Origin of the sequence: Microtetraspora sp. AC03309 (assembly GCF_020826795.1) — a bacterium.
GTDB lineage: Bacteria > Actinomycetota > Actinomycetes > Streptosporangiales > Streptosporangiaceae > Microtetraspora > Microtetraspora glauca.
In genome coordinates this window covers 1-52,799 of record NZ_JADDIL010000059.1, presented here as the reverse complement: position 1 = coordinate 52,799, position 52,799 = coordinate 1, and the positions used below count along the sequence as shown (strand labels likewise).

Annotated in this window: 59 protein-coding genes, 1 tRNA gene and 2 pseudogenes (1 of these 62 running past the window's edge); 23 read left to right on the top strand and 39 right to left on the bottom strand. The window is 70.8% G+C overall.

Going from position 1 to position 52,799, the window contains the following annotated elements:
- The 3 genes from IMZ11_RS29675 to IMZ11_RS29665 all read right to left on the bottom strand — a co-directional run.
- A protein-coding gene (locus IMZ11_RS29675) for a zf-HC2 domain-containing protein (RefSeq protein ID WP_228645733.1) crosses the window boundary here: on the bottom strand, positions 1-361 show its 5' end (the start). 554 nt of this gene lie to the left of the window's left edge; 361 of the gene's 915 nt are visible here — the first part of the coding sequence; the start codon lies at positions 359-361; its stop codon lies beyond the left edge, outside the window.
- The gene (locus IMZ11_RS29670) at positions 358-912 is read right to left on the bottom strand and encodes an RNA polymerase sigma factor (RefSeq protein ID WP_228645732.1); all 555 of its coding nucleotides are present in this window, start codon (positions 910-912) and stop codon (positions 358-360) included. The genes IMZ11_RS29675 and IMZ11_RS29670 overlap by 4 nt, the downstream gene beginning before the upstream one ends.
- An 89-nt stretch (positions 913-1,001) precedes the next feature.
- Complete coding sequence (locus tag IMZ11_RS29665) at positions 1,002-1,625, bottom strand: alpha-ketoglutarate-dependent dioxygenase AlkB (RefSeq protein WP_228645731.1); 624 nt, start codon at positions 1,623-1,625, stop codon at positions 1,002-1,004.
- A gap of 83 nt (positions 1,626-1,708) precedes the next feature.
- Here IMZ11_RS29665 and IMZ11_RS29660 point away from each other — a divergent pair.
- The 3 genes and pseudogenes from IMZ11_RS29660 (at position 1,709) to IMZ11_RS29650 (ending at position 3,576) form a co-directional block, all read left to right on the top strand.
- Positions 1,709-1,784 (top strand): annotated as a pseudogene (locus tag IMZ11_RS29660).
- Positions 1,785-1,798: 14 nt separating this feature from the next.
- The gene (locus tag IMZ11_RS29655) at positions 1,799-3,100 is read left to right on the top strand and encodes an SDR family oxidoreductase (RefSeq protein ID WP_228645730.1); all 1,302 of its coding nucleotides are present in this window, start codon (positions 1,799-1,801) and stop codon (positions 3,098-3,100) included.
- The gene (locus tag IMZ11_RS29650) at positions 3,094-3,576 is read left to right on the top strand and encodes an NUDIX domain-containing protein (protein ID WP_228645729.1); all 483 of its coding nucleotides are present in this window, start codon (positions 3,094-3,096) and stop codon (positions 3,574-3,576) included. Before IMZ11_RS29655 ends, IMZ11_RS29650 begins: the two co-directional genes overlap by 7 nt.
- On the opposite strand, the gene IMZ11_RS29645 is transcribed toward IMZ11_RS29650, so the two are convergent.
- Positions 3,569-4,969: an SWIM zinc finger family protein gene (locus tag IMZ11_RS29645; protein ID WP_228645728.1), complete on the bottom strand. Its 1,401-nt coding sequence runs from the start codon at positions 4,967-4,969 to the stop codon at positions 3,569-3,571. The two genes, IMZ11_RS29650 and IMZ11_RS29645, sit on opposite strands and share 8 nt — an antisense overlap.
- A gap of 137 nt (positions 4,970-5,106) precedes the next feature.
- Between IMZ11_RS29645 and IMZ11_RS29640 the strand changes: the two genes are divergently transcribed.
- Genes IMZ11_RS29640 through IMZ11_RS29625 form a run of 4 tightly spaced genes read left to right on the top strand, consistent with a single transcriptional unit; the run spans position 5,107 to position 8,928 of the window.
- The gene (locus IMZ11_RS29640; RefSeq protein WP_228645727.1) at positions 5,107-6,237 is read left to right on the top strand and encodes an ABC transporter permease; all 1,131 of its coding nucleotides are present in this window, start codon (positions 5,107-5,109) and stop codon (positions 6,235-6,237) included.
- Entirely contained in the window at positions 6,234-6,977 is a 744-nt protein-coding gene (locus tag IMZ11_RS29635) for an ABC transporter ATP-binding protein (RefSeq protein WP_228645726.1), read from the top strand. The genes IMZ11_RS29640 and IMZ11_RS29635 overlap by 4 nt, the downstream gene beginning before the upstream one ends.
- 37 nt (positions 6,978-7,014) lie before the next feature.
- On the top strand, positions 7,015-7,614 hold the full coding sequence (locus tag IMZ11_RS29630; protein WP_228645725.1) for a TetR/AcrR family transcriptional regulator: 600 nt from the start codon (positions 7,015-7,017) through the stop codon (positions 7,612-7,614).
- A gap of 36 nt (positions 7,615-7,650) precedes the next feature.
- On the top strand, positions 7,651-8,928 hold the full coding sequence (locus IMZ11_RS29625) for a phosphoribosyltransferase family protein (protein WP_228645724.1): 1,278 nt from the start codon (positions 7,651-7,653) through the stop codon (positions 8,926-8,928).
- A 43-nt stretch (positions 8,929-8,971) separates the two neighbouring features.
- On the opposite strand, the gene IMZ11_RS29620 is transcribed toward IMZ11_RS29625, so the two are convergent.
- From IMZ11_RS29620 to IMZ11_RS29600, 5 genes are read right to left on the bottom strand one after another with little or no spacing between them, the layout of a single operon-like run.
- Positions 8,972-10,162 carry an NAD(P)/FAD-dependent oxidoreductase gene (locus tag IMZ11_RS29620; protein ID WP_228645723.1) on the bottom strand — a complete coding sequence of 397 codons (1,191 nt, stop codon included), beginning with the start codon at positions 10,160-10,162 and terminating at the stop codon, positions 8,972-8,974.
- A 5-nt stretch (positions 10,163-10,167) separates the two neighbouring features.
- A complete protein-coding gene (locus tag IMZ11_RS29615) occupies positions 10,168-10,356 on the bottom strand; it encodes a ferredoxin (RefSeq protein ID WP_061258765.1) in 189 nt (62 codons plus the stop codon).
- 29 nt (positions 10,357-10,385) lie between these two features.
- A complete protein-coding gene (locus IMZ11_RS29610; protein ID WP_228645722.1) occupies positions 10,386-11,231 on the bottom strand; it encodes a fumarylacetoacetate hydrolase family protein in 846 nt (281 codons plus the stop codon).
- Positions 11,231-12,172, bottom strand: coding sequence for a catechol 1,2-dioxygenase (locus IMZ11_RS29605; protein WP_228645721.1), 942 nt, complete (start codon positions 12,170-12,172; stop codon positions 11,231-11,233). Before IMZ11_RS29605 ends, IMZ11_RS29610 begins: the two co-directional genes overlap by 1 nt.
- Entirely contained in the window at positions 12,165-13,619 is a 1,455-nt protein-coding gene (locus tag IMZ11_RS29600; RefSeq protein ID WP_228645720.1) for an aldehyde dehydrogenase, read from the bottom strand. The genes IMZ11_RS29605 and IMZ11_RS29600 overlap by 8 nt, the downstream gene beginning before the upstream one ends.
- Before the next feature lie 104 nt (positions 13,620-13,723).
- On the opposite strand from IMZ11_RS29600, the gene IMZ11_RS29595 reads away from it, so the two are divergent.
- Positions 13,724-14,422 carry a gamma-glutamyl-gamma-aminobutyrate hydrolase family protein gene (locus IMZ11_RS29595; protein WP_228645719.1) on the top strand — a complete coding sequence of 233 codons (699 nt, stop codon included), beginning with the start codon at positions 13,724-13,726 and terminating at the stop codon, positions 14,420-14,422.
- A 21-nt stretch (positions 14,423-14,443) separates the two neighbouring features.
- On the opposite strand, the gene IMZ11_RS29590 is transcribed toward IMZ11_RS29595, so the two are convergent.
- On the bottom strand, positions 14,444-15,016 hold the full coding sequence (locus IMZ11_RS29590) for a MarR family winged helix-turn-helix transcriptional regulator (RefSeq protein ID WP_228645718.1): 573 nt from the start codon (positions 15,014-15,016) through the stop codon (positions 14,444-14,446).
- Between the two features lie 126 nt (positions 15,017-15,142).
- Here IMZ11_RS29590 and IMZ11_RS29585 point away from each other — a divergent pair, with 126 nt between their 5' ends.
- Positions 15,143-16,618 (top strand): APC family permease, encoded by a 1,476-nt coding sequence (locus IMZ11_RS29585; RefSeq protein ID WP_228645717.1) that lies wholly within the window; start codon positions 15,143-15,145, stop codon positions 16,616-16,618.
- A gap of 80 nt (positions 16,619-16,698) precedes the next feature.
- Here IMZ11_RS29585 and IMZ11_RS29580 read toward each other — a convergent pair whose 3' ends face one another.
- A complete protein-coding gene (locus IMZ11_RS29580; protein ID WP_228645716.1) occupies positions 16,699-17,508 on the bottom strand; it encodes an acetoacetate decarboxylase family protein in 810 nt (269 codons plus the stop codon).
- 180 nt (positions 17,509-17,688) lie between these two features.
- Between IMZ11_RS29580 and IMZ11_RS29575 the strand changes: the two genes are divergently transcribed.
- Complete coding sequence (locus tag IMZ11_RS29575; protein ID WP_228645715.1) at positions 17,689-19,026, top strand: glutamine synthetase family protein; 1,338 nt, start codon at positions 17,689-17,691, stop codon at positions 19,024-19,026.
- Positions 19,027-19,065: 39 nt separating this feature from the next.
- Entirely contained in the window at positions 19,066-20,313 is a 1,248-nt protein-coding gene (locus IMZ11_RS29570) for a cytochrome P450 (protein WP_228645714.1), read from the top strand.
- 7 nt (positions 20,314-20,320) lie between these two features.
- On the opposite strand, the gene IMZ11_RS29565 is transcribed toward IMZ11_RS29570, so the two are convergent.
- Genes IMZ11_RS29565 through IMZ11_RS29540 form a run of 6 tightly spaced genes read right to left on the bottom strand, consistent with a single transcriptional unit; the run spans position 20,321 to position 22,907 of the window.
- A complete protein-coding gene (locus IMZ11_RS29565; RefSeq protein ID WP_228645713.1) occupies positions 20,321-20,914 on the bottom strand; it encodes an alkaline shock response membrane anchor protein AmaP in 594 nt (197 codons plus the stop codon).
- A gap of 10 nt (positions 20,915-20,924) precedes the next feature.
- Entirely contained in the window at positions 20,925-21,527 is a 603-nt protein-coding gene (locus IMZ11_RS29560) for a DUF6286 domain-containing protein (RefSeq protein WP_228645712.1), read from the bottom strand.
- Positions 21,505-21,840 (bottom strand): Asp23/Gls24 family envelope stress response protein, encoded by a 336-nt coding sequence (locus IMZ11_RS29555; protein WP_228645711.1) that lies wholly within the window; start codon positions 21,838-21,840, stop codon positions 21,505-21,507. Before IMZ11_RS29555 ends, IMZ11_RS29560 begins: the two co-directional genes overlap by 23 nt.
- Positions 21,837-22,022 carry a hypothetical protein gene (locus IMZ11_RS29550; RefSeq protein WP_228645710.1) on the bottom strand — a complete coding sequence of 62 codons (186 nt, stop codon included), beginning with the start codon at positions 22,020-22,022 and terminating at the stop codon, positions 21,837-21,839. The genes IMZ11_RS29555 and IMZ11_RS29550 overlap by 4 nt, the downstream gene beginning before the upstream one ends.
- A gap of 7 nt (positions 22,023-22,029) precedes the next feature.
- Positions 22,030-22,425, bottom strand: a complete 396-nt coding sequence (locus tag IMZ11_RS29545; protein ID WP_308066868.1) for a hypothetical protein — start codon at positions 22,423-22,425, stop codon at positions 22,030-22,032.
- On the bottom strand, positions 22,422-22,907 hold the full coding sequence (locus IMZ11_RS29540) for an Asp23/Gls24 family envelope stress response protein (RefSeq protein ID WP_374462949.1): 486 nt from the start codon (positions 22,905-22,907) through the stop codon (positions 22,422-22,424). Before IMZ11_RS29540 ends, IMZ11_RS29545 begins: the two co-directional genes overlap by 4 nt.
- A 402-nt stretch (positions 22,908-23,309) precedes the next feature.
- On the opposite strand from IMZ11_RS29540, the gene IMZ11_RS29535 reads away from it, so the two are divergent.
- Genes IMZ11_RS29535 through gvpJ form a run of 3 tightly spaced genes read left to right on the top strand, consistent with a single transcriptional unit; the run spans position 23,310 to position 24,625 of the window.
- The gene (locus IMZ11_RS29535; protein ID WP_228645709.1) at positions 23,310-23,582 is read left to right on the top strand and encodes a hypothetical protein; all 273 of its coding nucleotides are present in this window, start codon (positions 23,310-23,312) and stop codon (positions 23,580-23,582) included.
- Complete coding sequence (locus IMZ11_RS29530) at positions 23,575-24,288, top strand: GvpL/GvpF family gas vesicle protein (protein WP_228645708.1); 714 nt, start codon at positions 23,575-23,577, stop codon at positions 24,286-24,288. The genes IMZ11_RS29535 and IMZ11_RS29530 overlap by 8 nt, the downstream gene beginning before the upstream one ends.
- The gene (gene gvpJ / locus IMZ11_RS29525; protein ID WP_228645707.1) at positions 24,275-24,625 is read left to right on the top strand and encodes a gas vesicle protein GvpJ; all 351 of its coding nucleotides are present in this window, start codon (positions 24,275-24,277) and stop codon (positions 24,623-24,625) included. The genes IMZ11_RS29530 and gvpJ overlap by 14 nt, the downstream gene beginning before the upstream one ends.
- 10 nt (positions 24,626-24,635) lie before the next feature.
- Here the strand turns inward: gvpJ and IMZ11_RS29520 are convergent, their stop codons facing one another.
- The 6 genes from IMZ11_RS29520 to IMZ11_RS29495 form a co-directional block, all read right to left on the bottom strand.
- On the bottom strand, positions 24,636-25,055 hold the full coding sequence (locus IMZ11_RS29520; protein ID WP_228645706.1) for a MarR family winged helix-turn-helix transcriptional regulator: 420 nt from the start codon (positions 25,053-25,055) through the stop codon (positions 24,636-24,638).
- Positions 25,052-26,470, bottom strand: coding sequence for an MFS transporter (locus tag IMZ11_RS29515; RefSeq protein ID WP_228645745.1), 1,419 nt, complete (start codon positions 26,468-26,470; stop codon positions 25,052-25,054). The genes IMZ11_RS29520 and IMZ11_RS29515 overlap by 4 nt, the downstream gene beginning before the upstream one ends.
- Positions 26,471-26,538: 68 nt before the next feature.
- Positions 26,539-26,910, bottom strand: a complete 372-nt coding sequence (locus tag IMZ11_RS29510; RefSeq protein WP_061258740.1) for a hypothetical protein — start codon at positions 26,908-26,910, stop codon at positions 26,539-26,541.
- A gap of 11 nt (positions 26,911-26,921) precedes the next feature.
- Complete coding sequence (locus tag IMZ11_RS29505) at positions 26,922-27,290, bottom strand: roadblock/LC7 domain-containing protein (RefSeq protein WP_061258833.1); 369 nt, start codon at positions 27,288-27,290, stop codon at positions 26,922-26,924.
- A gap of 35 nt (positions 27,291-27,325) precedes the next feature.
- A complete protein-coding gene (locus IMZ11_RS29500; protein ID WP_228645705.1) occupies positions 27,326-28,204 on the bottom strand; it encodes a hypothetical protein in 879 nt (292 codons plus the stop codon).
- A gap of 3 nt (positions 28,205-28,207) precedes the next feature.
- Positions 28,208-28,579, bottom strand: coding sequence for a hypothetical protein (locus IMZ11_RS29495; RefSeq protein ID WP_061258738.1), 372 nt, complete (start codon positions 28,577-28,579; stop codon positions 28,208-28,210).
- Positions 28,580-28,794: 215 nt separating this feature from the next.
- Between IMZ11_RS29495 and IMZ11_RS29490 the strand changes: the two genes are divergently transcribed.
- On the top strand, positions 28,795-29,283 hold the full coding sequence (locus IMZ11_RS29490) for a DUF523 domain-containing protein (RefSeq protein WP_061258737.1): 489 nt from the start codon (positions 28,795-28,797) through the stop codon (positions 29,281-29,283).
- Here the strand turns inward: IMZ11_RS29490 and IMZ11_RS29485 are convergent, their stop codons facing one another.
- Positions 29,284-30,510 carry a DUF4032 domain-containing protein gene (locus IMZ11_RS29485; RefSeq protein WP_228645704.1) on the bottom strand — a complete coding sequence of 409 codons (1,227 nt, stop codon included), beginning with the start codon at positions 30,508-30,510 and terminating at the stop codon, positions 29,284-29,286.
- A gap of 59 nt (positions 30,511-30,569) precedes the next feature.
- On the opposite strand from IMZ11_RS29485, the gene IMZ11_RS29480 reads away from it, so the two are divergent.
- Positions 30,570-32,162 (top strand): DUF885 domain-containing protein, encoded by a 1,593-nt coding sequence (locus IMZ11_RS29480; RefSeq protein ID WP_228645703.1) that lies wholly within the window; start codon positions 30,570-30,572, stop codon positions 32,160-32,162.
- Here the strand turns inward: IMZ11_RS29480 and IMZ11_RS29475 are convergent.
- The gene (locus IMZ11_RS29475; protein WP_228645702.1) at positions 32,146-32,769 is read right to left on the bottom strand and encodes a class II aldolase/adducin family protein; all 624 of its coding nucleotides are present in this window, start codon (positions 32,767-32,769) and stop codon (positions 32,146-32,148) included. The genes IMZ11_RS29480 and IMZ11_RS29475 overlap by 17 nt on opposite strands.
- Before the next feature lie 253 nt (positions 32,770-33,022).
- Between IMZ11_RS29475 and ngcE the strand changes: the two genes are divergently transcribed.
- The 4 genes from ngcE to IMZ11_RS29455 are packed head-to-tail and all read left to right on the top strand — an operon-like array spanning position 33,023 to position 36,598.
- A complete protein-coding gene (gene ngcE, locus IMZ11_RS29470) occupies positions 33,023-34,471 on the top strand; it encodes an N-acetylglucosamine/diacetylchitobiose ABC transporter substrate-binding protein (protein WP_228645701.1) in 1,449 nt (482 codons plus the stop codon).
- 4 nt (positions 34,472-34,475) lie between these two features.
- On the top strand, positions 34,476-35,423 hold the full coding sequence (locus IMZ11_RS29465) for a carbohydrate ABC transporter permease (RefSeq protein WP_228645700.1): 948 nt from the start codon (positions 34,476-34,478) through the stop codon (positions 35,421-35,423).
- Positions 35,424-35,425: 2 nt separating this feature from the next.
- Positions 35,426-36,289 carry a carbohydrate ABC transporter permease gene (locus IMZ11_RS29460; protein ID WP_228645699.1) on the top strand — a complete coding sequence of 288 codons (864 nt, stop codon included), beginning with the start codon at positions 35,426-35,428 and terminating at the stop codon, positions 36,287-36,289.
- Positions 36,290-36,322: 33 nt separating this feature from the next.
- Positions 36,323-36,598, top strand: coding sequence for a 4a-hydroxytetrahydrobiopterin dehydratase (locus IMZ11_RS29455; RefSeq protein ID WP_228645698.1), 276 nt, complete (start codon positions 36,323-36,325; stop codon positions 36,596-36,598).
- A 14-nt stretch (positions 36,599-36,612) separates the two neighbouring features.
- Here IMZ11_RS29455 and IMZ11_RS29450 read toward each other — a convergent pair whose 3' ends face one another.
- Positions 36,613-37,446: a spermidine synthase gene (locus tag IMZ11_RS29450; protein WP_228645697.1), complete on the bottom strand. Its 834-nt coding sequence runs from the start codon at positions 37,444-37,446 to the stop codon at positions 36,613-36,615.
- 60 nt (positions 37,447-37,506) lie between these two features.
- Here IMZ11_RS29450 and IMZ11_RS29445 point away from each other — a divergent pair, with 60 nt between their 5' ends.
- Positions 37,507-39,150, top strand: coding sequence for a penicillin-binding transpeptidase domain-containing protein (locus IMZ11_RS29445; protein WP_228645696.1), 1,644 nt, complete (start codon positions 37,507-37,509; stop codon positions 39,148-39,150).
- Positions 39,151-39,258: 108 nt separating this feature from the next.
- On the top strand, positions 39,259-40,539 hold the full coding sequence (gene lat, locus IMZ11_RS29440) for an L-lysine 6-transaminase (protein ID WP_228645695.1): 1,281 nt from the start codon (positions 39,259-39,261) through the stop codon (positions 40,537-40,539).
- 34 nt (positions 40,540-40,573) lie between these two features.
- Here the strand turns inward: lat and IMZ11_RS29435 are convergent, their stop codons facing one another.
- From IMZ11_RS29435 to IMZ11_RS29405, 7 genes are all read right to left on the bottom strand, one after another.
- On the bottom strand, positions 40,574-40,789 hold the full coding sequence (locus tag IMZ11_RS29435; protein WP_228645694.1) for a helix-turn-helix transcriptional regulator: 216 nt from the start codon (positions 40,787-40,789) through the stop codon (positions 40,574-40,576).
- A 139-nt stretch (positions 40,790-40,928) separates the two neighbouring features.
- A tRNA-His gene (locus IMZ11_RS29430) sits at positions 40,929-41,001 on the bottom strand.
- A gap of 94 nt (positions 41,002-41,095) precedes the next feature.
- The gene (gene orn, locus IMZ11_RS29425) at positions 41,096-41,692 is read right to left on the bottom strand and encodes an oligoribonuclease (RefSeq protein ID WP_228645693.1); all 597 of its coding nucleotides are present in this window, start codon (positions 41,690-41,692) and stop codon (positions 41,096-41,098) included.
- 22 nt (positions 41,693-41,714) lie between these two features.
- Positions 41,715-42,701 (bottom strand): DUF2510 domain-containing protein, encoded by a 987-nt coding sequence (locus IMZ11_RS29420; protein WP_228645692.1) that lies wholly within the window; start codon positions 42,699-42,701, stop codon positions 41,715-41,717.
- A 114-nt stretch (positions 42,702-42,815) separates the two neighbouring features.
- On the bottom strand, positions 42,816-44,216 hold the full coding sequence (locus IMZ11_RS29415) for a hypothetical protein (protein WP_228645691.1): 1,401 nt from the start codon (positions 44,214-44,216) through the stop codon (positions 42,816-42,818).
- Positions 44,217-45,818, bottom strand: coding sequence for a serine/threonine-protein kinase (locus IMZ11_RS29410; RefSeq protein ID WP_228645690.1), 1,602 nt, complete (start codon positions 45,816-45,818; stop codon positions 44,217-44,219).
- A 75-nt stretch (positions 45,819-45,893) separates the two neighbouring features.
- Positions 45,894-46,547 (bottom strand): pyridoxamine 5'-phosphate oxidase family protein, encoded by a 654-nt coding sequence (locus IMZ11_RS29405; protein WP_228645689.1) that lies wholly within the window; start codon positions 46,545-46,547, stop codon positions 45,894-45,896.
- A 35-nt stretch (positions 46,548-46,582) separates the two neighbouring features.
- On the opposite strand from IMZ11_RS29405, the gene IMZ11_RS29400 reads away from it, so the two are divergent.
- Complete coding sequence (locus tag IMZ11_RS29400; protein WP_228645688.1) at positions 46,583-48,010, top strand: PLP-dependent aminotransferase family protein; 1,428 nt, start codon at positions 46,583-46,585, stop codon at positions 48,008-48,010.
- 22 nt (positions 48,011-48,032) lie between these two features.
- Here the strand turns inward: IMZ11_RS29400 and IMZ11_RS29395 are convergent, their stop codons facing one another.
- The 6 genes and pseudogenes from IMZ11_RS29395 to IMZ11_RS29370 all read right to left on the bottom strand — a co-directional run.
- Positions 48,033-48,575 carry a hypothetical protein gene (locus tag IMZ11_RS29395; protein WP_228645687.1) on the bottom strand — a complete coding sequence of 181 codons (543 nt, stop codon included), beginning with the start codon at positions 48,573-48,575 and terminating at the stop codon, positions 48,033-48,035.
- Between the two features lie 135 nt (positions 48,576-48,710).
- Positions 48,711-49,511 (bottom strand): polysaccharide deacetylase family protein, encoded by an 801-nt coding sequence (locus IMZ11_RS29390; RefSeq protein ID WP_228645686.1) that lies wholly within the window; start codon positions 49,509-49,511, stop codon positions 48,711-48,713.
- The gene (locus IMZ11_RS29385) at positions 49,508-50,464 is read right to left on the bottom strand and encodes a glycosyltransferase family 2 protein (protein ID WP_228645685.1); all 957 of its coding nucleotides are present in this window, start codon (positions 50,462-50,464) and stop codon (positions 49,508-49,510) included. Before IMZ11_RS29385 ends, IMZ11_RS29390 begins: the two co-directional genes overlap by 4 nt.
- A complete protein-coding gene (locus IMZ11_RS29380; RefSeq protein WP_228645684.1) occupies positions 50,461-51,282 on the bottom strand; it encodes a glycosyltransferase family 2 protein in 822 nt (273 codons plus the stop codon). The genes IMZ11_RS29385 and IMZ11_RS29380 overlap by 4 nt, the downstream gene beginning before the upstream one ends.
- A gap of 229 nt (positions 51,283-51,511) precedes the next feature.
- A complete protein-coding gene (locus tag IMZ11_RS29375) occupies positions 51,512-51,877 on the bottom strand; it encodes a hypothetical protein (protein WP_228645683.1) in 366 nt (121 codons plus the stop codon).
- Positions 51,878-52,052: 175 nt separating this feature from the next.
- Positions 52,053-52,799 (bottom strand): annotated as a pseudogene (locus tag IMZ11_RS29370) (hypothetical protein); the annotation flags it as partial.

Here is a 52,799-nt window from a genome sequence, read left to right as displayed (position 1 = left end):
GGACGGATGCGGACAGCGCCCACACGGGCCAGCCGATCAGGGCGCGCTGGCGGGCGAGCACGCCGAGGGCGCGACGGAGCGGCCGCCCGCCGATCTCGGCGGTGAAGCGAGGCACGGCCACCCGCGTGTCCTCGCGTGCGGCGGGGTGGCCCAGGCGGCCGAGGATCGCGGCGAAGAGGGCGGGTGCGGGCGCGGGCACCTCGGCGGCGCGTTCCCGTACGGCGGAGCCGACCCGCCGCCATGACGCGACCTCGGCGGCGCATGCCGGGCACGCCTTCAGATGGGCGGACACCGACACGCTCTCTGCGCCGGGAAGCACCCCGGCGGCGTAACCGGCCAGCAGGTCTGTGGGATGGCTCATCGCCCGGCCTCCTCGACCACGACGGGCAGCGCCCTGGCCAGGACGGCCCGGGCGTTGAACAACCGGCTCTTCACGGTGCCGACAGGGACGTCGAGCACCTCCGCGATCTCCGCGTGTGACAGTTCGGCGGCGAAGGCGAGGTCCAGTACCTCGCGGTGGAGCGGGGACAGCGTGTCCAGCGCCGCCCCGACCGCCGCCGTGTCGGCCCTGGCCAGCGCCACGACCTGCGGATCAGGATCCGAGGCGGGGACGTCCATCGCGTCGTGGAGCGGCAGGGCCGCCGGACGACCGGCTACGCGCTTGAGCGCCTGGCGGCGGCAGATACCGAACAACCAGGTGCGTACCAGCGAGCGTCCCTCGAAGGAGCCCGCGCCGCGCCACACGGCCACGAACGTCTCCTGGAGCGCCTCCTCGGCCGGTCCGCGCTCGCCCCCGAGGAGCCCCTGGGCGTAGGCGAGCAGCGCGGGGGCGTGCCGCCTGTAGAGGTGTTCGAAGGCCCGCTCGTCGCCCGCGGCGACGCCTCGCAGCAGCTCCGGGTCGGTGTCGTCCATCCTTCTGGGTACTGTTCCGGACCTGCGGGTTCACCACAAACCGGGAAAATCTGAGTGGGACGGGTCACAGCGCGAACGGCCGTGCGGAGTCAGCGAACCCCGCGCGGGCGGAACTGGACGCTGATCCGGGCCCCGACCACCCGCGCGGTCTTCGGGATGGCGTGCTCCCAGGTGCGCTGGCAGCTCCCGCCCATCACGATGAGGTCGCCGTGGCCGAGGTCGTGGCGCAGCGTCGGGCCGCCGCCGCGCGGGCGCAGCAGCAGGGCGCGCGGTGTCCCGATCGAGATGATCGCGACCATCGTGTCCTCGGTGGAGCCCCGCCCGACGGTGTCGCCGTGCCAGGCCACGCTGTCCCTGCCGTCGCGGTACAGGCACAGCCCGGCGGTGCGGAACGGCTCGCCGAGTTCGTCGGCGTAGTGCGCGTCCAGCGCCTTCCTGGCCTCGTCGAGCGCGGGATCGGGAAGGGGACGGCCCTCGCCGTAGAAGCAGAGCAACCGGGGCACGTCGACGACCCGGTCGTACATCTGCCGCTTCTCGGCATGCCACGGCACGACGTGGACCAGCCGGTCGAACAGCGTGTCGGCGCCGGAGATCCAGCCCGGCCGGACGTCGATCCACGCCCCATGGGCCAGGACCGTGCGCTTCACCGACGCTCCCAGGGGGCCGGGCCCGATCTCGTCGCCGCAGTCCAGCAGCGAGCTCTGGAATATCACCCCACCAGTTTAGTCAAACGCATGTTCGATCATAGGTGGCGATGAAATGATCTATCGGCTAGGTTGTCGATCAACATCACCTGGGGCCCGTAGCGCAGCGGTTGTCGCGCCTCCTTCGACGGGGGAGAGAGGACGCCGGTTCGAATCCGGCCGGGCCCACGCGAGGAGGCGAAATGGGCGGGGATGGGGACGGCGTCGCCGCCTTGCTGCGGCTGATCGACGAGGTGCGTGACCGTCCGCTGGACGATCCCGATCGCGTGCGGGTCGAGCGCGCCGCCCTCGCCCTGGTGCGTGACGGCCAGCGCCGGCGCAAGAGAGCTCGCAGGCGCGACACCATCGCGGCCGACGCCGCCGTGCTCGCGGCGACCGCCATGGGCTCGGCGGAGCGCGTGATCGACGCCCCCGTCGTGGACGATCCCGGGCCAGGTGGACGGCTTCGCCGCATGCGCAGGTGCTACGTCTGCAAGGGCGGGTTCGTCCAGGTGGACGGCTTCTATCACCTGCTCTGCCCCCCGTGCGCCGCGCTCAACAAGGCCCGCCGCACGGCCCGCGCCGATCTCACCGGACGGCGGGCGCTGGTCACCGGTGGACGCGTCAAGATCGGCCATCACGTCGCGCTGAAGCTGCTCGGAGACGGCGCCCACGTCACGGTGACCACCCGCTTCCCCCGCGACGCGGCCCGGCGCTTCGCCGAGACCGGGGACTGGTCGGACCGCCTCCGGATCGTCGGGATCGACCTGCGCGACCCCCGCCAGGTCATCGGCCTCGCCGACCACCTCCTCGCAGCGGGCGAGCCGCTGGACATCCTGATCAACAATGCCGCCCAGACGCTCCGCCGCCCTCCCGCGGCGTACGCGGCACTGACGGACGGCGAGCGGCGCGGGCTCCCGGCGGGAGCGTGGACGGCGCCGGGATTCGCACCGGTCGGCGATGCCCTTCCGGCCGTGCGGGGGTGGGACCCGGGCCTTCCGGACGTGTCCGGCCTCCTCCCCGACCTCTCGGCGGGCAACTCGTGGTCGGCGCGGATCGGCGAGGTGGACGCCGCCGAGCTGCTGGAGGTCCAGCTCGTCAACGTGGTGGCGCCGTTCCTGCTGATCGACCGGTTGTTGCCGCTGCTGCGCGCGGCGCCGTTTCCGCGCCGCTACGTCGTCAACGTGTCGGCGGTCGAAGGGCAGTTCACCGTCGCCAACAAGACCGGACGCCACCCGCACACCAACATGGCCAAGGCCGGGCTCAACATGCTGAGCCGCACCAGCGCCGCCGACCTCGCGAAGGAGGGGATCTACCTGTGCAGCGTGGACACGGGGTGGATCACCGACGAGAACCCCGTCCCGATGCGTGACCTGCTGGACCGGAGGACCCCGCTCGACGTGATCGACGGGGCGGCACGCGTCTACGACCCGATCCTGCGCGGTGAGTCCGGTGATCCGGTGCACGGGGTCTTCCTCAAGGACTACGCGGAGGCGCCATGGTGACGCCCGGCGACTTCGGCCTGCCCGCCAAGGTCCGATTCCGTGCCATCGTCGACGTGCACGTGCTCCTCGTCCGTGACGGTTCCGTACTGCTCGCGCGCCGGGCCGGTACCGGCTACGGCGACGGCATGTGGCACCTGCCGAGCGGCCACCTGGAGGCGGGGGAGTCGGTCGTCGACGCGGCGGTGCGCGAGGCGGCCGAGGAGATCGGCGTGACGATCCGGCCGGACGACCTGGCCTTCGCCCACGTCATGCACCGGGCGCCCGACCGGGTCGGGCTGTTCTTCATGGCCGCCGAATGGGATCCCGAGCCGTACAACGCGGAGCCGGACAAGTGCTCGGAGATCGCCTGGTGGCCGCTCGACGCCCTCCCCGCCGACATGATCGCCTATCCGGCGGACGCCATACGGGCCATCGCGGCGGGGAAGCCATTCGCGCTGCACGCCTGGGACGGCCCGGCCGATCCACCGGTCACGTGAGAGCAGGTCCCGTGAGGGCACCCTGATCCGTCGCGGCTTCCTCTGTGGTGGTGCGGGCGCCGACGATCCGCGCGGCGAGGACGTGCTTGCACGGACCGCGTGATCCCCGGTGATCGAACCACCAGGCGCAGGTGCACGAGCCGTCGCTCAGCCGTACCCGTCGGATCTCGCCGTTCGAGGTCACATCGGCGGTGTCCCCGGACACCCGTACGGCACCGGACTCGACCAGGTCCCGGGCGGAGACGAGCCGCGGGTTGAGCGCGCGCACGTGGTCGCGGTCATAGGGCAGCTCACGGTGGAAGTGGGCCGCCTCGGCCAGGTCGTAGCCCACGCGCCCGGCGACGCCGAGCTGGGTCAGCGCGGCCTTCACCCGTGCCGGAGGCAGACCCGACCGCTCCGCGAGCAACCCCACTTCGACGATGGGCTCGAAGTTGAGCAGCATGCCGATCACGTCCGCGTCCCCGGCGGCCTCGTCCGTGGCCAGGTCGGAGAGTACGGCCCCCTCCCCGGAGAAACCACGCCACGCCTCGGGCGAGATCGCCAGGGTGTAGCGCATGCCGGGCAGCTCCAGCTCCCACGCGCTCGCGGCGACCTCTGAGCCGGACATCGTCCGGGACCCGGCCGTCACGGCCGGGCCGTACGCACGCAGGGACCTGGCGAAGCGGAGCAGCGGCAGCATCGTGGCGAGCCGGTGCGGACCCGCCAGGCAGACCGCGCCGGGGGCGGGAGCGCTCGTGAGTCGCAGCTCCCGTCCCGCAGGGACCGCCCACACGGTGGTGTTCGCCTTCTTCGGCAGGCCCCGCAGGAACCGTACGGCGTGCGGCCCGGCCAGCTCGGCGCGCAGATCGAAACCCGAGGCGATGACCTGGACCTCGGCGAAGCCGCGCAACCACCGCTCGGGCAGGGGCACCTTCTTCTCCACGACGGCGCCGTCGAGCGTGGTGACGGTCAGCTCGTCATGGCCGACCCCGAGATGCAGCGGGTCGCGGGCGCCCACCCGGGCCAGCGCCTCCCGGAGGGGGAGGTTGACGTCGACGTTGGTCGTGCCCCGATCGACGACCTCCCCGTCCAGCGCGGGAGCCAGCATGTCGAGCCGGGCGTACACGCCTCCGCACGCGGAGAACGACTCGAACCTGAGCCGGTCGCCGTCACACGTCACCACAGGGTCGCGGGTCCACCCGGGACGCGGCTGGTGATACCGGGTCAGCGCCACGTCGGCCACGGCGAGCAGGCCGCCCGCGGCGGGTGCCGCCTGGGTGATCAGCCCGCTGAAGAACCGGGGGTGCTCAAGCAGACCCCGGGTGGTCCTGCCTCCGGACGTCGACAACCCCAGGTGACCCTCGGTGAGCATGGAGGGTCCGGCGTAGGAATACGCCTGCACGGCATTCGTCATGGCGGTGACAGTAGAGATCGCCTACGACAATTAGCGGCCCCCGCGTACCCGCTACCCGCCCCGAAACATCCCGACATCGCGTCGGTATAGTTCCCAACATTGTGTCGGGAACCTGGGTGTTCCAGGGAGGAGTGGAAATGTTTCTCGCGTTGCGCGAACTACGGTTCGCGCGTGCCCGCTTCACGTTGATGGGAGGTGTGGTCGCGCTCATCGCGGTGCTGATGGTCCTGCTGTCCGGACTCTCGTCGGGCCTGGTGAACGACGGCGTGTCCGGGTTGAAGAACCTTCCGGTGACCGCGTTCGCCTTCGACGAGGGGACCAAGACCGACGCCGCGTTCTCGCGCAGCGTGGTCGACACCGCTCAGGTGGACGCGTGGAAGGCACGGCCGGGCGTCGCGGAGGCGGAGCCGTTCGGCAACGTCCTGGTCAACGCCCGCAGCAGCCGCGGCGTGCCGATCGACCTCGCCCTGTTCGGAGTGACCCCCGGATCGTTCCTCGCTCCGGTCGCCGCCGAGGGCGGCGGGCTCGCGGCTCCCGACGGCATCGTCGTGTCCGCCAGCGCGACCGACGCCGGTCTGCGCGTGGGCGACACCGTGACTCTCGACAGGATCGGGACACGGCTGACCGTCGTCGGCGCGACGGCCGACCAGTACACCTTCGGCCACGTCGACGTCGCCTTCGTGCCGCTGGACACATGGCGGCGCATCCACGCCGGCGCGGGCCCGGACGACCAGGTACGCCCAGAGACGCTGACGGAGGCGACGGCGGTCGCGCTGAAGGCCGACGACGGGGCCACCCTCGACCTCGCGGCGGGCGACAAGGCCGCCGGCACCAGCGCCCTCACGCTCGCGGCGTCCTTCGCCGCGTCGCCCGGCTATACCGCCGAGACGTCGACGCTGAACCTCATCCAGGTCTTCCTCTACGCCATCTCCGCCCTGGTGGTCGGCGCGTTCTTCACTGTGTGGACGATCCAGCGCAAGCACGAGCTCGCCGTGCTGCGGGCGATGGGCGCGTCCAAGCCGTACATGCTGCGGGACGGCCTGTTCCAGGCGCTCGTGGTCCTGCTGGGCGCCACCGCCGCGGGTGTGCTGATCGGCGTCGGGCTCGGCGCCCTCATCAGCGGCGGAGCCATGCCGTTCCTGCTCGAGGCGTCCGCCGTCGCCGTCGCGAGCGCCCTGCTCGTCGCGCTCGGACTGGTCGGCGCGGCCGCGGCCATCGTCCGCGTCGCCGCCGTCGACCCGCTGGCCGCGCTGGGAGGACAACGATGAACCACACCGGCACCACCACCTCCCCGAGCATCACGGACCCCGGAGGGCCGGGTGAGCGGAGCGGGCTCGCCCTCTCCGGGGTGACCCTGCGCCTCGGAGACGGCGACAGCCTCGTCACCGCGCTCGACGCGGTCGACCTGGCCGTACGCCCCGGGGAGTTCGTCGCGGTCGTCGGCCCTTCGGGAGCGGGCAAGTCCAGCCTGCTCGCGGTCGCCGGAGCGCTCACCACACCCGACGAGGGAACCGTGACGATCGACGGGCGTGACATCGGGGCGATGAGCGAGGCCGAACGCGCCGCCCACCGCCGTCACCACATCGGGTTCGTGTTCCAGACCGGCAACCTGTTGCCGGCGCTGACCGTGCTCGACCAGCTCCGCCTGGTCACCCATCTGACCCGAGGCGCCGACCTCGCCCGGCGTGACCCTCGCGAACTGCTGGAGGAGGTCGGCATGGCGCACAAGGCCGACCGCCGGCCGCACCAGCTGTCCGGCGGCGAGCGGCAGCGGGTGGGCATCGCCCGGGCGCTGATGACCACGCCGTCGCTGCTGCTCGTCGACGAGCCGACGGCGGCGCTGGACCGGGCCCGCAGCCATGAGGTGGTGTCCCTGCTGGCGCGGGAGACGAAGCGGTCGGCGGTTGCTACCGTGATGGTCACCCATGACCATGACGTGCTCGCGCACTGCGACCGGATCGTGGAGATGACCGACGGACGCCTGTCCGACCAGACGGCTCCCGCCTAGCCGGCTCCGGGGGCCGCGGAGAGATCGAGGAGGGCCCGTGCCGCGCATCACCGCGCCCACGGTCGCGGAACACCGCGCCACCCAGCGGCGGGCCCTGCTCGACGCCGCGCGGGCCATCCTCGCCGAGGACGCGAGCCGGGCTCCGGGGCTGGCCGAGGTCGGCGCCAGGGCCGGGCTCGCCCGTTCGTCGGTCTACCAGTACTTCCGGTCGAGGGAGGACCTGCTCTACGCGCTCATCGAGGACACCTTCCCCCGGTGGTCCCAGCGGGTCACCGACGCGATGGAGGCCGCCGCCACGCCGGGCGCCCGGGTGCTCGCCTACGTCGACGCGAACCTCCGCCTGGTCGCGGAGGGTGAGCACGCGGTCGCTCAGGCTCTGGCCGGCATCGCCCCGGGCGAGAAGCTGGACAGCACGAGCAAGGTCATGCACGAGGAGCTGCTCGGCCCGCTCGTGGGCGCGCTCGCCGACCTCGGGCTCCCGGATCCCGCCACCACCGCGGAACTCGTGAACGCCGTCGTGAACAAGGCCGCCCGCATGATCGAGCTGGGCGCGGAGCGCGCTCCCGTCTACGCCCGTACGGAGGAGCTACTCGGCCCCTTCCTGATGCATCGGCCCTCGATGCCGGGGAAGGGCTGAAAGGAAGGACCTCACGCGGTGGGGAGGTGAGCGATCGTGTTCGCTGACCGGCGTGACGCGGGGACCCGCCTGGGCGAGCTGCTGCGGGACCGGCTCGGCGGCGTCGACGCGGTCGTCGTGGGGCTGCCCCGGGGTGGTGTCGTGGTGGCGTACGAGGTGGCCAGGGCACTCGGCGCTCCGCTCGACGTGATCGTGGTGCGCAAGCTCGGCGTGCCGTACCAGCCGGAACTCGGGTTCGGGGCCATCGGGGAGGGCGGTGTGCGCGTGCTGAACCCCGAGATCGTACGGCTCGCCGGCGTCACCAAGGAGCAGATGGCGAAGGTGGAGGAGGCCGAGCGGGAGGAGCTGATCCGCCGCGGGGGCCGATTCCGTGGGGGACGTCCCCGGGTCGAGCTGAAGGGGCGCACGGTCATCGTGGTGGACGACGGGGTGGCGACCGGAGGGACGGCGCGGGCGGCGTGCCGGGTCGCTCGGGCGCAGGGCGCGGAACGTGTCGTGCTGGCGGTCCCGGTCGGCGCTCCCGACACGGTCGCGGGCCTGCGCAAGGACGCTGACGAGGTGGTGTGCCTCCAGGCCCCGCATGACCTGTACGCGATCGGCGCCTGGTACTCCGACTTTCCGCAGACCAGCGATGAGCAGGTGGTCGAGCTGCTCCACCGGGCCGTGGATCCTCCGGGGTTCACCGGGGAGATCGAGGTGGACGCGGCGGGCGTCCCGCTGGCGGGCCGGCTGGCCGTACCGGATGGGGCGCAGGGGATCGTCCTCTTCGTACATGGGAGCGGGAGCGGCAGGCACAGCCCGCGCAACCGCTACGTGGCGGCGGCGCTCAACAGGGAGGGGCTGGGCACGCTGCTGTTCGACCTGCTCACCCCTGAGGAGGAGATCGACCGGGCCAACGTGTTCGACATCCGGCTGCTGGCGGATCGGCTCGCGGCGGTGACGAGCTGGCTGCGGGAGCGGCCGGAGGTGGCGGGACTGCCGGTGGGGTACTTCGGGGCGAGCACCGGAGCCGCCGCCGCCTTGTGGGCGGCGGCGGAACCTGACGGCGACGTCGCGGCGATCGTGTCGCGCGGCGGGCGGCCGGACCTCGCGGGAGAGCGGCTGTCCGCCGTTCGGGCGGCCACCCTGCTCATCGTCGGAGGCGACGACCACGTGGTGCTCGGCCTGAACCAGGCCGCCCAGCAGCGGCTCCGCTGCGAGAACCAGCTACGGATCGTGCCGGGGGCGACCCATCTGTTCGAGGAACCGGGCGCGCTCGAGGCCGTCGCCGAGCTCGCGCGCGACTGGTTCGCCGAGCACTTCAGGCGTGGCTGATCATTCCCGCGTGTCGAGCGTGGCCATAGAGGATTCGCCGGGTTCAGGCGGCGGCGGGGCCGCGCATCAGCTCGGCGCGGTAGCGGGCGACGGCGGACGGGAGGCCGATCATCACGACGCCGACGAGCGCCCCGTCGCGGTGGTAGCCGACCACGACCTCGCCGTCGAGGTCGCCTTCCAGGACGCGGATGTCGTCCCCGCCGAGCGCCGGGGCGCCGAACGACTGGATCCGCAGGTCGTACTGGTCGCTCCAGAAGGTGGGCAGCGGCGTGAAGGGCGCGGGGTCGTGCCCGGACAGCCCGAGGTCGGTCATCAGCGTGACGGCGGCCCGCTTGGCCGTGTCGGTCGGGATGCTCCAGTGCTCGACCCGCCGGGCCACGCCGTCGTAGCGGGGGTTGGGGAAGCGGGCCACGTCTCCCACCGCCACCACCCCGGGCCGCCCCTCGACGCGCAGCGCGTTGTCGCACAGCACACCGTCGGACAGGTCGAGGCCGTTGCCGTCCAGCCAGTCGGTGTTGGAGGCCGAACCGACCGCCTCGACGACGACATCGGCGTCGAGGCGGGTGCCGTCGGACAGCTCGGCACCGGTGACCCGGTCCTCGCCGAGGAACACGGCGACCGTACGGCCCAGCAGGAAGCGGATCCCCTGCCGTTCGTGCCGCCGCTGGAGCGCGGCGCCGAGGTCGTCGCCGAGCGGGCGCCGCATGGGCACCGCCTCCGGCGCGACCACGGTCACATCGGCGCCGAGGAGCCGCGCCGTCGCGGCGACCTCACATCCGATGAATCCTGCTCCGATGACCAGCACACGGGCGTCCGGGCCCAGCTCGCCGCGCAGCGCGCGGGCGTCCTCAAGGGTCCGTACGACGTGCCTGCCCAGCGCGGGGCCGGGCGTGGGCAGCCGCCGCGGCCGCATCCCGGTGGCGATCACCAGGCCGTCGTAGGCCAGCTCGGCACCGTCGGCGAGCCGTACGGCTCCCGCCGCGAGGTCGGCGGAGGCGATCCGGACGCCGAGTCGCCACGTCACGTCGGCGACGGCCGGGCGCAGCCGGAACGCGACCGCCTCGTGGGTCACCTCGGAGGCGAGTGCCTCCTTGGAGAGCGGCGGCCGGTTGTAGGGCATGTGGGTCTCGTCGCCGACGGCGACGATTTCTCCCATGAATCCGGAGGCGCGCAGCCGCTCGGCCGCGCGCAGGCCGCCCATGGAGGCACCCGCGATCACGATGCGCTGGCCCACGTTCGTCAGCCCTCGATCGTGATGGCCTGGAGCGGGCAGACGTCGGCGGCCTCCTCGACGGCGTCGCGCAGCGACTCGTCGGGCTCGGCCTCGAAGACCAGCCGGCCGTTCTCGTTGATCTGGAAGACCTCGGGGGCGGAGAAGACGCACTGCCCGTGGTCCTTGCAGACGTCCATGTCGACGATGACCTTCATGCTTACTGACTCCTTCTGACGCGTGGGGCCTAGCGCTTGGGGGCGCGGACGCCGCGGAACTCCCAGTCACCGCCGAAGGCGGTCGAGACGACCTCCTCGGACTCGGTGGGCTGGGCGCCGCAGTCGTCACGGATGGGGGCGGGGCCGGAGACGATGTGGTTGGTCAGCCTGCCGATTCCCTCGACCTCGACCTCGACCACGTCGCCCGGCTGGACCGGCCGCGAGTTGGCCGGGGTGCCCGACAGCAGCACGTCGCCCGGGTAGAGCGTGATCGTGCGGGCGATGTCGGCGACGAGGTAGTGCATGTCCCACTCCATCTCGTCGGTGGAGCCGTCCTGCACGACCGTGCCGTTGACGTACGTGCGCAGCCGCTTGCCGTGGAAGTCCCAGTCGGTGACCAGGCCGGGGCCGAGCGGGCAGAGCGTGTCGGAGCCCTTCACCCGCAGCATCGACCCGCCGTCGGTGTCGCGGAAGTCGTGCAGGCCGTAGTCGTTGCCCACGGTGTAGCCGGCGATGTAGTCCCCGGCCTCCTCGGGCGAGATGCCCCGCGCGGTGCGGCCGATGACGATGGCCACCTCGCCCTCGTAGTTGAGGTACTTGCACCGCTCGGGACGGACGATCGCGCCCTTGTGGCCGTTCAGCGACGAGGTCGGCTTGTGGAAGTACGTCGGTGCCGGGGGCAGCGAGGTCATGAACTCTTCGACCCGGCTGCGGTGGTTCAGGTGGACGGCGACGATCTTGCTCGGCACGCTCGGCGGCAGGTGGATGGCGTCGTCGACGCCCACCACGCGGCCGTCCGCGCTGACCAGCTCGTCACCCTCCCGGCGTACCTGGGTGGCGGCGCCGTCCAGGAGGATCCTGCGGTACTCGGGCATCAACGGGTCCCTTCGAGGGTGAACGGGTAGGGGTACGGGTCGCCCGAGCTGTCGGTGGCCCGCGGAGCGGCGAAGCCGCTTTCCGGCCGGTCGAACCAGATGTGCACCTGACCGGTGCCCGTGGCGTTCTCGTAGTCGCTGTAGAGCCGTCCCGGCGCGACGAGGTCGTGCTCGCCGAGTGCCCCGGCCATCATCAGGTAGTGGCCGAACCGCGCCTCGGGCTTGAAGCGGTAGAAGTCCTCCATCGTGTCGAGCACGCGGGCGTGGTCGCCCGCCAGCATCCACTCGATGCGCTCCTCGTCCGCGGCACGCGCCTCGGGGGAGAAGACGTGCACGGGGTCGCTGGACTCGTGGGCGCGGAGCTGACGCAGCGGCCAGAAGGTGTGCGAGAGCGCGCCCGAGGCGATCAGCAGAACCTTGCGGTCGCTCGCCGCGATGGCGTCGCCGACCGCGCGGCCCAGCCGGAGGTTGTCCTCGGTCTCGGCGGTCTGGCACATGCCGATCGAGATCCACCGCTTGCCGGGTACGCCGAGGTACTTCCACAGGTTGACCGTGGCGTAGAAGATCGGCAGGTGGTGGTCGTCGATCGCGGTGATCCAGGTGGCGTGCTTCTCCTGCTGGGCCGCGATCAGGCGGGCCAGCTCGGGGTCGCCGGGGAAGTCGTAGGGGATCCGGCACATGCCGCGCGGGAGCTCCTCCGAGGTGAAGAGCCCGGAACGCCGGTCCTGCGCGGTGACCACGAACTCCACGGTGGTCGCCCAGTGCGAGTCGAGCACGATCACGGTGTCGTAGTCGACGGTCTCGAAGACCTCCTCCCGCAGGCGCCGCAGCCCGGGGACGATGCTGATCTCCTTGCCCTCGTTGAGCTCCTTGCGGACCTCAAGGGGCAGCATGATCGTGGGGGCGTGGGCGAGCATGCCCGCGCCGACGACTTCACCCATTCCAGCCTCCCGGCGCGGTGACGGTGTTCTTGACGTCGCAGTAGAAGTCGAAGCTCCAGTCGCCGCCCTCGCGGCCGACGCCCGACTGGCGCGCGCCGCCGAACGGCGCCTGCAGGTCGCGGACGAAGAAGCAGTTGACCCAGACGGTGCCGGCGACGAGACGCTCGGTGACCCGGTCGGCCCGCTCACGCGACCCCGTCACCAGGGTGGCGGCCAGACCGAACCTGGTGGAGTTGGCCATCGCGACGGCCTCCTCCTCGGTACGGAACGTCTGGAGCGTGAGAACCGGCCCGAAGACCTCCTCGTTGACGATCTCGCTGTCCGCGGCCGCGCCGGTGAACAGGGTGGGCCGGTAGTAGAGGCCGCCCAGGTCGGTGTTGGGGCCGCCGCCGATGACGGGCGTGGCTCCGGCGGCGACGGCCCGCTGGACGAACCCGTCGATCCGCTCGACGTGCTCGCGGTGGATGTTGGGGCCGATGTCGGTGGCGAGGTCGCGCGGGTCGCCCTGGCGGAGCGTGGCCGCCTTGGCGACGAACCGCTCGGTGAACTCGGCGGCGACGCTCTCCTCGACCAGCAGCCGGGTCCCGGCCAGGCAGACCTGCCCGGCGTTGTCGTACTGCTCGACCGCGAGGTTCACGGCCAGGTCCAGGTCGGCGTCGGCGAACACGATCAGCGGGGACTTGCCGCCGAGTTCGAGGGACAGCGGGGTCAGGTTGGCCGCCGCCGCCCGGGCGATGTGCCGGGCGGTGGGCACCGATCCGGTGAAGCTGATCCGGCGGACGTCGGGGTGGGCGACCAGGGGGGCGCCGACCTCCTCGCCGTAGCCCTGGACGACGTTGAACACGCCGTCGGGCAGTCCGGCCTCGGCGGTGATCTCGGCCAGCAGCGACGCGGTGAGGGGCGACCACTCGGCCGGCTTCAGGACGACCGTGTCCCCGGCGGCGAGCGCGGGGGCGATCTTCCAGGTGGCCAGCATGAGCGGCGCGTTCCACGGCGTGATCAGGGCACACACCCCGGCCGGGTCCCACGAGACGTGGTTGCGGTGCCCGCGGGTCTCGAAGTCGTCGTGCCCGAGGCCGAGCAGCCAGTCGGCGAAGAAGCGGAAGTTGTGCGCCACGCGGGGCATCACGCCACGCAGGTGCGAACGAAGCAGAGCGCCGTTGTCGGTCGTCTCCACGATCGCGAGCTGGTCCAACCGCTTCTCGACTCCGTCGGCGATCGCGTGCAGAAGACGCGCCCGCTCCTCACGGCTCGTACGCGCCCACGCGGGGAACGCTTTGGTCGCGGCCCGGACCGCCTCGTCGGCCTCCTTCGCGCCGCCGCGTGCGACGCGCGCGATCACCTGTCCGTCGATCGGCGAGACATCGTCGAACGTCGCAGGTGAGGAGACTCGTTCGCCCCCGATCCAGTGATCCTCCTGGACCGTGACATCCCCGACAGTGGCCATCCGCCCCTCCAAGTCGTTTGGTTCCAAACAATTTAGGTCGCGCTCTCGCGGCGAGTCAATATGACGGTATCGTTTGGAGTCAAACAAGCTGCAAGGAGACTGGGATGCCCGATCGCCGGCCGATCATCGCGATTCCCTCACGGTTCGCCGCCACCACGTCCGCGCTCCGTTACTCGGCAGTGGTGACCGCGAGGGCGCTCGCCGACGCCGTCTACCGCGCCGGCGGCGAGCCCTTCCTCATGCATCCCGTGGGCGCGGACGAGGCGGCGGGCCGGTTGGCCTCCGTGGACGGACTGCTGCTCCCCGGCGGCGGCGACCTCGCCCCCTCGGCGTACGGCGACGACACGGCGCACGAGAGCGTCTACGACGTGGACGCCGAGCAGGACGCCTTCGACCTCGCGGCGGCCCGGCACGCGCTGCGCGCCGGCCTGCCCACGCTGGCCATCTGCCGCGGGCTCCAGGTCGTCAACGTGGCCCTCGGCGGGCGGCTGCGCCAGCACATGGAGCCGGACCACCGCCACCTCGTCCACCCCGTGCGCGTACGGCCGGACTCGCTGCTCGGCCGGGTGACCGGCGCGGAGAAGGTGGAGGCGTCCTGCTACCACCACCAGTGCGCGTCGTCGCTCGGGGAGGGCCTGGTGGCCACCGCCCACGCGGAGGACGGCACGGTCGAGGCGGCCGAGCGGGCCGCGGGCGCGGGCTGGTTCCTGGGCGTCCAGTGGCACCCCGAGGACACCGCGGCGACCGACCCCGTCAACCAGAGCGTCTTCGACGGCTTGGTCACGGCCGCCAGGTCGGCCTGAAACCGGCTCAGCTCGACCGGCTCAGCTCGACCGGCGGCGGCCGCCGCGACGCGGCGGGGCGGGGGAGTCGCGACGCAGGTTCTCCCGCCGCTCCTCGCCGTGCTCCTCCAGGTGGGTGACGATGCGGCGCAGCGTGTCGGCGAGGTGGAGCGACTCCTCGTCATTGAGCGCGCCCACCACGAACGACTCCTCGTCGTTGAACGCGGGGAACAGCGTCTCCATCAGGGCCAGGCCCTCGGGAGTGAGCCGCAGCAGCGCCAGCCGGCCGTCGTCGGGATGCTGGCGGCGCTCCGCCAGGCCGCGCGACTCCAGGGTCTTGATGATGCCGGTGAGCGTGCCCTTGGAGATGCCCGCCTCGGCGGCGGCGTGCCGGGTCTCGATCTCCTCCCAGATCCACACCACCCACAACACGACGAACGCGCTCCAGGTGAGGTCGGCCGAGCGGAGCGCCGAGTTCTCCAGATGTTGCCGGACCGCGGCGGCCGCGCGATACAGGTTGGAGACGGCGGCGAGTGCCTCGCGCCGGACGGGGATCTCTCCCAAGCGGCGCTTCACCGCCTCCTCGGTCTCCGACAACGAATAGTGCGCGGGCACCCCTGCTCCTTTCATGTCAACTCTTGCGTCAAGTTCATTTGTACACGTACGATCCGCCAAACGGCAGGTCGTACGCATGCAAACGATCTCGCCAGAACCCCGATCCACCCAATATGGAAGGTTGCCATGGCCGATGAGGCAATCGCCACCGGACGGCCCTCGGCCGGTGAACAGTCCGCCACGCACGAACTCTCCCGCCGTCGTATCGGCGTGCCGGACATCGTCTTCTTCGTGGTGGCCGCGTCCTCCCCGCTGACCGTCGCCGCCGGTGGCCTCCCCATGAGCTACGGCACCACCGGGGTGATCGGCGTTCCCCTCATCTATCTGGTGCTCGCCACCGTGCTCGCGGTCTTCTCCGTCGGGTACGCCGCGATGAGCCGGCACATCTCCAACGCCGGCGCGTTCTACTCCTACATCGCCCAGGGCCTGGGCAGGGTCGGAGGTGTCGGCGCCTCCTTCGTCGCGCTGGTCGCCTACAACGCGATGCAGGTCGGCCTGTACGGCCTGTTCGGCGCGGCCGCCTCCGGGCTCCTCGGCGCGCACTTCGGCCTGAACGTGCCGTGGTGGGTGTGCTCGCTGGTCGCGCTGGTGCTGATCGCGATCCTCGGCTACCGCAGGATCGACCTGAACGCCCGTGTGCTGGCCGTCCTGCTCATCTGCGAGAGCCTGACCGTGCTCGTCTTCGACTTCGCCCAGGTCTCCAACGCGCCGTCCGGCCTGTCCGCCGAGCCGTTCACCTGGGGCGCGCTGACCACCGGAGCGGTCGGCGCCGGGTTCTGCTGGGTGATGGCGTCGTTCATGGGCTTCGAGTCCGGCGCGATCTACAGCGAGGAGTGCCGCGACCCCAAGCGGACCGTCAGCCGCGCCACCTACATCGCCGTCGCGGTGATCGGTCTGTTCTACGCCTTCACCGCCTGGGCGATGTCGATGGGCACCGGCGTGGACAACATCGTCGCCGAGTCCGGTGAGAAGGCCACCGACCTGGTGTTCATCCTCGGTGAGCAGACCCTCGGCTCCGGCTTCTCCACGCTCGCCAACGTCTTCATGGTGACCGCCGTGTTCGCCGCGCTGCTGTCGTTCCACAACGCGGTGGCCCGGTACTTCTTCGCGCTCGGCCGCGAGGGTGTACTCCCCGGCAAGCTGGGCGCCTCCCACCCGAGCCACGGCTCGCCGTACGTGGGCTCGCTCACCCAGTCGATCTTCGCCGCCGCGGTGGTGCTGCTGTTCGGCGTGTCCGGCGGCGACCCGACCGGCACGCTGTTCAACTGGTTCACCAACCTGGGCGCCCTCGGCGTCATCCTGCTGCTCGTCGTCACCTCGGTCTCGGTCATCGGCTACTTCCGGCGGGACGGTCGGGGCGAGAACGGCTGGAGCAGGGTGGTCGCTCCGGTGTTGTCCAGTGCCGCTCTCGCGGTCATCCTGGTGCTCGCGGTGGTCAACTTCCAGGCGCTGCTCGGCACCCCCGACGGCTCGGTGCTGAACTGGCTGATCCCCGGTCTCGTCCTGCTCGCCGGTGTCATCGGCATCGGGTACGGCGTGTGGATCAAGACGAGCAACCCGCGGACCTACGCCCAGATCGGTCACGGCGCTCCCGCGGAGTAGTGGTCCGAACATGAAGAAGGAGGGCCGGGGAATCCCGGCCCTCCTTCTTCATGTCAACCGACCTTCATGTCAACCGACGACTACTCCGCTCCCGACGTGCCCGTCTCGAGCAGGGTGCCGCCGTTCCAGACGACGCCGACCTGGCGGTAGTAGCCGCCGATGACCTCGTCCACGGTGAGGTCCGCCAGCTCCTCGGTGGGCGCGTCGAACAGCTCGATCTCCGCGTCGCCGGTCCACGCCTGGCCGCCCTCGAAGGACGCCCCGGCCGTGACGATCAGCTCGTCCAGGGCCAGCCCCTTGCCCGGCTCGATGGACGGCAGCCAGCGGTTGTGGGCCATCGGGTGGCCGTTGACGAACCCGTTGGTCGCGCTGGGCTCGCGCAGCCGTACGACGGCCTGGGCGAGCCGCCGGTCGGCGGCGGCGAGCGTGGCGCCGAAGACGCCACCTTCCCCGATCCGCGGCGCGGCCTGGCCGAACGGGTGCGGGCGGGTCATGTGGATGGAGCCGAGCTTCTTCGGATAGCCCTGGTGCGCGCCGCGGGCGATGGCGAAGTCCTTGTCCACCCAGATGTAGACGCAGCGGGAGTAGGTCTGCCCCTGGTGGGAGCAGCGCACCACCACGAAGCACTCCTTGTACTGCGACCGGACGGGGTCGAGGAGCTCCTCCTGCCCGCCGGAGCACGACTGCCAGTCCGCCCAGATCACGGCCACCGCTCCGGGGTCCTCGTCGGCGAGCGAGAGATGCTCGGGGAGCAGCGCGGCCACCTTGGCGGGATCGGTGCGGTACTCCACGGTGAGCAGGTCGCCGGAGTAGTACCAGGGCGGGCTGGGAACCAGCGAGGACCGGCCGGTCGCGGTCTTGGGCGTGTAGAAACCGCGCAGCTTCGCCACGGCGCCTCCTTGAGGGTCACGACAGTTCATTTGGATCCATACGATATGTGCTGAGCTGCGGGTTGTCACGAGCAGCCCCTGGATATCTTCGATTGGTGGGCTCTTGTTGTCCGCCGGTTTCGCGCGTATTGTTTGCACCCAAATGAACCCCCCATGTCCTGGCACTATCGAGGAGGCCACGTGAGTACGGAATCCGCGGAACGGACCGTCCAGCGCCTGAAGGAGCAGGGCGTCGACGTCGTCCGTATCGGCTATCCCGACCTCATCGGCACCGACCGCGGCAAGGACGTGCTCGTGGAGCGGCTCCCCGACGTTTGCGAGAGCGGCGTGGCGTTCTGCCGCGCGGTCTACTACACCTCGCCCCAGGGCGACGTCGTCCCGGTGCCCGGCGGCCTCGACGAGGGCCTCCCCGACATCTCGATCCATCCCGACCTGTCCACGCTCGTCCCGCTGTCCTGGGAGCCCGGCGTGGCGTACTGTCTCGGCGACGCGGTCAACCCGGCCACCGGAGAGGCGTTCCCCGAATCGCCGCGCGAGGTGGTCCGCGCCGCCGCCGCCCGGCTGGCCGAGCTCGGGCTGACCGGCGTGATCGGCCCCGAGCTGGAGTACTTCCTGATGGAGCCCGACGGCGCCGGCTGGAAGCGGTACGACGACGCGCCCGGCAACGTCTACGTCGTCGGCGCCAAGGGCGACAAGGGCTCGCACGTGCTGCGCACCCTCCGCACGCTGCGCGGGATGGACCTCGGCGTCACCATGGGCAACCACGAGTTCTCCGGCGGCCAGTTCGAGATCAACCTGCACCACTCCGAGGCGGTCGACGCGGCCGACCGGGCGTTCCGCTTCAAGTCCGCCATCAAGGAGCTGGCCCGCCGCGACGGCCTGCTGGCGACCTTCATGGCCAAGCCGTTCAACGACGAGGGCGGCTCCGGCTTCCACATCCACCTCTCGTGTGTGGACGAAAGCGGCCGCAACATCTTCGACGACGCCTCCGGGGCGTACGGGCTCTCGGAGAGCGCCAGGTACGCCATCGGAGGAATCCTCGCGCACGCGCCCGCGCTCGCCGCCCTGCTCAACCCGACGATCAACTCCTACAAGCGGTTCGGGCCCGACACACTCGCCCCCTGGCTGATCGACTGGGGCCTGGACAACCGCAGCGCCATGCTGCGGGTGCCGCCGGAGCGCGGCGCCGGCGCCCGCCTGGAGGTGCGGCTCGGCGACGCCTCGGCCAACCCCTACATCGCCATCGCGGGCCTGCTCGCCGCCGTCTACCTCGGCATCCGCGACCGCGTGGAGCCGCCCGCCCCGCTGTCGGGCTACGGGTACGACACCAGCAAGGCCCCCGTACTGCCGATGTCGCTGCCCGTCGCGCTGGACGCCCTCGGCGCCGACACGGCGCTGAGCGAGGTGCTCGGCAAGGAGTTCACCGCCGCCTACCTCGCGTACAAGCGCAACGAGGCCGAGCGCTTCTCCCAGTTCATCACCGACTGGGAGTTCCGCGAGTACGCCTACCACCTCTAGTCAACCCGTACTTCTCACCAACCCCTTTCTGGAGGACCCATGCGCCTGGAAGACGTCGACCTGGCGGACAACGACAAGTTCCTCGACGGCGACACCCCGTGGCGCATGTTCGACGTGCTGCGCGAACAGGCCCCGGTGCACTGGCAGGACGAGGGCGAGCACGGCAGCGGTTTCTGGTCGCTCACCCGCCACGCCGACATCGTGCGCGTGGACCGTGACGCGGCGACCTTCACCTCGATGAAGTTCACCAACCTCGAGGAGGTCGACGACCGGCAGGCCACGATCCGCCGCTCCATCCTGGAGACCGACGGCCCCCGGCACAGCGTGCTGCGCCGCATCCTGCAGCGCGAGTTCACCCCGAGGGCTGTCGCCGGGTACGAGGTCTTCCTGCGCGGGCTCACCGCCCGGACCCTGGACGCCGCGCTCGCCAAGGGCACGTTCGACTTCGTGAAGGAGGTCTCCGCCGACTTCCCGATCAACGTCCTGGCGAAGATGCTCGACGTGCCGGCGGACGACACCCAGCAGCTCATCGACTGGGGCAACCGCATCATCGGCAACACCGACCCCGACTACGCCGACGTGCTGCTGCACAGCGCCGAGAGCGAGAAGTACCGCGACCTGCCGTTCCGCAGCCCCGCCTCCCTCGAGGTCTTCGAGTACGGCCGCGAGCTGGCCAGGCAGCGGCGCGGCGGCGACGGCACCGACCTCGTCAGCAGGCTGGTCAACGAGACCCCCGCCGACGGCGTGGCGCTCTCGCCGACCGACTTCGACAACTACTTCCTGCTGCTCGTGGTGGCCGGCAACGAGACCACCCGGCACGCGATCTCGCACACGATGCGCGCGCTGATCGAGCACCCCGAGCAGGCGGAGAAGCTCCGGCAGGACCTCTCGCTGATGCCGAACGCGGTGGAGGAGTTCCTCCGCTGGGCCTCCCCGGTCTACCACTTCCGCCGTACGGCGACCCAGGACGTGGAGATGCACGGGCAGAAGATCGCCGAAGGCGACAAGGTCGTCATGTGGTTCGCCTCAGGCAACCGCGACGAGCGGGCCTTCGAGTCGCCCTACACCTTCGACGTGACCCGTCAGAACAACGACCACATCACCTTCGGCAAGGGCAGCCCGCACTTCTGCCTCGGCAACGCGCTCGCCCGCCTGGAGATCCGGATCATGTTCGAGGAGCTGCTGCCGCGCCTCGCCGACATCCGGCTCGCCGGGGACATCCGCCGGGTCCGCTCCAACTTCGTCAACGGCATCAAGGAGCTCCCGGTCACCGTCACGCTCGCCTGACGGGAGCTCAGTGAACCTCGCGGGTCCGCTTGCGGGTGGTGAAGTCCAGCCTGACCAGAGCGGGCAGGCGGCGCATGCCGAGCGTGGCGCGCAGGTCGGGGACCGCCTCGTCGTGCAGCCGGGCGATCAGGGCGTCCGGGTTCGCGGGGTCCTGTGAGATCACGCGCAGATCCAGGGCGGGGGCGTCGGGCTTCCCACGCAGCGTGGCCCTGGCCCGCCGCACGCCCTGATAGCCGCTCACCTGCCCGGCCAGCGCCTCGCCCGCCTGCCTGCCGCCGATCTCGGTGACGCCGGAAGGACCGGACTCCAGACGGATCCGCCGCAACCGGTCGAGACGGAGCAGGGCGAGCAACCAGCTCAGCCCGATGAGCGCGAGCACGACGCCCCCGATCGCCACGACCGGCCAGAACCAGGAGGTGGAGCGGGCGAAGGCGGTGACGAAGCCGGGCAGCAACGGCTGCCTGGCCGCGTCCGCGCCGAACACGCCCAGGCCACGTGCCAGGGCGGCGCCACCGGCCGCGAAGAGGAGGAGGCCGAGCAGGGCCAGGCCGGTGCGATTGCCCCACGCGATGCCCCGGCCGAACGCCTTTCCTCGTCTCATGAGACACCCCTCACCTTGGTCCGCTCACCTTGGTCCGCACCGTGTACCGGCCGACCGGCGCGAGCTTGGCCAGCTCGTCGTCCACGGCGGCCTCCACCCGGTCACGCAGCGCGGACATGTCACGCAGGTCGCTGCCCGCGTGTACGGTCACCCGCCGTCCGCGTACTTTCGCCCGGACGCGCCGCACCCCGTCGACCTGGCCGGCGACCGCGCCGAGCACCCGGGCCAGCATGCGCCGCGGCATCCCGATGATCATGTCGGGATCGCCGCTGCGCAGCGGCACCAGCCGGGGGCGTCCGGGGGCCAGCCCGATCAGCATGAGCACCAGCCCGATGATCCCCAGGGCTCCGGCGCACGCCATGACGGCGTTGTCCTGCCAGGTCGCGGCACGGGCCAAGTCCGCCACCTGGCCGTACGGCACGATCTTCGCTGGGTGGCCGAACAGCGCCGAGATCGTCTCGATCGCGGTCAGCACTCCGATCGCCAGCAGGATGATCGCCATGATGGCGGCGGGGACCTTTCGCCTGGTACGGAAGAACCGCGCCGCGCCCCGGCCACGCGCGGACGCGCGGTCGGGCGGTCGGGGGGTCTCAGGCGGTCGGAGAGTCGTCATGGCCACTCCTCGGTCCCGGTACGAGCCGGACTATGTCGATGTCGACGTTCTCCACGGTGATGCCGGTCAGAGCATGGACGCGGCTTCTGAGCCGCTCCCGTACGTCCGCCGCGACCTGCGGCACGGAGGCCGGGTAACGCACGGCGAGGCCGAGCCGGACCGCGGCGACGGCTCCGCTGACGGATGCCGTCACCCGCGGCCGCTCCGCGAGCCGGTCGTCGTCCGCGGCCACCTCCGTCGCGATCTTCGTGAACGCGCGGTCGGTGACCGTGGTGGCGCCGTGCCCGGCCACGCCCGCACGCTCGGTGGTCATTGCCGCCGTGCCCGGAGCGTGGGCATCTGGACGCCGCCCTCGAGGACGAGGCCGACGAAGAAGCCGACCACCCCGAGGACCAGCACGATGAGGAAGGAGTTGAGCCCGCCGAAGGCGCCGACGATCCCGAGGACCGTGCCGAAGGCGAGTCCGATGACCGACCAAACGGGGAACTGGTTCATGTTGATCTCACCTTCCTGGTTCTTCCGTGCCGGTGACGTCGTCGACCGTCACGTTCACATGTCTGCCGCCCGTCAGAGGGGCGACGGCGTCGCGGATCTCGGCCGCGATCTCGGGTATCGGCCTTCCGTACCGGACGGTCGCGTGGATCTCGATCTCTGTCTCCCGTACGGAGATCCCCGGGACCGTCTCGCCGGGAAGGTAGGCGGCGACCGTTCCGTACGGGCCACCGGAGAGTGCCACGACGTCCGGGCAGGAGGCCGCTCGCTCGGCGATCCGCTTGACGTCCGCGCCCGTCAGAGGCGGGCCGGGAGCCGGATCGGGAGCAGGGTCGGGAGCAGGGTCGGGAGCCGTCGGGTCCACCAGAGCGTTACCGGGGGCCGGCAGGCCCTCGCCCGCGCTCATCGGACCCGTGGTCCTTCCCCCGAGCCGGCGCCCCCCTCCTGTGACGGCAGGTAGACGTCGTCGACCGTGACGTTGACCTCGGTCACCTCCAGCCCGCACATCTGCCCGACCGCGGAGATCACGTTGTCGCGTACGGCCGAGGCGAGGTCCGGGATGGCCACGCCGTAGTCCACGACCAGGTCGATGTCCACCGCGGCCTGGCGCTCGCCGACCTCCACGGAGATGCCGCGGGTGACGCCGTCCTCGGCGCCGAGCCTGCCCTTGAGCGCCCCCATCGCGCGGGCCGGGCCGGTGCCGAAGTCATGGACCCCGGAGATCTCTCTGGCGGCCACGCCCGAGATCTTCGCGACGACGTCCTCGGAGATGGTGGTACGGCCCCGGTCGGTCACCAGGCTGGTGCCACCGCCCATGGTCGCCTGGCCGGGAGTACCCTCCCTCTGTCCCGGTACGCCCTTAACCGTTGGCGCATTGGTCTCGGTCATGTGAATCCCCCGCCTTGACCTTTTCTAGCGGCCTTGTTGCTTTTTGGTACCTATGTCGTCAGTTACCCCCTTTGAGGCGCAGAACTATTGGGGCCGGGGCGAGGTTGGGCCATGGATGCGCATCGATTCCGTCAACGCAGGTCACGGTGCCCGACGTGTCGGCTGTTCGGCCCCGGAGGCCGAACCGTGGGTCGGCCCAGTTTGGCGGACGTCAAGTTTGTCCGATGCTTCGCTATCCGGGTTTCCGTATCCCCCCTTAGGGGAGGGGCGCTCGGTGGTCACGTCTCCCTCAAGAAGCCATAGGCCAGCTCCTGAGGCGCCTGTGGAGCCCATGGGAGAGGGCTGGATCGTGCACGTCGACGACACGGAGGGCGCGGCGCTACCGGCGCGGCATGATCGACGATGGTGAGGGCGTTCCGAGATGACCGATCCGACACACGCCCGTACCGTGCTCCGCGACACGTACGGGGCGGTGCCGCGGCAAATGAGCTGGAGAACGAGAACCGCCGGCTGCGCGCGCGCCTCGCGGCGGTGGAGGAGCGGCTGGCGCTCGGCGGCCCGGACGAGATTCAGGACGAGATCCAGGACGAGATCCAGGGCGAGGTCGTCGAGGAGCGCCGATCCGAACGGCACCGCCCGCCCGAACAGCGCGGACGCGGAGACGACCGTGGCTGACGTCGGCACCTACCTCTACGCGGTCGCAGGGGACGGGGGGCGGCGCCCTCCCGGCGGGCTGACGGGCGTGGGCGGCGCGCCGGTCCGGGTGATCGCGGAAGGCGGTCTGCTCGCCTACGTGAGTACCGTCCCCTTGGACCAGTTCGGGGAGGAGCCGCTGCGCCGCTCGATGGAGGAGCTGGACTGGCTGGGGGAGACCGCTCGCGCGCACCACGGCGTCGTGGCGGCGGTGGCCGCGACCGGACCGACCGCCCCCGTCCGGCTCGCGACCGTGTACAGCGGGGACGAGCGGGTGCGTGATCTGCTGCGTCGGCGGGGCGCGGACTTCGCCGAGGCGCTCTCCCGGGTGGCCGGCCGGAACGAATGGGGCGTGAAGGTGTACGTCGATCCCGCCGCGCCGCCGGCGGCCTCGGGCGGCACAGGGGGCGAGGCGGGCGCCCGCGGGGAGCGCGTCCACACCGCTCTGCTGGATGTCGCCGTCATGGGCCACAGGCACCGGGCTCAGGACCCGCAGCTGTCCGGACGCGACGAGTGGATGGTCCTGAACGGCGCGTACCTCGTCGACGAGAACCGCGGCCCGGACTTCGCGGCGCTGGTCTCCCGATTTCGCGAGCAGGGGACGGACGTGGAGCTCAGCGGCCCCTGGCCGCCGTACTCCTTCACGGAGCTGACCGACGACCAGGAGGCGCGCCATGGCGCCCCCTGAGCCGAGAGGCGCCGTGATGGCGGCCGAGGGCCGGATTCCCGCCGAGCGCGTGGCGCTCGTCGACCTGCTGGACCGGCTGCTCGCGGGAGGTGTCGTCATCACAGGAGATCTGGTCCTGTCGATCGCCGACGTCGAACTCGTCCGCCAACAGGTGGAGCGCCAGTGCATCCGGCGGATGGACCAGGGCGACCTGTCCGACGAGCAGATCGAGACGCTGGGCCTGACACTGATGCGTCTCGAAGAGGCGATGACCGACCTGTGCGAGCGGTTCGGGCTGGAGCCCGCGGACCTGAACCTCGACCTCGGGCCGCTGGGGACCCTCCTTCCCACGGACTGAGAGGGGATCGTCAGGAACCGGCCGCGAGGAGCCGCGCGATGACGCGGTCGAGGGCGTCGAGGTCCGCCGGATCGAGCGCGAGGAGGGCCGAGGGCGGCTCGCCGAGGATGCGCTCGGCCAGTTCCGCGGCCGTGACCCCCTCCGGTGTGATCGAGACGATCTTGGCTCGACGGTCCTCGGGATGGGGCGCCCGCTCGACCAGCCCGCGACGTTCGAGGTCCGCCACCACGATCGTGGTGTACGGGGCGTCGGTGGTGAGCCGCTCGGCCAGGCGGCGCAGGGTCAGCGGTCCCGGGGCGAGCAGGCGCAGGGCCTTGACCCGGATGAAGCTCATGCCGAGGGCGTCGCAGACCTCCTTGCGCCGTTCGTGGCGTTCGAGCACCAGGCCGCGCATCCCGCGCCACACGCGCGCCGCCACGTCCTCGCTCATCGCGACCTCACCGGCTCGTGCGGCGTCAGCCGGGCCGCCGTACGCTCGGCGGTGGCCTTGGCCCAGCCGCTGGTGGTGACCAGGGCGAGGACCAGGACGATCAGCCCGTACGCGGCGACGATCCACCATGCCACGTGACTGGCGCGGGTGAACCCGGGGACGTGTACGGCGGAGGCGATCACCGAGCCGGCGATGGCCACGCCGAAGGACTGGCCGACCTGGCGGCTGGTCGACGCGACGGCGGCGGCGACGCCGGCCTGGGAGAGCGGCATCCCGGAGACGGCGGTGTTGGTGATCGGCGGGTTCACCACCGCGAACCCGAGCCCGAAGATCAGATAGATCACCAGCAGCTCCGGGATGGGAGTGACCACGGTGACCTGCGCGAGCAGCACGCCCGCCACCGTGACGCAGACGCCGCCCGCGAGCAGCGACATCCGGGGCCCGCGGACGCCGACCAGCCGTCCGGACAGTGGCCCGAAGATCAGCGTCGCCAGGGCGGTGGGCAGCATGCACAGTCCCGCGTGCAGGGCCGACAGCCCGCGGATGTCCTGAAGGTAGAGCGTGTTGACGAAGAGGAACGTGCCGAGCCCGGCGAAGCTCGCCACAGCGATGGCCGCGGCCCCCGAGAACGGGGCGCTGTGGAAGAAGCGCACGTCGATGAGCGGATCCTCACGGCGCGGCTCGTACACGATCAGCGCGACGAGGGAGAGCACGGCGACGGCGAAGCACGCGATGATCAGGCCCGACGACCAGCCGAGGCCGGGCCCCTCGATGATCCCGTACGTCAGGGAGGCCAGCAGGGCGATGACGAGGATCTGCCCCACCGGGTCGATCCTGCGCGGCCGCTCCGACCTGGACTCGGGGACGAACAGCCAGGTGAGCAGCACCGCGACCAGGCCGATCGGCACGTTGATCCAGAAGATGGCCCGCCAGCCGACGCTGTCGGTGAGCAGGCCGCCGACGACGGGGCCGAGGGCCATGCTGATCCCGACGACGCCGCCCCACACGCCGATCGCCTGGGCGCGCTCGCGCGGGTCGGTGAAGGTGTTGGTGATGATGGACAGCGCCACCGGGTTGAGCATCGAACCGCCGACCGCCTGGAGCGCGCGGAACGCGACCAGCCACTCCAGCGTCGGCGCGATGCTGCACAGCAGTGACGCGCACGTGAAGACGAGCAGCCCGATCTGGAAGACGCGCCGCCGTCCGACGCGGTCGCCGGTGGACCCCGACAGCATGAGCAGGCTCGCGAGCGTGAGCGTGTAGGCGTCGATCGTCCACTGGAGCCCGGAGACCGGGGCGTGCAGGTCCCGCCCGAGCGCGGGCAGCGCCACGTTCACGATCGTGTTGTCGAGGGACACGATCAGCAGGCTGGTGCAGCAGATGAGCAGCACCAGGATCCGCCGTCGGCGATTCATTAGTTGCACTACTACAACGGTACATGCTGACAGGGAGGCCGCCCGCGCCGGCGGCCTCCCTGCCAGGGTCAGATCTCCAGGCGCTCCTCGATGGCCTTGAGCTGGTGCCGGGCCATCGCGAGATTGGACCTGCCTCGATCGAGGGCCAGATAGAGGAACAGGCCCTTGCCGCTGCGCCCGGTGACCGGGCGGATGATGTGGTACTGCGATCCGAGCGTGATGAGGATGTCCTCGATGGCGTCCTTGAGCTGGAGCGACTCCATCGTGCGGAGTTTGGCCTTGACCACCTCGGTGTTGCCCGCGGCCGCGACCTGGAGATCGAGGTCTTTGGAGCCTCCGTGCGTGCCGAGCGCCATGCCGCTGCTGTAGTCCACGACGACCGCGCCGAGCGCGCCGTCGACCGCCATCATCTCCTTGAGAGAGATGTCGATGTTCGCCATGTGCGTTTCTCCTATTCGCGTTCGACGATGGCGGCGAGCTTGGCCGCCGTCTTGCGACCCTCGATCCGGAGCAGGCCGAGGTTGGCCCCCGGCCCGGCGAGAACGGCGAGGACGAGCTTGGGGCCCGCGGCATAGCACGCGGTGTACCCACGGGTGCCGGAGATCAGGGTCTCCTCGAGTGCGCCGGCCTGGACGAGGTCGGTCATCCGGCGGGCCATCGAGAGCAGCGCGGACGAGAGCGCCGCGACCTGCTCGGTATGGCCGCCGAGGTCGGTCGCGACGAGCATCCCGTCCACCGTGCAGGTGAGCGTGCCGGTGATCTCGGGTGCGCGTTCCCTGAGGAGGAGCATCTCCTCGTGTATTTCGCCGCGCAGATCCATCGCAATGCCCCTTCCGGCCCGCTTGAGCCACGTGATCACTGCAGCGCCTCCAGTGCGTCACGCAGCCTGATGAGCAGGTTCACGTCGGTCGGGTCGGCGCTGACCTGCGGCAGATACGGCTCCGTGGCGTCCTGCCCTGATCCGGGCCGCAGCTCGGCCCGCGGGCCGGAGCGATCGCCGCGTCGGGGCAGCGTCGGCGGGGACGGCGCGGCCGGCTCCACCCGCGTCGCGAGGAGCCCGGCCGCCCCCAGCTCCCGTACGGCGAGCAGTGTCGAGTAGGCGGGACGTCCGAGGCGGCGGGCCAGCTCCGCGGGCGTGGCGGTGGTGTCCGCGCCGAGCAGCACCTCCCACTGCACTGCGGTCAGCACCACGTGCCTGCCGGGAATGCGCCGTACGGGGATCACCGGCTGCGTGTCGAGTTCGGTCGACGGCCATGCTCGGTCCAATCGGGCCTTCCTCCGCCGGCACTCCCGGAAGAGGCCGGGCACGTCGAAGAACCAGTGCGTGCCGAGCCAGTGCCGCTCCCCGTCCCTGAACCGGGAGCGGGGTCCCGGCCGGGCTCCCGTCGCGTCGAGTGCCGTGTCGAGCAGGAAGAACGAGGCGTCAAGGGTGGCCCCCAGCACGCAGAACTCCAGCTCTCCCCGGGTGAGTACGCCCTTGCCGACCAGCAGGTCGCCCCCGTTCACGGGGTCGGGGTCCGCGCTGACCACCTGCCGCGCCTTCCTGACGGCGCTGGCGCTGATCCGGCCGGACGCGGTCAGCAGCTCCTCCACGTTCGGCGTGCCGGTGCACTCGGCGTACGACACCCGGCCGCGGGTGAGGAAGATCGTCCCGTTGCGGCCCACCCGGAGCGATCCGGTGGCCTTGTCCTGTGCGAGTTCGGCGAGTACGGAGTCGAGGGTCGAGGTCGCCATGGCTCACGAGGCGATCAGCCGGTGGGAGATGGCCTGGAGCCTGCGCAGGGCGAGGGCCAGGTTCGCGCGTTCGGGATCCAGCCGGAGGCAGATGAGCAGCGGCCCGTCGAACATCGTCTCCATGGGCTTGATCAGGTGGTAGGCCCGGTCCGTGGTGACGATCACGTCCTCGATGCGTATCGTTCCATCGGGGGTCGAGAGGGCGAGCCCGTCGAGCGTGGCGCGGAACGCCTCGCTCAGTCCGGCGGCCGATCCCTCCGGGTAGGGGACACCCTCGGCGGCCACCGCCATGCCGCTGGTGTGATCCACGAGAATCGCGTCGAGCGCGCCGGGAATCGTCATGGCCTCCGAAAGGCAGTCCTCTATCCCGATCACGCGCAACTCCCTCGCCGGGTCGTCGATACGGCGCGGCCAACACTAGAGAAGGCGGTACGTGCGGAGTCCGCACGGTCTAGCGGGATAAGAGGTGAGATATAAGGATTGGCCGTTCTGGGAGGAGAATTATCCCACTGCATAGAAGACTTGTATTTACTGGCGATTGTGAAGATTGTTCGGACGTTTTGGGTTACGGGTAGGGAAGAATAGGACTTATGGAACGAGTCCTGGTCAGCGCGTGCCTGCTCGGCCGACGGGTGCGCTACGACGGCGGCGCCAAGACGAGTGAGGACGAGCTCCTCGCCACCTGGAACTCCGAGGGGCGGCTTGTGCCGTTCTGTCCGGAAGTCGCGGGTGGGCTCCCCGTACCCCGGCCCCCGGCGGAGATCGAGGGCGGCGCCGGCGGCGCGGCCGTTCTCGCCGGGACCGCGCGCATCGTGACGCCGGACGGCGACGACGTGACCGAGGCGTTCCTCGCCGGCGCGCGGCGGGCGCTCGACGCCGCCAGAGCGTCCGGCGCCCGGGTGGCGATCCTCAAGGAGGGCAGCCCGTCATGCGGCTCGCTGCGCGTCTACGACGGCACGTTCACCGGCCGTACGACGCCCGGCCAGGGGGTGACCACCGCCCTCCTCGAACAGAACGGCGTCCGGGTCTTCGACGAGGACGACATCGCCGGGGCCGCCCGCCATCTACGGGACAGGTGATCAGGGGGACAGCGGGTCGGAGGTGACGATCACCGCGTTCTCGTCCGGCTTGAAGACCAGGACGTTCTCGACGTAGGACTGGAGGGCGGCCTCCAGGCCCACGTCGCCGCCGGCCGCCTCGGACATGAACCAGCGGTGGTCGAGGACCTCGTGGAAGAGCTGGGCGGGTTCCAGCTTGCGCCGAAGCTCGGCCGGGATCCCGGTCACCACCGGCTGGAACACCTCGGCCAGCCAGCGGTGCGCGACGATCGCCTCGTCCTCGTGGCGCAGGCCGTTCGACACCCGGAACGAGTCGAGGTCGTTCAGGAGCCGCCTGGCCTGGTTCTCCTCGACGTCCAGGCCGGTCAGCCTGAGCAGGCGGCGCTGGTGGTGCCCCGCGTCCACCACCTTGGGCCGGACGATCAGCCGCCCCGTGCCCGCCTTCCTGCGGACCATCATCTCGGCGACGTCGAAGCCGAGCGAGTTCAGCCGCCTGATCCGCTGGTCGACGATGTGCCAGTCGACCTCGTCGATGATCTCGTCGGAGTTGAGCTCGCTCCACAGCCGCTCGTACCGCTCGACGATCTGCTCGGCGAAGACCAGCGGGTCGATCGACGGGTGCAGCAGGTCGCCCGCCTCCAGGTCGAGCAGCTCGCCGTAGATGTTGACGTGCGCGACGTCGATGTCGTGGGTCCGCTGCCCCTCACTGATCATCGGATGCAGCTCGCCGGTCTCGGCGTCCACGAGGTACGCGGCGAACGCCCCGGCGTCCCGGCGGAACAGCGTGTTCGACAACGAGCAGTCGCCCCAGTAGAAGCCGGTGAGGTGCAGCCGTACGAGCAGCACGGCGAGGGCGTCGAGCAACCGCGTCAGCGTGTCGGGCCGCACCGACCCGGACAGCACGGCCCGGTAGGGGAGCGAGAACTGCAGGTGCCGGGTGATCAGCGCGGAGTCCAGCTCGTCGCCGTCCGCGCCGGTGCGCCCGGTGACGACCGCGACCGGCTCGACCGCCGGGGTGTCCAGCCGCGCCAGGTCCCACAGCAGCTTGTACTCCCGCTTGGCGTACCGCTCGCTGATCTCCTTGATGGCGTAGACCCGTCCCCCCAGCCGGGCGAAGCGGACGACGTGCCGGGAGATGCCGCGCGGCAGGGTCACCAGGTGGTGGTCGGGCCACTGCTCCAGCGGGACGTCCCACGGCAGCCGGATCAGGTCGGGATCGCCGGGGGCGCCGATCATCTGCAGGGGCACCGGTTCGCTCCTCGTTTAGGGGGTTTCATGATTCAGTGTCGCGGATAGAGTCGAGGACCATGACGCTGCTGGATGAGTTCGTCGGCTGGTACTTCGCCCAACACCCGGTCCGGGCCGCCCTGCTCGGAGCGGACGGATACGACCGCACCCTCGGAGACTTCAGCGAGGCCGGGTTCACGGCCAGGGAGCGCGCCGCGGAGCGCTGGCTGGAGCGGCTGTCCGCCGAGCCGGCCGCGACCGTGGAGGACGAGATCGACCGCGATCTCGTCACCTCGCAGCTGCGCGGGACCGTGGCGAGCGCCCGCTGGCCGGAGTGGCGGCGCGACCCCGCGCCGTACCTGGGGGCGATCTTCGGTTCCCTGTTCACGCCCTTCCAGCAGCGGCTGAAGCCGGAGGCCGAGCTGGTCGAGGCGGCCGTCGCCCGGCTCGCCGAGGTGCCCGCCGTGCTCGCCGCCTGCCGGGAGAACCTCGACCCCGACCTCGCCGCCGGCCTGCTCGTCACCCGCGGCCTGGACCAGGCCCGTACGGCACGGCGCTTCCTCACCGAGACCGTCCCCGGCGAGGTGGCCGACCCCGTCCTGCGCGCGCGGCTGGCGGCGGCGGCCGAGCCGGCCGCCGCCGCGTTCGACGCGTTCGTCACCTTCCTCGACGGCTTCAGGGCGGGCGGGACCTGGCGCATGGGGGAGGAGCTCTACTCCACGCTGCTCCGCGAGCGGGAGATGCTCGGGTACGGCGCCGCCGAGCTGCACGAGAAGGGGCTCCGGGCCTGGGACGAGATCGACGCCCGGATGCGCGAGGTGGCCGGGCGCCTCGGCGACGGCGCCTGGGGTGAGGACTGGCGGGCCGCGATGGAGTCCCTCATGGACGACCATCCCGAGACCCTGGAGGCCATGCGCGCGGAGTACGAGGCGGAGACGTTGCGCGCCCGCGACTTCGTCCGTGACCGCGGCCTCGTGACCTTCCCCGAGGGCGAGGAGTGCCACGTCCTGCCGTCGCCGGAGTTCCAGCGGCCCATCCTGGCGGTGGCCAACTATCTCGCGCCGCCGCCGCTCAGCGTGTCCAGGACCGGCGTCTTCTTCGTGCCGTTCACGCCGGACGGCTACACCCCCGAGCAGGTACGGCAGCGTCTGCGCACCAACTCGCGGGCCCAGATGCCGTCGATCGCCGTCCACGAGACCTACCCCGGGCACCACTGGCACCTGGCATGGCTGGCGGCCAACCCCCGGAAGGTACGCACGATCTTCCGCACGCCGTACTTCCTCGAGGGCTGGGCGCTGTACGTCGAGGGCGTGCTGCACGAGCAGGGATACTTCGACACCCCGGCGACCGAGCTGGCCCACCTGGACTGCCGGATCTTCCGGGCCGCCCGGATGGTCGTGGACACCGCCCTGCACTGCGGCGACATGACGATCGAGGAGGCGGAGACGTTCATGGCCACCAAGGCGTCGCTGTCCCCGGGGACGGCCAAGGGCGAGGTCAGCCGCTACTGCGCGTGGCCCACCCAGGCGCCGTCCTACCTCACCGGAGCGCTGGAGATCCAGCGCATCCGCGAGGACTTCTCCGGAGACCTCCGCAAGTTCCACGATCAGATCGCCGGGAGCGGCGGCCTTCCTCTCGGTCTGGCCCGGCGGGCCGTCATCCCGGCGGGTTGAGCGCCCGCTCGACCACGGCCGCGAGCTGCTCCTCGCTGAGGACGGCGGGCGTTCCCACGCCGAGCGCCCGCACGTAGACCTCGCACAGCCACTCCAGCAACCGGGTCGCCTCGAACGCCTTCTCCAGAGTCGGGCCGATGGTGACCCCGCCGTGGTTGGCCAGCAGCGCGCCCTGCTTGCCGGTAAGCGCCGCGCGCACGTTCTCCGCCAGCTCCGGCGTGCCGTACGTCGCGTAGGGCGCGACGCGGACCGCGCCGCCGAGCAACAGGGCGTTGTAGTGGATCGGGGGCAGCTCGGTCATGGTCGTCGCCACCACGGTCGCGAAGACCGAGTGGGTGTGCACGACGGCTTGCGCGCCGGTCGAGGCGTACACCGCCAGGTGCATCGGGGTCTCCGACGAGGGGCGCGAGTCGCCCTCGACGAGGCGGCCCTCGATGTCCACGATCGGGCAGTCCTCCGGTCTGAGCCGGTCGAGGGCCACGCCGGAGGGGGTGACCGCGACCAGGTCTCCCTTCCGGACGCTGAGGTTGCCGGAGGTCCCGATGACCAACCCCAGATCGGCGGCTCTACGGCCGTACTCACACAATTCCCGGCGAAGATCCCACATGCCGCCAATTTAGGTGATCAGCCGCGATATCGCACTCCGGTCTATACCAGCTAGATCCCATCATCCGACTTTTGATAGGGCCTTTTAGCTGCTTAAACATCGATATACCCTCCGATGGTCGGGCACAGGACGTCGCAGTCGGATCACAGATTGGTCTAGACCGACCAGGGACCCTTGACGCGCTTGGCGGCTCGCCGTACGTTCCAGCAATCGTTTAGGAAACTTTCCTAATTGTCCCCCCCGGGAGAGTTGGATGACCAACACGCCTCGCGAGATCACCCGCCGCCAGATGATGCACCGCATCGGCCTCGCCGCACTCGTCGCCGGCCCCGCGGCCGGCCTGCTCAGCGCCTGCGCCACGTCCGGAGGCGGCTCCTCGGAGCCGACCCCCTCCGCCGCCGCCGGCGCGGCGAAGTCGGAGACCAACCCGTTCGGCGTCAAGGCCGACGCTCCCCTCGAAGTGGTGATCTTCAAGGGCGGTTACAGCGACGAGTACGCGACCCAGTCGCACGAGCCGCTGTACGTCAAGGAGTTCCCGAAGGCGAAGATCACCCACCAGGGCATCCAGACGATCGCCCAGACACTCACCCCGCGCTTCGCCAGCGGCGACGTGCCCGACGTGGTGAACAACTCCGGCACCGACAACCTCGACACCGGCTCACTCGTCGCCGCGGGCCAGCTCCTCGACCTCACCCCGCTGTTCGAGGCGCCGTCGATCGACGACCCGAGCAAGAAGGTCAAGGACACCATCGTCCCCGGCACCATCGAGTCCGGCCTGGCCGGCGACCCCGCCAAGCCGTACATCCTCAACTACGTCTTCACCGCCTACGGGCTGTGGTACGACGCCAAGCTCTTCGAGAAGGAGGGCTGGACGCCGCCGAAGACGTTCGACGAGTTCAAGACCCTCGCCGACCAGATCAAGGCGAAGGGCATGACCCCGTACGCGTACGCGGGCAAGAACGCCTCGTACTACCAGTACTGGATGATCCTGATCACCGCCGCGAAGATCGCCGGCAACCAGGTCCTGATCGACATCGACAACCTCGTCGACGGCGCCTGGACCAACGACGCGGTCAAGCAGGCGGCCGCGGCCTGGGCCGAGATCGGCAAGTACATGGACAAGTCCTACGAGGGCCTGATCCACACCCAGGTCCAGACCCAGCAGAACCAGGGCAAGGTCGCGCTCTACCCCTCCGGCTCCTGGCTGGAGTCCGAGCAGGCCAAGGACACCCCGGCCACGTTCGAGTACGCCATGGCGGCGACCCCGTCTGTCGGCGCGTCGGACGCGATGCCGTACGGGGCGATCCGGGCCGTGGCCAGCGAGCCGTTCGTCCTCGCCGCCAAGGGCAAGAACGTCAACGGCGGCCTGGAGTACATGCGGGTCATGCTCTCCAAGGAAGCCGCCAAGTCCTTCACCGAGAAGACCAAGAGCCTCACCGTCGTGGTCGGCGCCACCGAGGGCCTCACCCTCTCACCCGGCGTCGAGAGCGTGGTCGCCGCGCAGAACGCCGCCGGCGCCAACGTGGTGACCTGGTCCAACTTCGAGCAGTGGTACAAGGAGCTGGAGACCGAGCTGCGCAAGCAGACCAACGCGCTCATGTTCGGCCGCATCACCGCCGACCAGTTCTGCGCCAACATGCAGAAGGCTGCGGACAAGACCAAGGCCGACAGCTCGATCACCAAGCAGAAGCGGACCGCGTGATCCCATGCGGCATGGCAAGCTGGCGCACGCCCCGTCCCCGATGGCGCTGAGAAGGTACGGGTTCATCCTGTCCTTCCTCGCGGCGCCGCTGGTCCTCTATGCCGTCTTCGTGGTCGGGCCGTACATCCAGGCGTTCCAGATCGCGTTGACCAACTGGAAGGGCATCTCGCCGAACTTCGACTACATCGGCTTCGAGAACTTCACGAAGCTGTTCGACGACGGTGCCTTCTGGCCGGCGGTGCGCCATCACGGGCTGCTGCTGCTCGTCATGCCGCTGGCCACCATCGCCATCGCGCTGTTCTTCTCGTTCCTGCTCAACGTCGGGGGCGGACAGCGGAACGGGCGGCGCACCGGCGTTCCCGGGGCGGCCTTCTACAAGATCGTGTTCTTCTTCCCGCAGGTCCTCGCCGTCGCCATCGTCGGCGTGCTGTTCCAGGCGATCCTCAGCCCGGACAAGAGCGGCGTGCTCAACAGCGCGCTCGGGGCCGTGGGGGTCGATCCCGTGGGCTGGCTGATCAACCCCGACCTCGCGTTGTGGACGATCATCGGCGTGATGGTCTGGCAGGCCGTCGGGTTCTACGTGGTGCTCTTCTCCGCCGGGATGTCGTCCATTCCGCAGGACGTGTTCGAGGCGGCGGCGCTGGACGGCGCGGGGCGGTCCACCCTCTTCTTCAAGATCACCCTGCCGTTGCTCTGGGACACGCTCCAGGTCGGCTGGGTCTATCTCGGCATCGCCGCGTTCGACGGGTTCGCCCTGGTCCAGGTCCTCTCCGTGGACCGGGGCGGCCCCGACAACGCGACCACGGTGTTGCCGCTGGAGATCTGGCGCCAGGCGTTCACCTTCTCCAAGTACGGCTACGCCTCCGCGATGGGCGTCGCCCTGTTCTTCCTGACCCTGACGTTCGCCGCTCTCACCCTGCGGGTCACCCGGCGCGAGAGGATCGAGTTCTAGACATGGCACGTCCCCCGCAGCGCCGTGGCGGCCAGGTCGGCGTCTTCGGCGCCCTGTCGCACCTGGCCCTGGTCGTGTGGGCGATCCTGGTGATCTATCCGATCGTCTGGACGTTCCTCGGCTCCTTCAAGACCAACACGGAGATCTTCGGCGATCGCCCCCTGGGGCTGCCGGCGACCTTCCACTGGGACGCGTGGGGCCGGGCCTGGGCCAAGGCCCACATCGGCCAGTACATGATCAACACCATCCTCGTGGTGGCGGTGGCCACCTTCTTCACGATGCTGCTCAGCTCGATGGCGGCGTACGTGCTGGCCCGGTACCGGTTCTTCGGCAGCAAGGTGATCTACCTGCTGTTCGTCTCGGGCCTGTCGTTCCCCGTCTTCCTCGCGCTGGTCCCGCTGTTCCTCACCGTGAAGAACCTCGGACTGCTCGGCACACACACCGGTGTGATCATCGTCTACGTCGCGTACTCGCTGCCGTTCTCGGTGTTCTTCCTGACGGCGTTCTTCAAGACGCTGCCGACCTCGGTGGCCGAGGCCGCGATGATGGACGGAGCCTCGCACACGCGTACGTTCTTCCAGGTCATGATGCCGATGGCCAAACCCGGCCTGATCAGCATCACGATCTTCAACGTGCTCGGCCAGTGGAACCAGTACCTGCTGCCGATCGTGCTGCTGCCGGGAGACGCCCAGGACAAGTGGCTGATCACCCAGGGCGTCGCCAACATCTCCACCAGCGCCGGCTACGAGGCCGACTGGGCGGGGCTGTTCGCGGCGCTGAGCATGGCGATCATCCCGATGCTGATCATCTACATCGTCTTCCAGCGGCAGATCCAGTCGGGGCTGACCGCGGGCGCGCTCAAATAGCGCGTCCCCAGGGTCTCGTGATGTCCTGGAGGCATGAGCGAGCCAACTGAGCGGCAGTCACCCCACTGGCACCGTGACGGTGAGACGATCCGCAGGACCGTGACCGCCCCCGACTTCCGTACGGCCATCGCGATCGTCGACGACATCGCGGAGCAGGCGGAGGCGATGAACCACCACCCCGACATCGACATCAGGTGGCGCACCCTGCACCTCGCGCTCACCACACACGACGCGGGCGGCCTGACCGACCTCGACCACACGCTGGCCGCCCGCATCGACGAGATCGTGACCGCGCGCGGGGCGAGCTGATCTCCGGCCTGCCGTCAGTCGAAGAGGCCCGGCGGCGGCACCGGCGAGACGACCGGCTCGCCGTCGCGGATCGGGGCGGCGCCGGCGACGAAGTTCGTCAGCTCCTGCCCGTACAGGCATCTGGCCTGGGTGAGGCCGCCCGCGGCCCGGCGCGTGAGCGGGCCGACGGGCAGCTCGGCCGCCGACGCCGCCACGATCAGGTTCCCGAAGCGCCGGCCGCGCATGATGCCCGGCTCGGCGAGCAGCACGACGTGGCGGAACGCGCCCAGCACGGTGGCGAGCAACCTTCTGGCGAACGGCAGGCCCTTGCCGTCCGCCACGTTGATCAGCAGCGTGCCGTCCGGCCGGAGAATGCGCGCCACCTCGGCCATGTACTCCGCGGTGGCCAGTTCGGCGGGCATGACGGCGCCGGAGAACGCGTCGAGCACGAACAGGTCCGCTGACGCGTCGTTCAGCCCGGCGGCCGCCGCGCGGCCGTCGAGGACGCGTACCTTCAACCGGGGCACCGACTTCAGCCGGAGCTGGTCGCGGACGAGCTGGACCAGCCCGGCGTCCGGTTCGACCACGATGTGCCGCGACCCCGGCCGGGTCGCGGCCAGGTAGCGCGGCAGCGTGCACGCCCCGCCGCCGACGTGCACGGTGTCGAGCGGCCCCTCGGGGAGGCAGCCGATCACCTCCGCCATCAGCCGGACGTAGTCGAAGTCGAGGTAGGTCGGATCGGCCAGGTCCACGTACGACTGGGCGACGCCGCTCATCACAAGCATCCACCCGTCCGGCCGGTCGAGGTCGCGCAGCAGCTCCACCTCGCCGAATGTCACCGGATAGCGGCCCTGGACCGGTTCTTGCACCCTTTGCCCCCTATGCGTGGTATATCGAGGGGAGCACTCCGACCCCCCAGGAGAAACCGTATGCGCAGACGGGCGTTGCTCGCCCTCGTCGGCGTGGTCGTCACCATCATCGTCACGAGTGTCACGGGCCTCGTCCTGTCGGGGAGGGACAAGGCCGGAGCCGGTGACCCCACGCAGCTCGTGTTCAGGCCGACGCCGACGCCGCCCTCGTCACCGTCGCCGGCGGAGCAGCGGGTCGAGGGCACGCCGAGGGAGACGGCCGACACCTACCTGCGAGACTGGGCGATCGGCGACTACGAGTCGATGCGCGAGCTCGTGGACGAGCCGCCCGACGACTTCGCCGACCGGCACCGGCAGCTCGACGACGCCGTCTCCGCCCGGACCGAACGGCTCACGCCGGGCGATCTCACCATGACCGGCCAGGACACGGCCGAGGTGAGCTTCACCGGCGCGCGGAAGGTGGACGGATACGGCGGCACCTGGGACTTCGCCTCGACGCTGCGCCTGGCCGTACGGGATCTGACCTGGAAGGTCCTCTGGACCCCCTCGGTGATGCATCCGGACCTGGTCGAAGGAGGCGAGCTGGTCCGGATCGACCAGCCGGGGTCCGGTGCGCGGTTCCTCACCAAGGAGGGGCAGCCGTTCCCGCACGAGAACTACGCCGAGCCGTACCTCTCGGATCTCGCGACGAGGATCCCGCAGCCGCCCTCCGGCACGAAGGTGGGGTGGACCGTCGAGCTCAGGAACCCCGGGCAGGAGCCCAGGGTCATGCTGGAGAAACGCGTGGACAAGCAGGAGGGGACCCGGACCACGATCGAGTCGTTCGCCCAGGCGTCCGCCGCCCGCGCCCTGGACCCGGTCCAGCAGCCGGCCGCGATCGTCGCGGTGCGGCCCTCCACCGGCGAGGTGGTCGCGGTCGCCGACCGGTTGGGCGGTAGGGGCGCGTTCACCGGCAAGTACGCTCCCGGCTCCACCTTCAAGACGGTCACCGCCGCCGCGCTGCTGGACGCCGGGCTGACCGCCGACTCGCAGGTGCCCTGCCCGGCGACCTACACGATCCCCAACGGGCGGACGATCGACAACTACCAGGACAAGGACCACGGGAGCGTCGCGCTCCGCCAGGCGTACGCGCTGTCGTGCAACACCACGTTCGCGCAGCTCACGGTCCAGATGGTGAGCGCCGACAAACTGGTGGAACAGGCGGGCGCCTTCGGCTTCGGCGCCCGCCTCGCCACGGGTGTCGGCGGGACCTGCGGCAGCCTCAAGCGGCCCGAGAACTCCGACGCGCTCGCGGAGGACTCGTTCGGGCAGGGCACGGTGGAGGCGAGCCCGCTGTGCATGGCGACGGTCGCGGCGGCGGTGCAGAGCGGCTCCTGGCGTCCGCCGCGGCTGCTCCCCGCCGACACGGCGGAGCGGATCGAGGGGCACGCCCAGCCCGCGAGCGTGCCGCTGAGCGGTGAGGCGGCGACCGGGTTGCGCGCGCTGATGAGCGCGGTGACGACCGAGGGAACCGCGGCCGGGTCGGAGCTGCCCGACGGCGTCTCCGGCAAGACCGGCACCGCCGAGGACTGGCAGGGAGGAGCGGATCACGCGTGGTTCATCGGCTACCGGGGTGACCTCGCGTTCGCCGTGTTCGTGGAGCACGGCGGGACCGGGCGCAACGCCGCGGTGCCGATCGCCGCGCGGTTCCTCCGTGCGTTGTAGCAAGGCGGTAGTAAAACGTTCTCCAGGACGGTCAGCTAGCGGGAAAGTCTTCACATTTGACACCGCTTGTGAGGGAATCGTGTTGTCCCGGCTCAATATGGAGGCGACATGGACCCGAACGCCGTGCACGAAGTCCTTGCCCGGCACCTGCTCGTCGACGGTTTCCGGCTGGTGCTCGATCTCGACAGGAGCGCGGGCTCCTGGCTGGTCGACGCGCGTGACGGCCGGAGATATCTCGACTTCTACACGTTCTTCGCCTCGTCGCCGCTGGGGATGAACCCCTTCGACGACGACCCCGCGTTCATGGCCCTGCTCGCGCGTGTGGCCGCGAACAAGCCCGCCAACCCCGACCTCTACACCACCCACCTCGCCGAGTTCGCCGAGACCTTCCACCGGGTGCTCGGCGACCCCGACCTGCCCCACCTGTTCTTCGTCGAGGGTGGCGCGCTCGCCGTCGAGAACGCCCTCAAGTGCGCCTTCGACTGGAAGAGCCGCTGGAATGAGGCCCACGGCCGCCATCCCGGCCTCGGCACCAAGGTGCTCCACCTCACCCGCGCCTTCCACGGCCGCAGCGGCTACACGCTCTCCCTCACCAACACCGATCCGGTGAAGACCGACCGCTTCCCCAAGTTCCCCTGGCCGAGGATCGACGTGCCGGCCATCCATTTCGGCGACGTGGAGGCCGCCGAGGAGCGGGCGCTCGCGCAGGCGCGGGACGCGTTCGCCCGCAACGCCCACGACATCGCCTGCTTCATCGCCGAGCCCATCCAGGGCGAGGGCGGGGACAACCACATGCGTCCCGAGTTCCTCCAGGCGATGCAGGCCCTCTGCCACGAGAACGACGCGCTGTTCGTCATGGATGAGGTCCAGACCGGCGTCGGGCTGACCGGCACCTCCTGGGCGTACCAGCAGCTCGGCCTGGCGCCCGACATCGTGGTCTTCGCCAAGAAGGCCCAGGTGGGCGGGGTGATGGCCGGACGCAGGGTGGACCTGGTCCCCGACAACGTCTTCAACGTGAGCGGCCGGATCAACTCCACCTGGGGCGGCGGGCTCGTCGACATGGTCCGCTCGCGCCGGATGCTGGAGATCATCGAGCGGGACGAGCTGATCCCGAAGGCGGCCATCCTGGGGGAGAAGCTGCTGTCCGGTCTCCAGACGCTGGAGGCCGAGGGCCTGGTCACCAACGCCCGTGGGCGCGGCCTGATGTGCGCCTTCGACGTGCCCGACCGGGCGGCCGTGATCGCGCGGCTGCGCGACGAGGACGAGGCCGGAGTGCTGGTCCTGCCGTCAGGAGAAGGGTCGATACGGCTCCGCCCGGCGCTGTCGGTGCAGCCGGACGAGCTGGAGTACGGCCTGGCCCGCCTCAGGCAGGTCCTCACCCCGAGCTGAGCGGGGGAGTCGAGCGGGGGCGGACCCGCAAGGCTCAGGAGTCGGTCGAGTCGCGCCAGTGGTTGATCGCCGCGTTCCGCGACTCGACCCCGAGCTTGGCGTAGATGCGGTTGACGTGGTTCTTGACCGTCTTCTCGCTGAGGAACAGCCGCTGGGCGATCTCCCCGTTGGAATGCCCCACGGCGATCAGGTCCATGACCTCGGTCTCGCGTTTGCTCAGACTCGTCTGGGTGCGGTCGTCGACTCTCATCCGGCCTCCCGGGCAGACTCAAGATCGCCGAGGCCCCCCGCGCTTCCGGCGTAGCGGTTGAGAGCGAGCATAACGCCCCCAATCCACCTTTGGGGGAAAAAGCCGACGGCCGGTCCTTTCGGACCGGCCGTCTTCACAGGGTGAGTGATGGGACTTGAACCCACGACATCCAGGACCACAACCTGGCGCTCTGCCAGCTGAGCTACACCCACCATGTCCGCCGCTCTCAGCGGCGTACGAGAAAAGTGTAGCGGTATTTCGGAGTCGTCATGCCGTGCCGCGCACGGAGGATGGCGCGGTTTGCCGTCACTGGGTGGAAATCGCCTCCGCGACCTCGCGGGCGGTGGCGGTGTCGGGGCCCGGATGCGGCACGAACACGGCCGCGCGGTAGTAGCGCAGTTCCCGGACGCTCTCGGTGATGTCCGCCAGCGCCCGGTGGCCGCCCTGCTTCTCCGGGGAGGCGAAGTAGGCGCGGGGATACCACCGGCGGGCCAGCTCCTTGATCGAGGAGACGTCGATCATGCGGTAGTGCAGGAACCCGTCCACGAGCGGCATGTCCCTGGCGATGAACGAACGGTCCGTGGCGATGGAGTTGCCGCAGAGCGGAGCCTTCTTCGGCTCGCCGATATGGGAGCGGATGTACTCCAGCACGATGGTCTCCGCCTCGGCCAGCGTCACCCCGCTGGGGAGCGCGTTCAACAGGCCGGAGGCGGTGTGCATCTCCCGGACCACCTCGGACATCTGGGCCAGCGCCTCGGGCGGGGGCTTGATGACGATGTCCACGCCCTCGTCAAGCTGGTTCAGCTCGCCGTCGGTGACGATACAGGCCACCTCGACGAGCGCGTCACGGCCGAGGTCGAGCCCGGTCATCTCACAGTCGATCCAGACCAGCAGGTCAGTCATGAGACCCAGCGTAGTAGGGCGTTCAACTCACTTGGAGGGAGTCCACCACCCGCTGGAGCACCGACTGGTCGAGATTGTCCGGCACGGAGGCGTAGAGCATGGCCGGCTGCATGCCCTCGCCACGATCCACCAGGACGAACGCGCCCTTTTCGGTCTTCCACTTCCAGCCGTTGCGCTTGGACTCCTCGCTGAAGTCCATCTCGAACTCGGTGATCCAGGCGTCGCGGCCGCTCACCTTGATCGCCTTGTTGCTCAGGATCTTCCGTACGTGCTGGGGCGAGTAGAAGTCCTGCTCGTACGCCACCAGGACCGCGCCGGTGAGGTTCCGCAGATCCTGCGTGCCGCTGTACGGGAAGTACGACGGCAGCGGCGCCGTGTAGACGGAGGCCACCCAGTCGCTGTTCTGGCCGTCGAAGTTCTGCTGGGAGAGTGCCTGGTAGCCGCTCGACCACACCGGCATCTTCACGTTGTTCGGGTTGTTGACCTCCGCGGCCTTCGGGACGATCCACGGCTGGCCCGGGTAGGCGTACGACAGCCCCGTCACCGAGTCGGAGATCCGGCCTCCGGACGGCTGCGGCAGCTCGGTGAGCTGCTGCTGGGGCGGGGGCGACTCGGTCTCCTGCGGGGGGACCGTGCGGTCGAGCGGCGGCTCCGTCGTCGCCGTTTCCGGCCGGGCGATCACGTCACTGCTCTGGGTCCTGAAGAAGAACAGCCCGCCGACGGCCACCAGGGCGAGCACCACGACGACCGCGAGCCCGCCGAGCAGCCACGGCCAAGGGGACGACGACTTCGGCGGCTGTGCCCCGAAGTCGGGAACGGGAAGCTGCGCCGTCTGCGGCGAGGGGCCCCACAGCTGCTCACCGCCCTGCTGCTGGCCGCCGGGCTGCTGCTGGTAACCGCCCTGCTGCTCCGTCGCGTGCGTGGCGTCGGTCCACTGGGAACCGTCCCACCACCGCAGTTGGGGAGAGCCGTACGGATCGGGGTACCAGCCGGCGGGCGTCGTCGTCATGCGGGCCACATTAGCAATCCTGGAACTCATCATGAGATTGCCAGAAAACGTCAGTTATCTCCGATGTTCCTGTGAGAACACGTGAAAGAGAGGTCAAATCGCGATCGCCACTGATCAGCACCGATAAGAGAAGGACGCCTTGTCCTGCAGCGGCTTTCCCGAAGAGGTCGGCGACAGGATCCGCAGCGTGGCCACGCCCTTGAAATCGCCGGAACCCGTCACCTGCCAGCGCAGTGGAAGTTCCACTGACGTGTCCCCCGAGAGCACCTTCTGCTCCCGCTCGGTCATCCGCACCCCGTCGCTGCGCACCCAGACGTAGCGGATGCTGCCCGCGCCGCCGTTGGTCGTGACCGTGCCGACGAGCGTCGCCGTGCCGTCGCAGGCGACCGCCTTCTTGGGACCGCGCACGTCCACCTTCTGGACGAGCACCTCGGTGGCGGGCTGGAAGCGCAACCACAGGATGACCACGGCGAGGAGCATGGCGAGCAGCAGCGATCCCGCCCACGCCCCGCGCCTGGCCCGCCGCCCGTTCCGCCGGCCGGGCGTTCGATCGCGGCCCGTCTCCTCGGCGAACTGCGTGGTGGCGCCGGAGCGCCAGATCTGCGCCGCCGTCGTCTCCGTCGGCACGCCGGGACCGAACCGCATGACCACGTCGGTGGGAGCCGCCGTACCGGGCGCGGGTTCCGGGAGCTGCAGCAGGGTGACGGCCTCCCCGGTGGTCTCCCTGGCGGTCTCCCTGGCGGTCTCCCTGGCGGGCGGTGCCGTACCGGGAGCGGGGGCGGTGGGGACGGCGGAGGCCGACCACCAGTGCAGCGTACGGATCAGCTGGTCCCTGGTCGTGAACCCCTGGGGCAGCAGGTCGCGCCCGGCGACGAGGGTGTCGCGGGCGGCGGCGAGCCCGCGGGCCGCCGCGGCGGACGCGGCCTGGTCGAACAGGGCGGCCGCCGGGCCGTCCGCCCAGCTCGCCGCGAGGCCGCGGGCGAGCGCGACCCAGGCCGTGATGTCCCCCTCCGGTGACGCGGGCTCCCCACGCAGCGCCTCGAGCAGCCCGCGCTCGGCCAGCAGGGCCGAACCGTCCTCACCGATCACGATCGTGCCGGGGTGCACCGCGCCGTGGGCGAGCCCGGCCGCGTGTACGGCCAGCAGGGTCTGGGCGGTGTCCATCAGGATCGTCGCCACCCCGCCGGGGCCGGGAGGCGGCCCGCCCTGGGCGAGCAGGTCGGCGACCACGGGCATGGCGCCGCGCCCGGTGACGAGCCAGATGTCACCGCGGGCGGTGACGAGGTCCACGACGGGGAGCAGACCGGCCTGCCCGGCCTGCCACAGGCGGCGGTCGGCGCTCACCGCGGCGACCAGCCGCTCGCGGGCGGCCGGTGTGGCGACCAGGCCGGGGTCGAACCGCAGCACGCCCGACGGCGTTCCCTCGGGGGAGATCGCCTCGCTCCAGGTGCCGAGCTCGCCTGATCGGGCGCGTCCGGTCAGCCGGTGCCCCGCGATTGAACCGCCGTCATCCATCTATCGCCGCCTCCGGTGCCGTCCCGTCATCCTCTTCACGGCAAGTGTGGCGGGAACGAGCCCGGTCGTCACCAGGCCGAGGGCGAACGCCCCCATCGGGACCGACGCGGGGGCCGACTGCACCGGCTCCGAGGTCAGTCGGGGCGTCTCCGGGCTGGAGGTGTCCGTGGGCCGGCCCGTGTCCGTCGGGGAGGACGTCGTCGGGGTGGTCGTGGGAGTCTGCGGCCGGGTCGGCGTGGACGTTCCCGTCGGCAGGTCGGGGATGTTGACCGTGTCGTCCGGCTCCGGCGTCGACCGGCTCGGCCGGGGAGTCGGCCTGGACGTCGGCGTCCGGGTCGGGGTCGGTTTCCTGCTCGGCGAGGGCTTCGCCGTCGGGGTCACCGGCGGGGCGCTCGTGGTTGCCGACGCGGGGCTGGGCGAAGGGGAGGGGGAGGGCGACTTCGACGCCTTCGGCGACGGCGACACCTCGGGCTCGGCCGTCTGGGGATCCGCGGTCTCCTCGTCGACGATCCCGAGATCCTTGGGCGTCCGGCTGGGCGTCTCGATCGTCGTCCCCGCCTGCAGCGTGGCGCCGCTGAACGACCCGACCAGCGCGGCGGTGCCTCCGGCGACCACCGCCAGGGAGACCGCCACCAGGCCGATCCTGACGCTGACCTTGGTGAGCGCGCTGCCGCCGATGTGCGTCTCGGCGAGAGCCGTACTGGCCTCGGGCGCCTCCTCGGTCAGCGGGAAGAACGGGAGCAGGAGGCCGGCGAGCGCCGCGAGGCGGCGCCGTCCCCGCTCCTCCCACGCCGGGCCGTACGCCTCGGTGGCGACGGACTCCAGCTCCCGCAGGAACGCCTCGGCCGAGGGCGGCCGGTCGGCCGGGTTCTTGGCCATGCCGCGCTCGATCAGCCCCTGGAGCGCCTGGGGCACCTCCTCGACCGGGGGAGGCGTGGACTGGTGCTGGCGGGCGAGCGCGGGCAAGCTCTGCGCCCGGAAGGGACGGGTGCCGGTGAGGCACTCGAAGAAGACCACGGCGGCGGCGTACACGTCGGTGGCCCGGCTCGCCGGGCTGCCCGACCACTGCTCCGGGCCCATGTACGGCGGCGTGCCGGAGGCGCTCACCCCTTCGCCGGCCCGCGCGGCGATGCCGAAGTCGACCAGCTTGCTCATGCCGTCGGCCTCGACCATCACGTTCTCGGGTTTGTAGTCGCGGTGGACCACCCCGATGGCGTGCGCGGCGGCCAGCCCGAGCAGCGAGCCCTTCAGTACGGCGAGGGCCGCCTCCGGCCCGGTCGGCCCCTCCGAGCGCAGCATCGTGCGCAGCGACACGCCGTCCACGAGCTCCATGACGATGGCGGCGCCGTGCGGTGCCTCGATGTACTCGTAGAAGCGGGCGGCGTGCGGGCTGGGTTCCATGAGGGCGAGCAGGTGCGCCTCGTGTCGGAACCTGCCGACGAAGTTGAGGTCGGAGCGCAGCTCCCCGGAAAGGTACTTGATCGCCACCGGTATGTCGTCGGCGTCGTGCCTGGCGAGGACGACACGCCCGCCACCCCCCGTGCCAAGCTCACGTATCTCGGTATATCCGGGGGCACTCCAGGCGCCCGTCTGCCCGTACATCCGGTCTCCTCATCGGCCCATGACGAGACCGTAGCTTAGTGATTGATCACGAAATAAACGCAAAAGTCGTGAAATTCACTCACGAAGCCCCTCTGGCGTGTGGCTGAAGTGCGCGGGAACAGGGATGCCGGGCGCGAGTCGAGGGTCGGGCTCGGGGGTTCCCCAGGAGACCAGCAACGGCCGCACCCCCGCCCAGACCGGCAGGTCGTAGTCCTCCTCGTCGTCCACCGGCGGCCCCTGCCGGACCTTGACGGACGCCTCCTCGAGAGAGAGGGCGAGCACGGCCGTCGCGGCCAGTTCCTTCCGGTTGGGCGGCCGGACCACGTCCCACTGGCCGGGCGCCAGCTGCTCGGTGATCGCGCGCAGGCCGTCGAGGCGCTCGTCCGGGTCCTCGACCTCCCGGGCCGCGCCGTAGATCATCGCCGAGCGGTAGTTCACGGAGTGGTGGAACGCCGACCTGGCCAGCACGATCCCGTCCAGGTGGGTGACCGTCACGCAGACCTGCGACGCGAGCGCGCCGCGCAGCGAGGAGGCCCCCGTGGACCCGTGCAGGTAGAGCGTCTCGCCGATCCGGCCGTATCCGGTGGGGATCACCATCGGAGCCCCGTCCACCAGGACGCCCAGGTGACAGATCATCCCGGCGTCCAGGACGGCGTGCAGGTCGGCGCGGTCGGTACGGGCTCGCTGCTTGGACCGGTTAAGGACGGTCCGGGGTGTGGTGGAAAGCATGTCCGTTACGGTAGAAGCCGAGTGGACCGGCGAACATGGCCACTTCCCGAGAGGAACGGAAGACCACTTTGCGGGCGCACACCGACCTTCCGCTGGCCGTGGACCGGCGCTCACCCGTGACGCTCGCCGTACAGACGGCCGACCAGCTCCGCCAGGCCATGCGCGACGGGGCGCTGAGGGCGGGGGAGCGCCTGCCCTCCAGTCGTGGCCTGGCCGCCCTGCTCGGCGTCAGCCGTACCGTCGTGACCGACGCCTACCAGCAGTTGTACGCCGAGGGCTGGCTCGACGGCAGGCGCGGCTCCGGCACGTACGTCGCGGATATCACGACATATCCCGATCCGGTGACGGGGGCCACGGTCCGCGCGGATCCCGTGGTTCACGCGGGCGTGACGGACCCCGGCCCCGCGGACCCCGGCCTGGTGGACCTGCGGCCCGGGCGACCGTGGGTGCTCGGCCACGACGTGGCCGCCTGGCGGCGGGCCTGGAGGCGCGCGGGGGATCTGCCGCTCGGGGACACCCTCGACCACCTCGGGCATGCCGACCTCCGCGCGCTGCTCGCCGACCACCTCCGACGGGCGCGGGCCGTACCCGCGGGTCCCGGGAACGTGCTGGTCACCCGGGGCACCGGGCACGGGCTCGACCTCGTCGCCGCGTCCCTGCTCGCGCCCGGCGCCCGCGCGGGCGTGGAGGAGCCCGGCTACCGGGTGGCCAGGAACGTGTTCCGGGCGCGCGGAGCCGAGATCGTCCCCTGCCCGGTGGACGACCAGGGGGTGATCGTGGAGGGACTGCCCGACGACCTGGACGTCCTCTACACGACCCCGGCGCACCAGTTCCCGCTCGGCGGACGGCTGCCCATCGCCCGGCGTGAGCGGCTCCTCGCCTGGGCCCGCCGTACCGGCGCGATCATCGTGGAGGACGACTACGACGCGGAGTTCCGGTACGACGTCGCGCCGCTGCCCGCGCTGTACGGTCTCGACCCCGCCCGGGTCGTGTTGCTCGGCACCCTGTCCAAGTCGCTGAGCCCGGACGTCGGGCTCGGCTGGCTGGTGGCCGCGCCGGAACCGCTCGCGAGGATCGCCGCGCGCAGGAAGCTGCTCGGCGACCGCACGTCCGGCCCGGTGCAGCGGGCCGTCCTGACCCTGCTCCAACGCGGCGACCTGGACCGGCACCTGCGCCGGACACGACTGGAGTACGCGCGGCGCAGGGCGGCCGTCGTCGAGATCCTGGGGCCGCTGGTGAAGGGCGACACCGCCGGCCTGCACGTCCTCGTCGAGCTGCCCGCGGGCACGGTCGGCCCGCTGGTGGAGGAGGCGCGGACGCGGGGCGTGCTGCTGGACACCACCGCTCGCCACCACCACGGGCCGGTCCGCGCCCACGGTCTCGTCCTGGGGTACGGCTCGGCCTCGCTCGACGGCGTCAGGCGCGGCTGCGCCGTCATCCGCGAACTGCTGCCGGACCTTTAGAAGAGCCGCTCAGAAGGCCCGCTCAGAAGGCCCGTTCCAGCAGGCGGAACTCCTCACGAGGGCGGGGCACCTCGAACGTGGGCACGCTCTCACCCGTGATCCGGTGCACGTCGATGGCGCCGGGGTCGCCCTCGACCGTCCCCGGCACCTGCGAGTGGCCGAAGTGGCCGCCGCGCGCCCAGAGGCGGCGGCTGCGCTCGGCCGCCAGCGAGTGCGGCGGGGGCAGGGGAGGACCGGCCGGCCAGCGCCTGGGCACCCGCCAGGAGTCCAGCCAGGTCAGGATGTCGTCCAGGCCGTCCATCTTTCCGTCGGTGAAGGGTCGCTCCACCGAGCCGAGCACACGGATCTGCACGCACACCCTGCCCTCACGTCCCCGTTCGCCCGGCAGTCCGCGGGCCGCGCGAGTGGGGGGCAGCGACTGGGCGATCTCGCCGGTGACGGGGTTCCAGACCAGGTGGACCGGGCACCCGAGCTGGATCATGCGTTGGGCGGCGGACTTGGCCGAGACCGCGAGAGGGTCGGTCGGCCAGATAAACCAGACGGCCCTCGGAACTCCCCCGATCATGGGGCCGGAGTCCTCGGGAGCGGGAATTCGGCTGGCGCCGGGCATCCATGCGTGGGCCACTGTGCCCCCTCAATCCTCGATCGCCCTGGTTTCTCCCCTTATGCGCCGGAGCTGACACCTCGTGACGCGTGATTGTTACTGGCGAGTGGCAATCTTGCGCAGGCCGTACCTCGTGCGGCGGATCACGGCGTATCCCTTGGTCAGCGTGCGCTCCTTGAGGTAGACGAAAGGAACGCCGCGGTCCCGCACCGCCAGCGAGAATCTGGCCATCGTGGTCGTCCGGCTCACCGTGAGCCGGGGAATGGCCAGCAGGTCGTGGCGGTCGGCGGCGATCGTGTTGCCCACCGCGCAGGCCGCCCAGTACCCCGCCCTGCGCACCTCCCTGCGTACCCGAGCGCTCGAATAGCCGTACGGGTAGGCCATGGTGGTCACCGGCCGGCCGAGACGGTCTTCGAGCAGCGCTTTGTTACGGCGGAGTTCCTGCCGCAGCTCCTGATCGCCGATCTGGTCGAGCTGCGGATGGCTGTGGCTGTGCCCGGCGATCTCCACGCCGTGCTCGGCCGCCTCGCGGGCCTGGCTCCACGACAACGTCCGGCCGAGTGGACGGCCCGCGGCCTCGGAACCGGCGTCCGCGACCCAGCCGCTGGTGAGGAAGACCGTGGACGGGAAGCCCAGCCGGTCGAGCACCGGAAGCGCCTCCTCGTGGAAGTCGGCGTACCCGTCGTCGAACGTGATCACCACCGGCCGGTCGGGCAGCCCGGGGCCCGTGCCGTGCAGCGACGCCACCAGGTCGGCCACGGTGAGCGGCGTGAACCCCGCGTCCCGCAGGTAGCCGAGCTGCTCGGCGAAGTCTCCCGGGCGTACGGCCAGGGGGCGGGTCTCGGCCGTCGGCCGGTCCGACACCGAGTGGTACATCAGGATGGGGATTCTCGTCATGAGCGGATCCTGAGGCGCAGGCCGCCGACCAGGTAGCCCCAGGTCGTCCAGGCCAGTCCGATCACGATCGCGGCCGCGCGGCCCAGGCCCGCGAGGTCGCCGCGTACGGCGTCGCCCAGGCCGCGCAGCACGCCGAGCGGCAGCGTCCTGAAGGTGTAGTCACGTTCGCTGGACAGCCCGTCGCCCGCGCCGACGCTGCTCGTGACGATCGCCTTGGACAGGCCCTCGGCGTAGCACCGGGACCGGAAGTAGGCGAACCGCGCCCGCTCGGCGGAGACCTTGTGCCCGATGGCCGCGCCGGGCTCGAACAACAGCACCGACCCCGGCCGCCGCTGCGACAGCCGGATGCAGAACTCGGTCTCCTCACAACCCAGCGGGCGGCTCCTGCGCCCCTGCACGTTGCGGCCGATGCCCGTGCTGAAGCCGCCGACCTCGCCGACGACCTCCCGGCGGAACGCGGCGTTGCCGCCCATCACGTTGCGGATCGGGGCGCGCTCGACGGGCATGCCGCGGTAGGTGCAGCCCACCGTCCAGTCGAACTCGTCGGGAAACCAGCGGGGACGCCCGCCCACGGCCCACAGCGGCCGGGTCAGACCCCCGACCCCGGCCACGGCCGGATCGGCGAAGTCCGGCTCGAACGCGGCCAGCCAGCCGGGGTCGGCCACCGCGTCGTCGTCCAGGAAGGCGACGACGTCGCCCCTCGCGGTCTCCACTCCGGTGTTCTTGCCGCCGGACAACCCGCGCTCGTGGGCGTTCTCCACCACGACGGCGTCGGTGTACTCGGACTTGAGCCGCAGGTGCAGATCGGGGTTGTGGTCCACCACGATGATCAGTTCGTACGCCGGGCGGCTCTGGCGGCGGACCGACTCGACCGCGGCCCCGATGTCGCCCCAGCGGTCCTCGGTGTAGACGCAGATGACGACCGAGGTCCTCGGCGGCGGGAGAGACGTCATGCCGCGCCCTGGTCGGCCGCCTGCGCGGCGGCCGGGGCGTGCTGCCGCACGGTCGGGCGCCGCCGCTCCCTGAGGATCGTGCGCAGGACGCGCAGGCCGTCCCGCACCGCGTTCAGGTTGCTCTCGCCGTAGAGGCGGCAACGCTCGTGGCTCGGCACCTCGTGGACCCGCAGACCGGCCCGCGCGGCGCGGATGTTCATCAGCGTCTCGACCTCGAAGCCCTCGCAGTCGAGGTCGAGCACCGGCAGGTGGCGGGCCCAGAAGGCGTTGTAGCCGTAGCACAGGTCGGTGTAGCGGGTGCCGTAGATGCGGTTGACCAGCGTGCGCAGCAACGTGTTGCCCAGCTTGCGGGTGAACGTGAGGTCGTCGCTCCCGCCTCCGGGGATGTAGCGGGACCCCTTGGCGAAGTCGGCGCCGCTCACCAGCGTGCTGACGAACTGGATGATCTCGCGGCCGTCGGTCGAGCCGTCGGCGTCGATCATCACGATGATCTCGCCCGTGCAGGCCGCGAAGCCCTCGGCCAGGGCGGTCCCCTTGCCCCGCCCGCGCTGGTTGACCACGCGGAGTCCCGGACGCAGTCGCCGGGCGACGGCGATGGTGTCGTCGGTCGAATGGCCGTCGACCAGAACGACTTCGTGGACCCAGGAGGGCAGGGTGGCGAACACGTGAGGCAGGTTCTCCGCCTCGTTCATGGCGGGGACGACGACGCTCACCGTGGGAGCGATGGCCAGGTGGGGCCCAAGAGGGGTGAAGCGGCCGCCAGTCGGCAGCGGGCGCAGGGCGGCGAACGGGGAGGTGGCGCTGTGCTCGGGACTCATGTGACGGGATGTCCTTCCGGGCGGTCTGTCATGAGCGGAGACCCCGACGGACCGGCGCGACTGGATGGAATGGCGAGTTCCATCCCGGTCTTACGGGCAGGGACTGAGGGGCGCGGCTAGCGGACTTGAGGGTGCGGCTAGCGTTGGTACCACAGGGGAACCGTCGGTTCCAAGGGTTCTGAGGGTTCCAAGGGTTCTGACGGTCGTACGGTCCGGTTCAGGATGGTCATCACCTCGTGCCTGCCCCCCGTTCGGCTGATGCCTGTCCCCGGTACAGCGACCGGATGATCCACAAGAAGAAGCTCAGCACGCCGACCGTCGCCACCCCGGCACGGGGCGACCAGGCGTCGAAGAGCAGCATGGCTTCCGCGAGTACGACGTTGACGGCCAGACTCGCGGCCGCGCCGACTGTCAGCACCGAGAGAGGGTCACGATCACGCAACAGTCCGGCGACCGCGGCCCCGGGAACCACGAAAAGGAAGAGCGGCGTAAGGATCATCCGGACCGGCGTCTCGATGTCGGCGAGCGCGAGCACCGCTCCAACGGCGCAGGCCACGCCGAGGACGACGACGGGAACGGTCCGATTCCTACCCATGTCTCCTGGTCTCCCGGCTGGTAGAGGCCACTGTGACGCGGTTGGCGAGCCCACTTATGGGACCAATCACGGCAGGCATGCGTCAATGACGACGCATTGCCTTGTCCCCCGGTTTACCGAGCCTCGCCGGAAGGGACGATCTTATCCCAAATGTCGAGAAACGTTAATGCGACGGTCAAGTAGGTTCGGCCGTCGACCGCGCCTGATCCTGTGCGTCGCCTTCCCAGGAAACCCGGCAGTACGGGTTTCCGCCCGCGGAACGGAAGGTGATCAGCGCGCTCCCCGCTGAGCCCGGATCCAGCACCGCCAGCGTGATGCGGCCGCTTGCTCCCGCGCGGAGCCTGCCCTGGGCGGGCCGGAGGGTCACACCGTCGGGGACGGTCGCGGTCCACGAGATGGCGGCGTTGCCGGCGGACAGAGTGATCACACCGCCGGCCGCCTTCCCGAGCCCGCCGGGGCAACTCGCCGACAGCAGGGGCGCCCTCCGAGTGGTCGGGGTGGTTCTTGTGGTCCCCGTGGGAGAGGGCTTGGGCCGCGTGGGAGAGCGCGTGGGCCGCGCTCGCGCCTTGGTCTTCGCGGGTGTGCTGGTACGCGCGGCCTTCGGCGTGCGCGACGGCTCGGGGGAGCGCGTGGTACCGGACGAGCCGCGGGGCGCGGCCGAAGGGCCGGGGGACGCGGTGGGCTCCGCGGCGGGGCCGGGAGAGCTCGAAGACCCGAGGGATGCGGTGGGCCCTGCGGTGGGCCCGGGAGAGGTCGCGGGTCCGCCGCCACCGGCCCACGGGCTGTCCCCGGTACCCGCCTGGGAGTTCCCTGAGAACCACTCCGTGGGCGGGAGACCCTCCGGGCCGAGACCGAGCACGCCGTACGGCGGGTTCACCGTTCCCGCCCCGCCACCCACCCGGTCACCCATCCGGTCACCCGC

What these genes read in the sequence shown, in the direction of transcription:
- IMZ11_RS29610 (WP_228645722.1), bottom strand. Translation starts at nt 11,231, where the DNA reads ATGCCCGAGTACCGCAGGATCCTCCTGGACGGCGCCGCCACCCAGGTA.
- IMZ11_RS29545 (WP_308066868.1), bottom strand. Translation starts at nt 22,425, where the DNA reads ATGAGCGCGGGCGAGGGCCTGCCGGCCCCCGGTAACGCTCTGGTGGAC.
- IMZ11_RS29465 (WP_228645700.1), top strand. Translation starts at nt 34,476, where the DNA reads ATGCGGCATGGCAAGCTGGCGCACGCCCCGTCCCCGATGGCGCTGAGA.
- IMZ11_RS29560 (WP_228645712.1), bottom strand. Translation starts at nt 21,527, where the DNA reads ATGACGACTCTCCGACCGCCTGAGACCCCCCGACCGCCCGACCGCGCG.
- IMZ11_RS29605 (WP_228645721.1), bottom strand. Translation starts at nt 12,172, where the DNA reads ATGGGTGAAGTCGTCGGCGCGGGCATGCTCGCCCACGCCCCCACGATC.
- IMZ11_RS29395 (WP_228645687.1), bottom strand. Translation starts at nt 48,575, where the DNA reads ATGATCGGGGGAGTTCCGAGGGCCGTCTGGTTTATCTGGCCGACCGAC.
- IMZ11_RS29585 (WP_228645717.1), top strand. Translation starts at nt 15,143, where the DNA reads ATGGCCGATGAGGCAATCGCCACCGGACGGCCCTCGGCCGGTGAACAG.
- IMZ11_RS29415 (WP_228645691.1), bottom strand. Translation starts at nt 44,216, where the DNA reads ATGGATGACGGCGGTTCAATCGCGGGGCACCGGCTGACCGGACGCGCC.
- IMZ11_RS29520 (WP_228645706.1), bottom strand. Translation starts at nt 25,055, where the DNA reads ATGAGCGAGGACGTGGCGGCGCGCGTGTGGCGCGGGATGCGCGGCCTG.
- IMZ11_RS29400 (WP_228645688.1), top strand. Translation starts at nt 46,583, where the DNA reads ATGGCCACTTCCCGAGAGGAACGGAAGACCACTTTGCGGGCGCACACC.
- IMZ11_RS29390 (WP_228645686.1), bottom strand. Translation starts at nt 49,511, where the DNA reads ATGACGAGAATCCCCATCCTGATGTACCACTCGGTGTCGGACCGGCCG.
- IMZ11_RS29455 (WP_228645698.1), top strand. Translation starts at nt 36,323, where the DNA reads ATGAGCGAGCCAACTGAGCGGCAGTCACCCCACTGGCACCGTGACGGT.
- IMZ11_RS29535 (WP_228645709.1), top strand. Translation starts at nt 23,310, where the DNA reads ATGGTGAGGGCGTTCCGAGATGACCGATCCGACACACGCCCGTACCGT.
- IMZ11_RS29615 (WP_061258765.1), bottom strand. Translation starts at nt 10,356, where the DNA reads ATGAAGGTCATCGTCGACATGGACGTCTGCAAGGACCACGGGCAGTGC.
- IMZ11_RS29500 (WP_228645705.1), bottom strand. Translation starts at nt 28,204, where the DNA reads ATGGCGACCTCGACCCTCGACTCCGTACTCGCCGAACTCGCACAGGAC.
- IMZ11_RS29480 (WP_228645703.1), top strand. Translation starts at nt 30,570, where the DNA reads ATGACGCTGCTGGATGAGTTCGTCGGCTGGTACTTCGCCCAACACCCG.
- IMZ11_RS29410 (WP_228645690.1), bottom strand. Translation starts at nt 45,818, where the DNA reads ATGTACGGGCAGACGGGCGCCTGGAGTGCCCCCGGATATACCGAGATA.
- IMZ11_RS29375 (WP_228645683.1), bottom strand. Translation starts at nt 51,877, where the DNA reads ATGGGTAGGAATCGGACCGTTCCCGTCGTCGTCCTCGGCGTGGCCTGC.
- IMZ11_RS29570 (WP_228645714.1), top strand. Translation starts at nt 19,066, where the DNA reads ATGCGCCTGGAAGACGTCGACCTGGCGGACAACGACAAGTTCCTCGAC.
- IMZ11_RS29490 (WP_061258737.1), top strand. Translation starts at nt 28,795, where the DNA reads ATGGAACGAGTCCTGGTCAGCGCGTGCCTGCTCGGCCGACGGGTGCGC.
- IMZ11_RS29435 (WP_228645694.1), bottom strand. Translation starts at nt 40,789, where the DNA reads ATGAGAGTCGACGACCGCACCCAGACGAGTCTGAGCAAACGCGAGACC.
- IMZ11_RS29405 (WP_228645689.1), bottom strand. Translation starts at nt 46,547, where the DNA reads ATGCTTTCCACCACACCCCGGACCGTCCTTAACCGGTCCAAGCAGCGA.
- IMZ11_RS29380 (WP_228645684.1), bottom strand. Translation starts at nt 51,282, where the DNA reads ATGAGTCCCGAGCACAGCGCCACCTCCCCGTTCGCCGCCCTGCGCCCG.
- IMZ11_RS29635 (WP_228645726.1), top strand. Translation starts at nt 6,234, where the DNA reads ATGAACCACACCGGCACCACCACCTCCCCGAGCATCACGGACCCCGGA.
- IMZ11_RS29650 (WP_228645729.1), top strand. Translation starts at nt 3,094, where the DNA reads ATGGTGACGCCCGGCGACTTCGGCCTGCCCGCCAAGGTCCGATTCCGT.
- orn (WP_228645693.1), bottom strand. Translation starts at nt 41,692, where the DNA reads ATGACTGACCTGCTGGTCTGGATCGACTGTGAGATGACCGGGCTCGAC.
- IMZ11_RS29385 (WP_228645685.1), bottom strand. Translation starts at nt 50,464, where the DNA reads ATGACGTCTCTCCCGCCGCCGAGGACCTCGGTCGTCATCTGCGTCTAC.
- IMZ11_RS29600 (WP_228645720.1), bottom strand. Translation starts at nt 13,619, where the DNA reads ATGGCCACTGTCGGGGATGTCACGGTCCAGGAGGATCACTGGATCGGG.
- IMZ11_RS29420 (WP_228645692.1), bottom strand. Translation starts at nt 42,701, where the DNA reads ATGACGACGACGCCCGCCGGCTGGTACCCCGATCCGTACGGCTCTCCC.
- IMZ11_RS29670 (WP_228645732.1), bottom strand. Translation starts at nt 912, where the DNA reads ATGGACGACACCGACCCGGAGCTGCTGCGAGGCGTCGCCGCGGGCGAC.
- IMZ11_RS29640 (WP_228645727.1), top strand. Translation starts at nt 5,107, where the DNA reads ATGTTTCTCGCGTTGCGCGAACTACGGTTCGCGCGTGCCCGCTTCACG.
- IMZ11_RS29540 (WP_374462949.1), bottom strand. Translation starts at nt 22,907, where the DNA reads ATGACCGAGACCAATGCGCCAACGGTTAAGGGCGTACCGGGACAGAGG.
- IMZ11_RS29655 (WP_228645730.1), top strand. Translation starts at nt 1,799, where the DNA reads ATGGGCGGGGATGGGGACGGCGTCGCCGCCTTGCTGCGGCTGATCGAC.
- IMZ11_RS29510 (WP_061258740.1), bottom strand. Translation starts at nt 26,910, where the DNA reads ATGGCGAACATCGACATCTCTCTCAAGGAGATGATGGCGGTCGACGGC.
- lat (WP_228645695.1), top strand. Translation starts at nt 39,259, where the DNA reads ATGGACCCGAACGCCGTGCACGAAGTCCTTGCCCGGCACCTGCTCGTC.
- gvpJ (WP_228645707.1), top strand. Translation starts at nt 24,275, where the DNA reads ATGGCGCCCCCTGAGCCGAGAGGCGCCGTGATGGCGGCCGAGGGCCGG.
- IMZ11_RS29445 (WP_228645696.1), top strand. Translation starts at nt 37,507, where the DNA reads ATGCGCAGACGGGCGTTGCTCGCCCTCGTCGGCGTGGTCGTCACCATC.
- IMZ11_RS29565 (WP_228645713.1), bottom strand. Translation starts at nt 20,914, where the DNA reads ATGAGACGAGGAAAGGCGTTCGGCCGGGGCATCGCGTGGGGCAATCGC.
- IMZ11_RS29550 (WP_228645710.1), bottom strand. Translation starts at nt 22,022, where the DNA reads ATGAACCAGTTCCCCGTTTGGTCGGTCATCGGACTCGCCTTCGGCACG.
- IMZ11_RS29505 (WP_061258833.1), bottom strand. Translation starts at nt 27,290, where the DNA reads ATGGATCTGCGCGGCGAAATACACGAGGAGATGCTCCTCCTCAGGGAA.
- ngcE (WP_228645701.1), top strand. Translation starts at nt 33,023, where the DNA reads ATGACCAACACGCCTCGCGAGATCACCCGCCGCCAGATGATGCACCGC.
- IMZ11_RS29515 (WP_228645745.1), bottom strand. Translation starts at nt 26,470, where the DNA reads ATGAATCGCCGACGGCGGATCCTGGTGCTGCTCATCTGCTGCACCAGC.
- IMZ11_RS29595 (WP_228645719.1), top strand. Translation starts at nt 13,724, where the DNA reads ATGCCCGATCGCCGGCCGATCATCGCGATTCCCTCACGGTTCGCCGCC.
- IMZ11_RS29475 (WP_228645702.1), bottom strand. Translation starts at nt 32,769, where the DNA reads ATGTGGGATCTTCGCCGGGAATTGTGTGAGTACGGCCGTAGAGCCGCC.
- IMZ11_RS29555 (WP_228645711.1), bottom strand. Translation starts at nt 21,840, where the DNA reads ATGACCACCGAGCGTGCGGGCGTGGCCGGGCACGGCGCCACCACGGTC.
- IMZ11_RS29645 (WP_228645728.1), bottom strand. Translation starts at nt 4,969, where the DNA reads ATGACGAATGCCGTGCAGGCGTATTCCTACGCCGGACCCTCCATGCTC.
- IMZ11_RS29460 (WP_228645699.1), top strand. Translation starts at nt 35,426, where the DNA reads ATGGCACGTCCCCCGCAGCGCCGTGGCGGCCAGGTCGGCGTCTTCGGC.